The following is a 57671-nucleotide window of genomic DNA, read 5'->3' as shown; positions in this document are numbered from 1 at the left end:
TAAACGGTAAGTAGTTCGGAATTATAGTACAAGATGATAGTTATATTGTTGGCGCCGGGTTTAAATTGACCAGGCGTTATCGCGACATAGCGTACTACACCACTGTGGATAAGTCGATCCGGCTGAAATGATTGTTCCTCTATTGATTCTGTTCAGTTATTGATTAGTGGCAACAGCGAAGCACCTTCCAGTGTTAGGAGTGTGCTGAATGATGGAAGATGACCGGTAGGCTTGTACAGTGCTTCCGGCAGGCTATCCGGCGCTCCAAACAAAACAGCCCTCCGAAGAGGGCTGTCAGTGTGTGAACAGTATTTGCTTAAGCGATGGAATCAATTAACGATGTTTCGCTCGTGGCATCCGATGGCACTATACCGGCCGGATTGCCTTGGTGGTTGTAGATCGATTGGTCAATATTATCTAAGCGCTGGGTGATATGGCTCGTCAGGCGCTCAAGGTTGTTAGTGAGTGTATCCGCTCTAGCATCCAATCTTGGCGTAGCGCCTTGATGAGCGTCTGCACGCTCCGTGATGGTTGTGAGTAAATCGTTAACACGCGTCGTGACCTTATCGAGACGCTCGGACAATCTATCGCTTACTCGCGCCCCCTGCGACTCGATACGTCCGGCGGCATTATCCAGCCCATCGAGGACGCGTGTGCGGTACCCTTCTAAGCCCGCAGCCAATTGGTCGCGGCCTTGAGCAGTGGCTCCGGTGACCAACGTATCGACACGAGTATTTACCCGATCCTTCAAATAATCGATCCGCTCCAGCGCATCGGCTCTCACCTGTCCGAAGCCTGCTGCAGCGGCGGGGTTAGTTGTCGCGTTGGTATTAGCGGGCGGTGGGAGTGGAGCAGTATTGCTTGGGCCTGGCGTGACGGCACCGGATTGCTGCGCTCGCTGTGTCTGATTCAACTGAGAAAGATGATTTAATTGCACTTGTGGGTTAAATGAAATTGTCATGAGAAAATCTCCGTGTTTGTTAACAATCAGCGCTCCGTCTGGAGCTGCCACTTTGGTTGCCGGGAGCCTGTAGTCACCGCGACGATAGTCTTGGAATAGCAACCATCGTGCCAACAACATTAAGGAATCTCTGAATAACCTATCTTTGTCATTCCGGACGTGATGAGGAATCTTTGTAAATCAACAGTATAGATTTCTCGCTGTACTCGAAATGACAGTTATTCAGAGGCTCCTTAAGTCAAACTATTTACGGTATTTGAAAGGCGATACTTAAATGACATATCCTGCATTCGACAGACATTGTTGGAAAAAGCGGCAATAATTGCCGGAGCGGCAGCCGGAAAGCCTGTTTTGACCGCGCTGATTCTTCATTCAGTCCTGATTCAGATTGATCGCTGTACAGTGATCCCATCAGGAATCCACTCGGAACGAACTACTGAAAGGAGAAGCAAAATGGGCACCACAAAAAACAGACCAATCTCCTGCAAGATAAGGGGTATTTGCTCGAGACGCTATCAATGGTTCATACCTTTTTCTTTTAATTTGTCAGGCAATAAAGGGCTGCTGCTACTGCTCATAGCCATTTTGCTACTGGCGAGTTGTAAAACAGTGCCCATCCAGGATAGAAATTTTGCTGAAAGGGACGGTTTTTTGGAACAAAGTGAAAATACAGGTTTTCGTGTTCATCACAACGCCGGTACTGATAATGCAGTTATCGGTTCCATGTACGCATCGGGCAAAAGCGCTTTACTCAATGGCGCGCGAGTAAAGATTGCTGCGAAAGTAAAGAATAATTCGTTTGTGAGCACGGGTCCTCAAAGCAGTGCGCGCGTTGAATTCAAAGCATTGGATTCATCCTGCTTGATACGCGTCGATAGATTTAATGTGGGTAATGCTTATGCGGATACATCGGATTGCCAGCAAAACATTGAAACCCTGCATGCAAGGATACAAGCCAAGGACGCTATCCTGCATATCAGTGTGTCGCAACATCAAACAGAAGTCTTGGTACTCAGTGGCGTGATCAAGGTCATATTGCTGGAAGATGCCACGCAATCCATTGACGTCAGAGCAGATCACGGAATTATTATTACCCATGACGCGATCAACCGCCCTTATCCGGTTACCCCGGACGAAGTCTGGCAGCGCATTCGCTGGAGAGGGGATTTCCAGCTTTATAAGAAAGTCATTGATTGGAATAAAGTCATCGCAGTCGCTGTCACTGTTGCCATCGTCGCTGCTGCGATACTACTCAGTAGAGGTCATGGTGGTGGCGGTCGTGGTAGTAGTTTTCCTGGGCATCGCTAGATAGCGATCATCTGTCTCACGTTACCTATTCATTTCTTTGCTCGCGCCCCCGTTTGCTGCGATAAAATCTCTCTTTGAGAGATAATCTATTTGCCTATTTTTATATCTTTAATAGTTATCGTTTCCAGAGCATCGAATTTTTTCGGATCCATCATTTCTTCCAATAATTTCTTTATGTCTGCAATACTGGTTTTATATAAATTGATGTCTAATTCGACTGTCACTTCAACTTTCATAAGTTGCTCTCTTTTATTTGCATTTGATAAATAGATTACGGGTGACTATTGAACCCGAAGATGTCAAATATCCGACTGATGCTGATGGTGTGTTTGCGCCAAACTCACGGATTGCTTGAGAGAAAGGGACAACATCACCTTGCTGATTCAATAGGTGATACCCACTTGCACCACAGATTTCCCCCGCTTTCTCAAGACAGTTGCTATAGTTCATTCCAGAGCCACTGCAGTTGATGTTATGCCCTTTGGTCCCGTCAGCCAGAAACACTTCTCTGGATGAAGCACAACCTTGAAGCATTATGACAAAGATGATAAGAATAAAAAGTGATCGGGACATATTGGTTCCTTATAACTATGTGACCACAATACTGCTATGTGGAGGTAGGGCATTTCTCAATTCGATTTTATACTACATTACAATAACGCTGTTAAGTTCGGATGCCAGCCTAATCGTACGCCTCCCCATGCTTGCGTGCCAGATCCTTTAACAGGAACCACGGTTGACCCATCCACCTAGCGCTTTTACTTCATTGCTTCTGGCTACCGCACAACCGTCATTGTTGGATAGGACCACAACCGGCACACCCTCAAGCTTGGGATTAAATACCCACTCGCAGACCACATAGAAATTGTTAACATCAATGAGGGCGATGTTACGCATGACTATTTGAAGCGCCGGAATGATCCTGTTACTACACCAAAAATCTCAAACTGCATATCTGGACGAATGTAAATGGGTTTGTAAGCACCTGATGAATTGGCTGGCATCAGCCTTGGCATTTTGTTCGCCCCGTAATCAAAGATTTTGATGGTAAATTCACGGTCAACCACTGCAAGCACAATGTCACCGATGCCTGGTGTCTTTGATCTATCTACCACAACTTTATCGTCTGGCAGTAAACCGACATCAATCATCGAATCTCCCTTAATCGTAACGAAGAACGTCGACGCAGCATGATCGATCAGAAATTCACTGACATCGAGGCTTTTCTCGATATGATCATCCGCCGGACTGGGGAAACCTGCCGCCACTTTGGTGGAAAAAAGCGGTAACAAGGTCGGTTGATCGCTAATGGTGGGAATAAGAAACTCATCCACATTGGATTCTTCATCACCGGAGCCTGTTCTTTTACGCTGGTATGCGTCAAGAAAATTTTTGATGGTAGCTCCCTGACTTTCCGGTATGCGTATTGAAACAGTCGGCTCGCCAAATTTTCCCTGGCCGCGTGGCCTTCCTGCATTTTCCCTTTTCCCGCCACGATTTGACATGTTCGAATGACTCCATAAATGATATTTGAACAGTATTCAAACATGCAATGCATCGCAATGTCAACTCTGTCTTTTACCCCTCATGCTGGCAATCAAAAGACTAGCCACTCTTCTCTACATATTCCGTCCACAAGTTGCTGTTGTGGTGCAGCAAAAACAATTTCTTGTTCAGTTTTTTCATTCAGTCCTGATTCAGATTGATCGCTGACAGAATAAAGTAATCGCAGTCGCTGTCATTGTTGTGATCGTCGCTGCTGCGATATTACTCAGTAGAGGTCATGGTGGTGGTGGTCATGGCGGTGGGTCTCCTAGACATCATAGATAGCGATCATCTGTTTCATGTTAGGCGTCGACGACCTTTGACCAGCGTTCTTCTTTAACTTTATCAAGTATTGATTGGCGTTCATGCTTGTAATCAAAGTGTTCATCAAGGTACGCAATGTATTTATCAGTGCCCAACTGCCAAATGTGGCTCAACCCATCAGGTGAAAGAAAAAGGTCACCCACTGCGAACGATGGTACCGAATGCGAAACAAAGACAAAGGCTGCGGCAAGGTTACGATGGATTTCGTGATTAAGCGCCGCAACTTCCTCAAGTGTCTCTACCCCTGACTTTCGACCACTGTCGATTTGCTCCAGCTTCCGTTGAACCTGGATTGTGGTCAGATGGACATAATTGGAGGATTCGCCGTATAGACGGCCTACATGCTCACAAAAGGGTTCCCGTTGAGGTTCGGGTAGTAACGAGAGATTGATACGCTTCCGGAGGGAGATGTTAGGCGAATCAAGTTCCCGGCGAAACAACGTCATCTTTTCTTCAGTAGAGGACGCAACTGAAGCTTGCTGAACAAAGGCAAGCTTAATCGACATCTCCAAGAGAGACCTGAGCTCTCGGCGACACGCGTTGTGTATACCTTCGCGAGCCATAATTGATAGTGTAACCGCGGTTTCTAGAAAATCATCGGCTATACATGCCAGCAGATGATTTCTTGGAAACGTCGGATCTCTCGAATTATCCAACGCGAGGAAAACAACGCCACGCGCGAACTCCATGCAAATTTGTTCTGTTTGGCCTACTTCCTTGACCAAATGATCTGGTACTTCACGCGAGAGTCGCATAATCGACGCTTAACTGGAATTAGACGTCCGGAATGACGCAATATATTACGTCAAGAATGAGGTCTATCAGGGTAGGATTCACGTTTTTTCCTTAATTCTTATGGAATGGATAATTGAGCTTTCATCATATTATCAAATCAAGTGGTTGCTCAAAACACCATCGCATGATCCACTAAATACCGGCCATCCCGATGCACCAGCACCATTTCCGCGATAAATTCACCCGGCATTTTCGTGAACGATTGTTTCCACACAATGGCTGCCGAGTCCGGGCGCCTGAAAACAGCGACCGGGACGCGGTTAGAAAAATAGCCTTTTTCGGCTTGGTACTGCTGGCAGACGTGTTGAAAATACACCGGGGTAACGATGGCTTTCATCCGGCCAGTAAAATCCTGGACATGCCTGGCATAGTCGAGTTGGATTGAGGCATCCATCAGGTTGTCCATGATCGGGTTGGCGATGTCCCATAGCTGTTGTTCGGTCAGCTTGTCGAAGCGGATGAGAGTTGTCATTTCGATTCGCTTCCGGTTCCGGATTGTTGCTTGTACGCCTCATACGAAGTGCTGGTACTCGATAGGCAGCGACTGCGTTCCTGTTGATCCATCAGGCGATTACATTCATTCCGCTGCCACGCCTGCCCGGTATTGTAGAGTTGCTGGGTGGTGCAGCCGGTTCCGGCTAATAATAATGCTGCCATTGCGCTGCCAATAATCGAGATACGTGATTTCATTTGGTGCATTCGGATGTGACGACATTGATCATCCAACTGATACCAAAACGGTCAGTGAGCATGCCGAAACGCGGCGACCAGAATGTTTTGGCTAGTGGCATTTGCACCTGACCGCCGTCGGATAGTGCGGTGAAGAAGCGATCCGCTTCGGCTTCGGTGGCAGCCGCAATTGACAGCGAGAATCCGCTGTAGCGCTGCCCTTCTTCGCAACCGTCCGAAGCCATCAGCACGTTGTCGCCGATGCGGAAACCGGCGTGCATCACTTTATTTTCAAATCCCGGCGGCAGCATCCCCGGTGGTGGCGGTTCCGGATTGTCTTTGAAGCGCAAGAGCATTTCTACTTGCGCGCCGAGCGCGCTGCGATAGAATTCGAGCGCCTCTTCGCAGCGGCCGCCGAACATTAGGTAGGGTTGAATCAATGGGTTTGGCATGATGACTCCTTTTGTTAAGAAACCGCTGAGTAATCCTCATTTGTCATTCCGAACACGGTGAGGAATCCTTGCAATCAACACGATAGATTTCTCGCTACGCACGAAATGACAGTTACCCGAAGATCCCTCAGTGGATGAATAACTTGCGTTTCGTCAAAAAATTACAACGTCTTCATGTACTCAATAATCGCCCAAGCCCCTGGTTTGTCACCGGACCAGTTGAGGCGATAAGTTTTTTTGCCTTCCACAATGTCTTTGTCATGGCCTTTATTGCTTAAAGCCGGAATAGCGTTGGCTTGGAATGGGTAACCTTCGTTTTGGCCGGTTGCTTGTTGCGGGTCCCAAGAAAAGCCGAGAAATTTTTGGTCATAATCCAGACGGCTTTTGATAAAGCTGGCCGGGCGCTCATCCGGTACTAATAAGTGATAAACAGTCGGTACGGTGCCATTATGCAGATACGGTGCTTGCGCCCAGATGCCGCTTAACGGGAGGGCATTGTAGCCGTGGTGTTCGTCTTTGGGTGACATCAACAGGTCTTTTTTGCCGGTTAACGAAACGCCGTCAAATTCAGCGCAAGGTTTAATGGCTTTGCCGCCCAGATTGACTGTCGTATCCGGTGAGCAATTGTCATAAAGCGTTTTGCGGGCGGCATAGTTTAACAGCGCACCGACCACGTAAGCCCGTTTCATGCTGGTGCCGAGAGTGTCGTACACTTTGCCGTTTTTAAGTTGATGGCAATCGGCGCAATGTTCGGCAAATAACGTTTCTCCTTGTTTGGCCAGCTTGATATCCACAGCGAAAGGGTAGGGAGTGGCTGGTAAGCCATCCAGTAGTTCCTCGGTAAACACAGCGTTGCGCACATCGGTTTTTTCTAAACCCAAGGTCAACATGGCAATTAAATTACGGTATAAGGGCATGGGCACATTGCCGTTCCACTGGCCGCCACCATTAATGAGTCTTTTATGGCTTTCATCCCAACTGGCGCGCCGTTTGTCCTGTTCCCATACCGACATAAAATCAGTAATGCCCGGTTCCGGAGGTAAGCTGATACCGGCAAACCATTTCAGTATCGGGATGCTGCGCAAACCAATATAACCATTGACAGCACTCAATCCGGTGGCGTCGGCCATGCCGGGAAAGCCCGCAACCATGGCGGATTCAAAACCCGCATAGTTTTTTGCGACCAATGCGCCGAAGCCTTCATATTCAGCTTCTGCCCGTTGCGCGAATTTCTGGATTGTTTGCGCAGCATTTTTCTTGAAGAGCGCGATCTGGGCGGCTTCGTAGTCAGCGTCAAAGATTCTGCCGGCAGATTGATAATTGTTATAAAAATAATTTGGATTTTGTTGATGCGTTGTATCCAATGCACTTAGTAACTTCTGTGTTAACAACTGGTATTTGTTGTCACCGGATTCGCCCGCATAGGCTTTTTGTAAGGTTTGATACAGTCTGACGCGGAACTGCACAATGTTGAATGTGGCATTCGATCCGCCGTCCAGGTAATCGATTTGGCCGTTTTCCAGCCGCACGCGGCCAATGTGGCAGGCGCCGCATGTAAAAGAGGCATAGTCGATGTTGCCTTGCGCCTCAGCCCGGGATAATCCGCTAAAACCAATACCGCGTGCAGCCGGATAAGATTTCTGCCGCTCATCGATAAACAAACCCACGGCATCGAGAAAATTTTCCTCGCTGCCCCAGAGTTCCGGCGCCAGCTTGGGCAATAGCTTCAACGCAATGTAGGGAATACCGTCCACTTCGCTGAAAGCAAAATTGGAGAACCAATCATAAGCAGTCTGATGAGACTGAATATAGTCGGCTTTTTCCTGAGATTTTTTGGTTTGAGCCTGCAGCCAATTATCCGGTACTGCATTGACAAAAGCCGGGGGCGACGGTGCTTCTAGTGGATGAGAGCTGCAGGCGACAAGGGTGATGGCGAACAAAGCGGCAATAGTGACTTTCATAGAAACTCCTGATCCTGTGTTTTGAAGAGTAACCCAGCTATGCAACGATCTTCTCAATGCGGATTGATTGTAGCATAGCTTTGATACGGCTCATTGAGAGTGGATTAACCGGTGCTTCTGATTTTATCCTGTGTTTATGTGTGTTACTGCACAGAACTGATTCAATGATGATTGTACTGTAGCCTTCAACAGCCTGTTAAGCAGTGGGGTATGTAATTCACGCTTTGGTGGCAACTATTGGGTTGTGGCTGAACAGTTTTCGGGAGAGATTCCTGATTACGATTATTTTTATAGGGAAAAAACATGCAACGCAAAAAAATGGAATTTACTCAGTTAGTTGTCGTCATCGCATTGACCTTCTGCACAGTTGGCGTTTATGCGCAAAAAAGCCATGTGCCGGCGCCGATAAATAAAGACCAAGTAGAAGGACGTGCCGGTGAAGCCGAAGGTAAGGCCAAGGAAGCCACCGGCGTGATACTGGATGACAAGAATATGCAGACAGAAGGCAATGTGCAAAAAAATGTCGGCAAAGCCCAGAAGGGTTATGGTGATCTGAAACAAGATATTGAGCAAGGCAAATAACACGAGCAAAGCTGAACAGGATAGGCGAATCGCGGTAGACTAACGAACTGTGTTTGTTAGGATCCAAGAGGGGTGATATGAGAGTGGTCGTGCTATGAAAATTAAAAATTCGATCGAAACCAAACTGCAATCATTGCAACCGCAGTTTCTGGAAGTGGTTAATGAAAGTAATAAGCACAATGTACCGGAAGGATCCGAATCCCATTTCAAGGTGACGATCGTTTCCGATGCGTTTCATGGAAAAATGCTCATAGCGCGTCATCGAATGGTTAATGAAATCCTAGCTGATGAGCTGGCGCAGTCGATTCATGCGCTTGTTCTGCATACATGGACAATGGAAGAATGGTTTGAAAAGAATGGAGTACGCAACGATTCGCCGCCATGCCTGGGGGGTGCCAAATCCAAATAACCCCGGAGTTAATCAATTGGCATCAATGACTCGAGCTTTTTGCCTATTTGCGGAGCAACCAAATCAGTCAATAGAACCTTCCAGCCAAGCAATTCTATTTTGCCGCATGCATATTTGAGCCGAGAGATTTTGGCAAAAAGTGTCTGTGTATTAGGCATGTTTCCTGAAAATCCGGTATCTCCTAAAACTATTTTTCAACAATTCAAGGCGAACACCGCATGCGTATCACTGCTTGGTATTCCCGGTTTGCAAAATCTGCTGCCCATTTCTGCGGCCGTCCGCGTGTGTTCACTTTGGCTGTCGCAGTCATTGTTGTCTGGGTCATCACAGGCCCAATGTTTGGTTTTAGTGACACCTGGCAGTTGGTCATCAACACAGGGACCACGATAATCACGTTCTTGATGGTCTTCTTGATCCAGAACACACAGAATCGCGATACGGAGGCGATCCAGGTAAAGCTGGATGAGTTGATCCGTGCGACTCAGGGTGCGCACAACGCTTTGCTTGATCTGGAGGAGCTCGAAGAAGAAAACCTCGATGCTTTCAAAGCAAAGTACCAGGCACTCGCAGCCGGAGCGCGCTCTGATATGGATATGGGAAATCAAGATACGGGAACACCGGAACCGTAGATTACAAACGGGCACAGTACTGAATTGCCGTCATACCGGAGGAAATTGCTATGAATGAAATACTGGATGTGGTTATCGTTGGAGCGGGTAGCGCAGGTTTGGCTGCGCTGCGAGAGGTAAGAAAATATACGCAACGCTTTGTGATTATTAATGACGGGCCTTGGGGTACTGTCTGTGCCCGGGTGGGTTGTATGCCATCCAAAACTTTGATCGAAGCGGCCAATGCCTTTCATCGTCGCGGTACCTTTGAAGAATTCGGTATTCGCGGCGGGGATCAGCTTACGCTTGATATTCCTGCCGTGCTGCGGCGTGTGCGGCGGTTGCGCGATGATTTTGTTGCCAGTACAGTAAAAACGACAGAAGAATTGGGCGAAAGAGCCATTTCCGGGCGTGTGCGTCTGCTTGCGCCGGATAGATTGGAAGTCAATGGTGAGGAATTGCGTGCGCACAAAATTATTATTGCTACCGGGTCGCGCCCGGTTGTGCCTGCGCCCTGGAATTCGTTAGGAAATCGGCTGCTTACGACGGATACCTTGTTTGAGCAGGAGACTCTGCCCGCACGCATGGCAGTTGTGGGAATGGGCCCCATTGGTGCTGAGATGGCGCAGGCTATTTCCCGGCTTGGTATTCAGGTGGTAGCATTTGGCGGTAGCCAAGCGATCGCTGGATTAACAGACCCGCAGGTGATTGCAGTGGCGACAGATCTGTTAGGGAGCGAATTCCCTCTGTATCTGGGTGAGAAAGCCGAGTTAAGCAGGGTGGGCGAAGGCGTGCAGGTACGTGCCGGAAAGATAGAAGTGGTGGTCGATTGTGTGCTTGCGGCGTTGGGGCGTCGTCCGAATATCGACAATCTGGGTCTCGAGGCACTGGGAGTCCCGCTCGATCAACACGGCATGCCGCCTGTAAATCCAGGTACCATGCAAGTGGCCGATCTGCCGATATTCATGGCGGGTGACGCGAATGACCAAGTGCCGCTGCTGCATGAAGCTGCCGATGAAGGATACATCGCTGGGCTTAATGCCACGCGACCTAATCCGATTTGTTTTACACGCCGGACACCACTGGCTATCGTTTTCGCTGACCCGAACATCGCGGTCGTAGGCAGTCGTTTTCAGACACTCGATCCTGCAAAGATTCTAGTTGGAGAGGTGCATTTTGACCGCCAGGGACGGGCGCGTGCCGGCCAGCGGAACAAGGGCATTCAGCGTCTTTATGCCGATGCGGTAAGCGGCCAGTTATTGGGTGCGGAAATGTGCGCACCTGCTGGCGAGCATATGGCACATCTGCTGGCGCTGGCTATTGATCGCTCGCTCACGGTGCAGCAGTTGCTGCGTCTGCCGTTTTATCATCCGGTTCTGGAAGAAGGCTTGCGCACAGCACTGCGTGCTCTGGCGGCGCAACTTCCTGACGTCAACGAATCCGATCTATCCATGTGCGGTGCTTTTAATGTGGAAGCGCTTGATTGATGGCTGTCTTGTACTGCATGCGTTGATGGCATTATTACGAGTAGTCAGGATCCTGGGATCAGGATAACAACGACAAATAGATTTCCCGATAAGCCGCTGCGCTGGCGTGCCAACTGAAATCTTTTGCCATACCGTTTTTCTGCAAGCGTTGCCAGACTTTTTTATTATGATAAGCGAGGGCTGCACGTTTTATCGTGCGCAGCAGATTGTCGGGGGTCACATTGGGTAAAATAAAAAGCCGCTGGCACTTCCGTCGGCAAGCTTTGCCGGTGTGTAATCCACCACCGTGTCTAATAGACCGCCGGTGGCATGGGCTATTGGCGGTGTGCCGTAATGCTGGCTATTCATTTTCTTCGTTCGCGACCCCGTTTCCTCGTACTGAAACAAGGCTTGATCGACCGCTTATCAGCAACAGGCTTGCAACTGATATTCCCTAAAGAAATGCTCCCTGATGACAGTAGCATTTCTTTGGGTCAAGCTTGGGTAGCTCGACAGCAACTCAATCTTAACTGAAACAACTACAGCCGCCACACCAACAACGCTTGCGCGACGTTTTCTTCTACGTTGGATCCCAATTTGTGGCTCCAATACTGCCACTCAGTACCGATAAAGACTTTTTTTGATTTTTTTAGCAACAATTCGCCGATGTCATAGCGTACTTGTATTTGACTAAAAAACCACGCATGGATTTGTCCGAATTGATTGCGGCGTTCACCGATATATTCGGCATGGCCTTCGATGCTGAAGTTGGCATTGAACAGTTTGAACGGGTACTGGCCGTTGACATCGATCATGAAGCTGTCGTTTTCTTTAATGTTGCGATCACTGTAATCGATATACGCGGTGACGTCCGCGTTTAAAAATGTAAAGCCCGGCAAATCCCAGGAAACTCGCAGACCGGGCAAATACTTCAACATACCTGGAGTTGGCGCCCAATTAACCCCCATCAGCAACCCGATATCCTTGATCGGACCGAGGGCAAGATTAACACCGGTTAGTTTGCTCAAACTGAGACTGCTATAATATTCGCCGTAATAATCCATTTTTCCTTGATGCGGCATCAAGGTATCAAAGAACAGGAAATTGTTACCGTAACGCCAGCCGTTGGCATGCTGAAAAGTCACCACAGATGTGTTGGCTTCCGGTTGATGCAAAAACGGCTGTTTCAGTCTGCCGTATTGATAATGCAGCTCCGTAATGCTCCAATCGAAACCGAAAGATTTTGTTGAAAGCTGTATCAAAACCAAACCGAACAACCAGGATAACCGTTGTCGCGGTGCTTTACGGGCTCGCTTTTGTTGATCGCTTGTCAGTATCAACGAATATGCAGTATCTTGAATCATTGCAGCCGATAAGCTGTAGCAACGCATCCGAGTACACTCATTGTTCGAGAGTCTTTTCGATTACTTGCTTGATGTCCTGAATATCGAATGGCTTAGTGATATATGCATCAAACCCAGCATTCATGCCTTTTTCAATATCTTTAGTCATTGCAGCCGCACTTAATGCGATAACCGGTGTTTTCGCCAGTTTGTCGTGTTTGCGGATGATGCGTAAAGCTTCGATACCGTTTATACTAGACAGATTGATATCCATCAAAATAAGCTGAGGCAGCTCTTTCTCGGCGGTTGCCAAACCAAGCTCGGCGGTTGTTTCCATAAACAATTGTATGTCAGGGAATAACAACGACATGCATCCCTTCATCAGTTCCTGATTGAAAAGATTGTCTTCAATATAAAGAATTTTCGCTTTCCTAGTCGTCATTCCGGCAATAACTTCAGCTTGTTTTTCTTCGGGCATGTAAGGTTGCTCAATATGCACGAATCCCCGGGGTAACTCGATCCAAAACTCGGAGCCAACTTCGGTAGTACTTTCAAATCCGATGCTGCCATTCATTGCCTCTACCAGATTCTTGGAAATAGCCAAACCGATTCCTGTGCCTTCGATTTGACTGTTTTCGGCACCAAGGCGGCTAAATGGCTGAAAAAGCTGTCCCCATTTTTCCTTTGGAACACCTGCGCCGGTATCGGTCACCGATAATCGGATTCTTCCATCGCTCGTTTTTCGGTAAGCAACCGTAACGCAGCCATCTTTGCGATTATATTTTATGGCATTTGATATCAGATTCAGAATTATTTGTTTCAAACACTTATGATCGCTCCATACAAACAGCTTGTCACCGGAGCGATCAATCGATACCGCAATGTTGTGTGTGTTCGCCAGCGGCTGCACAAGTATTAAGCATTCGTCAAGTACATCCGGTACAGAGATCTGCTCGAGCTTCAATTCAAATTTTCCTGAGTCAATTCTTGCCAGATCTAGTACTTCATTGATCAGCGAAAGCAGGTGATGGCCGCTGTTCATAATATGCTTCAAATACTGCTTATCTGTGCTGCGCGATGCGTCCGTACCTAAATCCAACAATTGCCCGAAACCGAGGATGGCATTTAATGGTGTGCGCAGTTCATGGCTCATGCGAGATAAGAATTCTGATTTCGCGCGATTGGCTTTTTCCGCAGCTTGCTTTGCCTCCATCAAAATTTGTGTTTGTCGGCTCTGAGCGGTAATCCAAATCCATACCAGCAACCCGATTGCCACCGAAGCGGTAATGCCGCCTATCCATAGCCAATCGAATAATCTCGAGGATTGTACCCAGCCGTCTTTCGGTATCGCGCCAAGTTGCCAGGTGCCGTTGGGAAGAAAAACTTCCATTGTGACCGGTTGTTGATCAAACAGCGAAGCTTCGCCAAAAAATACCGCCCCCTCCGGGCCGGAGCCGTCCACACCGCGTATTGCTAGCGCAATGCTAAGCTGTTTACCATGAGCAATGCCGACATTGGTAAAAAGCGTATCAGCGTTGATGACAAGATTGGCTATCCCCCAGTAACTTTCTTCTTGACTATCCGGCATGTTAATCCAGATAGGTGTCAAACTGATGAATGCAAAATTACCCTCCACCAATTTCAGCGGCCCTGAAATAACGGTTCTCCGTGACAGCATAGCGCGTTCGACTGGCGGCCATTGATCGGGATTATCGCGGTATACTAAGCCAATTGCCATTTCATTGCCTTCGATCGGAAATATATGGCTTAATATATTATCAGGCGCCAAGCCGATATTGCGGACACTGGTTCTGCCGCGCAACAACTCTTTGCCGATGATCTTGAACTCCGCTTCGGTAAAATGAGGATAAGCTTTCACCAAGCTGACCAATCCTCTATTCAGATAAAGATCGGCATTGACTTCCGACTCCAAGCGCGAGCGCACTTGACTCAATTGATTCACCACTTCGGCGTACAAATCTTTTTGAAATCGTGCTTGTTCCAGCTTTCCAAGCGCGGCCACAATGAGCAAAAGGAAAAGAGTAACCGTGAGCGCGATCCACGCAGGACCGGATGAAATTTTCATAGGCGCGTGTTTTGTGTTGAGAAAAATTCGTGGATTCAATTTCGAAGTGCAACATCTAACGGTGAATTGGTGTAGCGCACCGCTTTTCCGAAGAATACCTCAAATGGGGTTTTGAATCCAAGTACTTTGCGTCATCGCAAGGCGGATTCATTCTACTGGTATTTCTCTTTAGTTAACAGAGAGTTGATTTGCAATCTTGTTAACTCTGTTTTTTATAAAGAATAAAAAAATAATCTATAAATATCAATCTGTTGAAATTATATTGTGGTTGTAATATGGTAATTCTGTTGGAAAATTAGAGTTAGTATAGATTTGCCTTGGCGTCATCGAATGGTCAATGAAATCCTGACTGATGAGCTGGCGCAGTTTGTTCATGCGCTTGTTCTGCATACATGGGCAATGGAAGAATCGTTTGAAAGGCATGGAACACGCAATGATTCGCCGCCATGCCTAGGAGGGGGAAATCCAAATAACCTTGGCCAGCAGCTTTTTTTCTTACTATGGATTGCCTCGAAAATGTTTTCCCGCAGCCTGTTAGGGTATCAACGACAAATAGATTTCCCGGTAAGCCGCTGCGCTGGCATGCCAACTGAAATCTTTTGCCATGCCGTTTTTCTGCAAGCGCTGCCAGACTTTTTTATTATGATAAGCGAGTACTGCACGTTTTATCGTGCTCAGCAGATTGTCGGCGGTCATTGGGTAAAATAAAAAGCCGCTGGCACTTCCGTCGGCAAGCTTTGCCGGTGTGTAATCCACCACCGTATCCAGCAGGCCGCCGGTGGCATGGACTATTGGCGGCGTGCCGTAATGCTGGCTATACATTTGATTCAAACCGCAGGGTTCAAAACGGGATGGCATCAGGAAGCAATCTGCGCCTGCTTCAACCAAATGCGATAAGGCCTCATTAAAACCGATACGGACGGCTATTGCGCCGGGGTACGCTTGAGTCAATGTGGATAATTGGTGCTCCAGATCGGCATGATCGCTGCCGAGTACAACCAGTTGGGCGGGTATTTTTACCAGTTGAGATGCGATCTGTATCAGCAGATCAGTGCCTTTCTGGTGATTCAAACGGCTGACTACGCCGAATAATGGAATATCGGCATCAACTGCTAACCCCATCTGCTGTTGCAAAGCGCTTTTATTCATGGCTTTATCGGATAGTTTCTTGCTGGTGTAGTTTTTCACCAAATGGGGATCTGTCGCAGGATCCCATTCCCGGGTATCGATGCCATTGATAATGCCGGTGAGATGGCGCCGACGTGTTGCCAGTAATCCTTGCAGGCCAAAACCCAATGGTTCGGTTTGAATTTCCTCTGCATAATTGGGACTGACTGTGGTGATATGGTCGGCATAATAGAGCCCTGCTTTGAGAAATGACATGTTGGCATAATATTCAACACCGTTGACATCAAAACTATCTGTAGGCAGTCCCAGCTGGATGACACTGCCGGGTGGAAAGATGCCTTGGAACGCGAGGTTGTGGATCGTCATCAATGTGGCCGCTTTTTTTCCAGGATGATAATGCAGATAAGCGGGGGTGAGGCCGCTTTGCCAATCATTACAATGCGCAATATGCGGGCGCCAGGCAATTGGACTGGCGTCGCTGGATAGAATGGCGCCAATTTTCGACAATAAGCCAAAACGTAATGCATTATCCGGCCAGTCGCGCCCAAGCGTGTCCATATAAGGGCCGCCTTCGCGGTGATATAACCCAGGGCAGTCAATCACGAAGACCGGAATGTTTTCGGATTTGCTCAGTGATAACCGCGCTGAGAGCAGTGTGGCGGGCGGAAATTGCGGCAATGAATTGAACTCGGCCACCTTGGATTTGTATTTAACACCGGCCAAAACTTTCGGGTAGCCCGGTAGCAGAAGCCTTACATCGTTTTGCAGAGAACGCAGCGCTGCCGGGAGTGCCGCACTGACATCGCCCAGGCCGCCGGTTTTGCACAAAGGAAAAACTTCAGAAGTAATAAACAGAACGCGGAGTTCTTGGGATGACAGCATGGGGAGTATGTTTACTGATTCGCTTTGAAATAATTGATCAAGCCGTTAGTGGATGCGTCGTGGGAAACTACTGTCGTGTCTTGTTTCAGTTCGGTCAGGATTTTTCCGGCCAGTTGTTTGCCCAATTCCACGCCCCATTGATCAAATGGATTGATATTCCAGATCACGCTTTGCACAAAAACTTTATGCTCATACAGTGCAATGAGTGCACCTAATGTTTTAGGGTCGAGTTTTTTGAACAAAATGGAAGTGGTTGGACGATTTCCAGGAAAAATTTTATGCGGCAATAGCTGTTCAAGGGACGCGCCGCTTAACCCTTGTGATGCCAATTCAGTACGCACTTCCTGTTCATCCTTGCCAGTCATCAATGCCTCAGTCTGGGCAAAGAAATTGGCCAACAACATGCGGTGATGTTGCGCCAGCGGATAATGGCTTTGACAAGGAGCCAGGAAATCAGCCGGAACAGTTTGTGTCCCTTGATGCAATAGCTGGTAAAAAGCGTGTTGGCCGTTGGTTCCTGGTTCGCCCCAGACGACTGATCCGGTCGCATAGTCGACAACTTCTCCGTCACGAGTGATGCGCTTACCATTACTTTCCATTTCCAATTGTTGTAAATAGGCGGGGAAACGGTGCATGGATTGATCATACGGCAGCACTGCATGCGCTGACGTACCGAAAAAATTAATTTGCCAGACACCTATCAGACCCAGCATAACCGGGAGGTTTTCTGCGAACGGAGTTGTGAAAAAATGCTGATCCATTTCGTGGGCGCCCGCAAGCAACGAATAAAAATTGTCCATGCCGACAGCCAAAGCAATCGGTAAGCCAATCGCTGACCATAATGAATAGCGCCCGCCCACCCAATCCCAGAACTCAAACATGTTATCCGGATTAATGCCGAATTTCTCCACAGCAGAACGGTTAGTGGATACTGCGACAAAATGCAGCGCGATATCTTGTTCACTGCCGCCATGAGTCAAAAACCATTGTCGCGCAGAATTTGCATTGGTGAGCGTTTCTTGTGTGGTGAATGTTTTCGAGGCAATCACAAACAATGTTGTGGCTGGATCAAGATGCCGCAACGTTTCAGATAGCTGCGCGCCATCAATGTTTGAGACAAAATGTGGTGTGATACCGTTTAATTGATAGGGTTTGAGCGCTTCGGTCACCATCACCGGGCCAAGATCCGAACCGCCGATGCCAATATTAACGATATCGGTAAAAATTTTTCCGGTATAGCCTCTGCGTGCGCCACTGTGTATGGCGCCTGAAAAGCACTCCATCTGTTTCAATACCCGCTTAATCTCAGGCATGATCGCTACGCCATCCACTTCAATGGGTTGTTCGCCACGTAGCGCAATATGCAGTGCGGCACGGTGTTCCGTTGAATTGATCTTCTCTCCCGAGAACATGCGCGTAATCCAGCTTGGCAGTTGTTGCTGATGTGCCAGCGCCAGCAGTAAGTCCACCGTTTCACGAGTGATTGGCTGTTTCGCGAAATCGATCAGAATATTATTGAAACTGAGCGAGAATTTCTCAAAGCGCTGCGGATCATTTTGAAATAACGCACGCAAGTGTTGCTGCGACAGGGCGGATTGGTGTGCTTGCAAGGCAAGCCAAGCGGGGGATTGAGTAAGAGATGACATAGTTTGCTTTAATCGCTGATGATCATGAATCGTATTGATTGCGCCATAGACCGCTTGTTAAAGCGGGTAACCGCACTGGATTAATTTTACACTGTGCACGGCTACATTTTCCTTGCATTGATCTCCAGGGTGATAACCAATTCTTGCGTTGTGATCGGCCATTCCAATAAGAGTGTAGTTGCCTGCATAATTTTCTCAAACCCGCTCTCGGATTGTGATACCGAAAAATGCGGTTGTGCAAAAAACGTCACAGGGGAGGAAGTTTTGAGCACGACACTGCCGCCTAATGTATCATCGTCCAGTGTTATTTCAGTCAAACCAGCCAGTTCCAGCACTTGTCCGAAACCGCCGGGAATCTCTCCCCGGTAAATGTAACGTCCACCCATTCCGTCGCAGCTTGGCATAGCGAGATTAATTTCGGTACTGAATACCTGCGCCATTTTGGCGGTAAAACGATAGGCGACTTGTAGCTGATTACTGTCAAGAATGATGTGCTTGTGAATCGAATACGCGGTATTCTCGGATTGAAAGTGATTATTTTCAAGTGCTGCAGCTTTGGATCGATAGGTGATAAACACGCCATCCAAGCGATCTACAAACAAACTTCTGGGATGGTCGTCCGCTTCGATATCTTCTGCGCTAATCTCGTGCTTATAGCTGATTCTGTCATGCGCCGAAGCAATTCCCGAGGCAGCATGGTTGGATACCTGAAGCTCACCCGGTTGAATTTTTTGGTAATAGTGTTCGACCTGACAGCGCAGTGTATCGCCGAAGTTATGTTTCAGCCGGTAAGCATCCAATTCACAAATACTGGCAAAACTATCCAGTTTTACGACCGCTTGAAGTATGCCATTTTGGTGATAAGCTTCTTTTACACCATCCAGATCGGTATCTTCGGTATGAGAAATTGGACGTGGCATGAGGGCATCCAACAATGCTTCCAGCTCAACGAGCGCTCCGTACACAGCGCGTCGCAGATGCGGAAGATACAAACCACCGAACAGGCCATGCCAATAGGCATCATTGGCTTGAGATTCATAGAGCTTCTGTTGCATCAGGTTCGTACGATGTTTTTCCGGCAATGCATTCAATCGCGTAGAAAGCCCTAGCATGCGCTTGTGCATCCAGTTCGATTCAGGATAACGTGAAAAAAAGTTTTTCCAGATGCCGCCGCGCAGGAATGCTTTTTTGTGTTCATACCAGCCACTTGCCTTGGCTTGTTGTACCAGATCTGCGTAGGTATTGGCAGATTGGGCAGGCAGCGTCCATTCATTCATTTCAATATAGGATACTGTGGGAAGATAGATAATTCCCCGCGTTTTTTCACTGGCATGGTATTCGCTGTAGTGCCGGGTACAAATTTTTGTTGATGCGAGCACGCCTTGGATAAATTGCTCAAGCCAGCCTTTTTCATAGACCCACTGGTAGGTTTCCGGCCAGATACCAAATTTCTCAATGTCATCAAAATAAATTGCCGCGGCGCTGGAATTTGGCAAATGATTATCTGCCAATGATTCCAGATAAGCGATCGTTTCCGCAACGGGGGAAAACGGAATTTTATAGCGTAGATTTTCAGAAATCGGGAACAAATCGAGTGTTCGTGTATCTTCCTCAGTGGTGAAAAAACCATTTAATTCCTCAGGTGCTCTGCCAGCACAGAGAAAATGGTAATCATCGACAATCACATAACGGATTCCACAATCCGCGAGTGCCGGGACTACGGTTGATTCCCACACGCGTTCTGTCAGCCATGCGCCTTGCGGGCGTTGCCCTAGCTTTGCTGCCAGTTTGTTGGAGAAGGTTTGAATTTGTCCGATCCGGTCACGGTTTGGAATAACCGCCAGAACCGGTTCAGTATCGCCCGCGCCGAACAACTCGACTTGTTTTCGCAGGACCATTTCATGAAGTAGCGCCATGTCTTCGGGATAATATTGCATCAGGTAATCAAGCAGCCAACCGGAGAAATGGACTGCAAAACGAAAGTCCGGATAGCGATAGAGTACTTGTAGAAAAGGTTTGTAACAACGCAAGTGTGCGTCGGTCAGCACGCTGGGAAAATTGCCGACGGGTTGATGTGCGTGAACACCAAAAAGTAGCGATACAGGTTGTGACATTCAATTATTCCGGTAATCGTTTTAAAAACCTGGGCAACCGAAAACCCGATTTCAATCACTGCGTAATGCAGTTTGGAATCAATCAGGTGTTATGAAGATCGCCGCATGGCGCCGCTTTCTTCCGTTTGCTCATTCCCTTTGCTAATGGGTTCAAGTATTGCGGCAGGTGCAGGTAGTTTCAGCAAAAGATAAAGATTAATCAGATTTTTTCTGAACAACTGATCGAAACTGGCCACCGAATGTGCTGGATTGTAATCACCAAACCACCAGAACCAATCGGAGCTTTCACAAGATGCCAGTTGCCGGTTGGCTAGGATTTTTTCTTCATCAGTCAGCCGATCGCTTTGCATCACCAGATCAAAACTATTTTTGGCCGCACACAGCATGTCCCAGGCGCAATTCTTTTCCTTGTCACCAATCCAGGTGGAAAATGTTCCGTATACCCAACTACCGGCAGCCAGTGTTGGTAATGTCGTAATATTATCTCTATTTTCAGTGCGGGCGATATAGTCACGATACGTTGTGGTGCGGATAAACGGGTGGTTGTCGAGTAAACTGTAAAGATCGTCAAGAAAATAGAATCCGTTATAGGGATACGATTCCCAGGCATTTTCTCCGTCCAGAATGATACTGACAACCGGGTTTTCTTCAGCCGGTGTGTTATGGTAGACGCGCTCTAGAGATTGTATAAAATTTTCCGCCGCATCGCGTCCAAACCATTTGGAATATTCAAAACCGATCAAATCGGATAAATGATCATCACGAAAAAAACAAGTGACTTGCTCAGTTTCTCCGGCTATCCGGTAGGGGTGATATAAATAACTATTGCGATCCAGCAATGGCGCATCCGGATAAGCGGTGCGCAGGCTATTTACCAGAACACCTTCCCCGCTGGCACTCCAATGGCAATTCTGCTCTGCCAGGATTTTTAATAATGCGGTTGATAGGGCGCCTTCAGCAGGCCAGATACCGCAAGGCTTCTCATTAAAACGCTGCGTGTGACTGGTGATTGCCGAGGACAGATGAAATGCGACACGACCGCGTCCGCCCGGATAAATAGTATGCGCCGGTAAGGCGACATCGGGTTGACTGTCCCGGGCGGAAGAAAAATCGATCATCAGCGGAGCAAGCGGATGATAATGCGGCGTGGTGGATAATTCAATTTGACCCGACTCAGAGAGTTTACGGTAGCGTGGAATCAAATTCTGGATCAGTTCACCGATCAGATTGAACAATTGCAGCCGATCCGCATGGGAGAACCCTTCACTTTGCGCCATCAACTGCATCACGAATTGGTTATTCCGGCGCACACTTTCGCCCATCCAAGCCAAGTGATACCACACCAGCAGATCGGCCAGATATTGCCCGGAAAAGTAGGTTAATTCCCGCTCGCCGCGCTGGCTCATGGTGTTATAGAGCTCATGCAGGCGTTTATAGGCCGGATAAGGTTTTAGCATTGTTTCATGATTGCTGAGAAAGCAGCTGTCGAACAAATATAGCCGATCCTGCATGGTGATGTGTTCGAGCTCAGGTGTGGCCAACAGACGCAGCAAAGGGCAGCGTATCTGTCCTATGGAAAATTGTTCAGTAAAATCTTCCAATTGATCTAGCAGTACCGGGACAAAATTGATAACCGCTTTGGTTTTTGGATGCATCTCCAGGTGATAGGCCATATCGGTATAATCCTTGATGGCATGCAGGTAGACCCACGGTAAAACAAATTCTTTGGTTACATAATCCCGGTAATCCGGTTGATGCATGTGCCATAACACGACAAGGTTTAATTGTTTCATGTAAAAATGAAAATACTTATAAAAATTTTCTGTAGTTAACGCACATGATGAATATTCTGCCCTAACATTTCCGGTGTGATCAATGTGATGCCTTTCTCAGTCACATAGAATCGTTTGCGATCTTCCTCTGCATCATATCCTGCCACCAGTCCTTCAGGGATGATACATTGTTTTTCCACGACGACCCGTCGTAGACGGGCATATCTGCCTATTTCAACATTGGGTAGTATGACGGAATCTTCGACACTGCTATAGCTGCGCACTTTTACATTAGAAAATAGCAAAGAACGGCGCACCGTCGCACCGCTGATAATGCAACCGCCTGACACGGAAGAATCCAGTGCTTGACCACGGCGATCTTCATCATCGAAAACGAATTTGGCGGGAGGCAGCTGTTCCTGATGCGTCCAAATCGGCCAATCTTCATCGTAGAGGTTGAGTTCCGGGGTCACCGTAGTCAGATCAAAATTAGCTTCCCAATAAGCGTCCACCGTGCCCACATCGCGCCAATAAGGTATTCCCGATGCCATATTCACGCAACTGTTTAAAAAACGGTGTGCAAATACGCGATAACGAGGCACCATATACGGAATCAGGTCTTTACCAAAGTCATGGGACGACTCATTAATTTTACTGTCACGAATTAATTGCTCATAAAGGAATGCCGCATTAAAAACATAGATTCCCATACTCGCCAGTGCTTTTTGGGGTTGACCGGGGATCGGCGCTGGATTTTCCGGTTTCTCAGCAAAACTGGTCACCTGCCATGCATCATTCACACCCATGACACCAAAAGCACTGGCTTCTTGCAGTGGAATTTCAAGACAGGCCACCGTCATGTCAGCCCCTTTTTCCAGGTGTTCAGCCAATAATTTGCTGTAATCCATTTTGTAAATATGATCTCCTCCCAGAATGAGGACATACTTTGGATCGTGGCGTAGCAGGATATCGAGATTTTGGAAAACCGCGTCGGCAGTCCCTTGATACCAGGTTTCTGTGGTTCTTTGCTGCGCGGGTAGCAGTTCGACAAATTCTTTAAAGCGTCCATCGAGAAAGCTCCAGCCGTGCTGAATATGACGGATCAGGCTCTGTGACTTGTATTGCGTAACGACACCGATACGCCGGACACCCGAATTAACACAGTTGGAAAGCGGGAAATCAATGATGCGGAACTTGCCGCCGAAAGGAACTGCCGGTTTGGCGCGCCAATCCGTCAATTGGTGCAAACGGCTACCTCGCCCGCCCGCCAATATCAATGCAAGCGTATTGTGCGTTGCACTGTTGTGGAAGCGTGTGCTGGTTGTGCACTCTGCTTGGGATTCGTTCGCATACATCCGTTCTTTATTATCCATAGCGATGTAACCCTCCCCGATTCATCTCAATATATAGTATCGCATTATGGCATTTTCTTATACCTTACTTTTATTTTAATTGTTAATCGCAGTATAAGTAGTATAAGGTGGCAGGCAAGCTATAATCCATTCTATACCAGTTAACCAATCTATCAAATGTGATCACCCTACATAAAACCAATTCATTGCAGAACGCACTATTGAACGCGCAGCTCCACGATCCATTTGCGTATCTTGGATTGCACAAGGAGCACGGCCAGTCTTTAGTGCGCGTATTTCGTCCCTATGATGTGAATGTATGGATCAAGACAGCCATCGGTTTTGAGCCGATGAAACGTATTCATCCGCATGGGGTTTTTGAATGGCGCGGGGAATTACCGCCTGATATGCCGTATCGGTTGCGAGTCGAAGAAAAAGGGGCAAAGCATACTGTCTCTGAAACGTATGATCCGTATGCTTTTCCACTGCAGATTTCCGATCATGATTTGTATCTGTTTAATGAAGGTAAACTGAGGCAGGCTTACCGGATGCTCGGTGCGCAGCAAGTCAGGAATGCCGGTGTCGACGGCATGCGTTTTTCGGTATGGGCGCCCAATGCCGGGCGTGTCAGCGTAGTCGGTGACTTTAATCGTTGGGATGGCCGCATTCACCCGATGGCGGTACACCACGCCAGCGGTGTCTGGGAACTGTTTATTCCAGGAATGTTGCCGGATTCACTTTACAAATACGAGATCAGCAATCGGGATAGCGGGGAAATTGTTCTCAAGACGGACCCTTATGCCAATCGCTATGAACTCCGCCCCAATACGGCGGCACTGACGCCTGCCACTAGTGCCTATGATTGGCGCGATGCAACGTGGATAGCGAATCGCAGCAATTGGGATTGGCTGCATGCGCCATTGAATATTCTTGAAATGCATGCCGGATCGTGGAAGCGGCATCCGGATGGCCGTTTTTATACCTACCGGGAATTGGCGCAGCACCTGCTGCCTTATGTGCAGGAAATGGGCTATACCCATATTGAATTAATGCCCGTTTCAGAGCATCCGCTGGATGAATCCTGGGGCTACCAAACCACCGGCTATTTTGCGGTTACCAGCCGCTACGGCTCGCCCGATGATTTCCGGTTCTTCGTAGATGCTTGCCACCAGGAAAATATCGGAGTGATCCTCGATTGGGTACCCGCGCATTTCCCGCAAGATGCTTTTGCACTGGCGCGTTTTGACGGCACAGCATTGTATGAACATGAAGACCCGCGCCTTGGATTTCACCAGGATTGGGGCACTTATATCTTCAATTACGGCCGCAACGAGGTCAAATCATTCCTGATATCCAGCGCGCATTACTGGCTAGCCGAATTTCATCTGGATGGCTTGCGTGTCGACGCAGTGGCTTCCATGCTGTATTTGGACTACTCGCGCAAAGAAGGCGAATGGCTGCCGAATAAGTACGGCGGCAGGGAGAATCTGGAAGCGATCGATTTTCTGCGCGAGCTGAATATTATGGTGCACGAGGAATTTCCGGGGGCGTTGACCCTGGCGGAAGAATCCACCGCTTGGCCGGCCGTATCGCGCCCAACCTATGTCGGCGGCCTGGGGTTTTCGATGAAATGGAATATGGGCTGGATGCACGACACGCTGTCCTATATGCAACAAGACCCCGTCCATCGGCGCTATCACCACGATAAGCTGACCTTCAGCCAACTGTATGCGTATACGGAAAATTTTGTATTGCCGTTCTCACATGATGAAGTGGTGCATGGAAAAGGCTCTCTCTTCAACAAAATGCCCGGTGATGCTTGGCAGAAATTTGCCAACGTACGCCTATTGTTTGTTTTTCAAACCACCTGGCCGGGCAAGAAGCTCAATTTCATGGGCAATGAATTCGCCCAGAAACTGGAATGGCGTGTGAGCCATGAACTGGATTGGCCCTTGCTGCAACAACAGCAGCACGCCGGCGTTCAGGCCGCACACCGTGATTTGAATCAGTGTTATAAAAACACCCCGGCCTTGCATCAGCTCGATTTTGCCGCCGAAGGCTTTAGTTGGATCGACTGCCAGGATGCCGATCAATCCGTGATCAGCTACCTGCGGCGTGCCAAAGACGGCGCATTTGTATTGGTGATTCTCAACTTCACTCCGGTTCCCCGTAGCGCTTATCGTATCGGTGTTCCCGCCAGCGGTATTTACCGGGAAATTTTCAACAGCGATTCCGCTTATTACGGTGGCAGCAACCTCGGCAATTTAGGCAATATTGCCAGCGTACCAATGCCCTGGATGGGATTTCCTGATTCGATCGCGATTACGTTGCCGCCGCTAGCGGGGGTTGTGTTTTCTTTGTAGGATTCGCGCCCAATCTCGGGTATCTGAATAAACACTTTAAAGAGGTGTCTTAAACTTATCCTAAACACCATCTTAAGAACTTTGCATAGTTTTTGTATTGGGATGATCAGTGTCAAAGTTTTTAAGGTTGCCTTCTAATAACTTTGTTGAGAGTTATTCTTTCATTCTTGATAAAGCTTAATTTGCATAAAAATCTTCAAGAGATGCTTTTCCATGAATCTCCTTTTCTAGGATTGAAGTCATCGTGTCTTCAAATATTTTTACAGCGCAGCTTGATTGCATGAGCTAGAGCGTTGAATCAGTAACTTGGTGCTTAGTTCCCAATTTCTCCCTATACTTACTTATTAACAAGCTGAGAATTTATAAAGAGCATTTTCCTTATCAATTTTGCGGTATTTTGAATTCTTTTATCGACTGCTATTGAACAATCTTTGTTATGTGACCAGAATGCTTTTAGAACAATTGATTCAATGTCATCTAAATTTTTAGTATTAATTAGCCAATTAATATTGTAAAGCTTTTCTTCTCGTTCATTTTTCATAGGTGTTAAGTATCTGAATGCAAGTTTGTATTCTGGTACTTTGCTTTCTGTACTTAATTTTTCTAAATGTTCTGAAAACTTGTGACTGCAAACTACTCCAGAGTAATTTAACTCATTACAAAGCTGATAAGCATCCACAATAGCTTTACCTACAAAACAATTATTCTTCACAAAGAATTCTCCCTTATGAAGCACACCACACACTGGCAATCCTTTTGCAAACATTTGGGCGGCGACAGTTGCTGATATAGCAAGCATAACCATATGTTTCATTCTTATAGCGAGCTCATCATCAGTATCATCGTATTGAAGAGTTAATAAAATAGTATCAGAGAATACAAGATGTTTAATCGCACTGATTGTTTTTCTGATTTCCGGAAAAACAATATTATTAGTTACTTGAGAGTTAGAGGTAGATTCTGCTTTTTTACTGGAATCCACCAGGATCTTTTTTGCTTCTTCCGGCAAATTTTCAATAATATCCAGAATTTCTAATATTGATGTGTTTATCTCAGGGTTGTTATTTAAAAGATTTTGATACCCCAAAATATCAAAGAACGCGATTAAACCAGTAGTCGATCCGATTGAGTCATTCAAAATTTTTCTCCATTGGCTAGTCGTGGTATCTCAGAGCACTAAGACAATATCACAGAAATACCTAACTCTCGCTCATGCGCCTCGATATGATCAAACTTAAAATCTGCTGGAAGCTTTCCACGATATTTTCTTAAGCGCGCAAGAATCTCACGAATCTCGGGAGTTTTCTTGATCTCAAGGCTATGTGAACCCTGAATAACTGTCATGTCGGGCATAGCGAGAAATCTATATTGTTGATTCAGAAGATTCCTCACTGTGTTCGGAATGACAAAAATGGGTTGTTCAGATTCCTTAAGGCCCTGTTTTTATCAATTGAAAACTGTGCAGGTACTACTCATCTGCAAGCTCCTAGATGATGTTTGATGAGATTGGAGTAAAGATTACTCGCTATTCCGCCATCGGAAAAATCTTTATGGAAGTGGTGCGTTGTCGCGCGCACTCCGCATAAAGACCAATGCACCCTTGTCAGTGGATATCGAACGGGATTCGGAACCGGTCGGCGCGAGTTGCCAGTCACCGGCTTGCAGCAAGGTATCGCCGACAAAAGCATCGCCTTCGAGTAACAAGCATTCTTCATCGTGTGTGAGACATGGCGATTGTGCTGCCCAGGATGTATCCGCAGCAAGTCGTACCAGCGAGGAACGAGTTTGTCCGTCATCAAATAACGGCTTGCTTGCTACGCCGGGCGCCAGATCCGACCATTTGCCTTCATTCGCGCGGATGGTGATCAATTCATGGCCATCACCGGGTAAAAAGGCGGTGAGCAGGTCGCGGGCAACTTCTGCGGTATGGCCTACCGGTATTCCTCTTAGGTACAGCAAGGCGCCAGTTTCTGAGGCTATCTTGCCATGGCGGCTGCCCGAACGCGCTAAATGGTAGTCGCCAGCATTTACCTTGAGCTCTCCGAGGCTAGCAGAGCCGCGCAGGACCACGCATTCTTCATCTTCATGGTGGCGGTGCATCGGGAGGCTGGCACCGGGCGCGATATCGAGGAGGAAGGCACGGGTGTTTTTGTCCAGCGTTTTGACGCGCACACCCGGGCGAATCTTGCGCCATTTTCCCTGCTCGCTGCGCACGGTGATGCGCGGCGATTCTGCGGCAGCGCTGGCATGAATGCGTTGAAAAAGCTGTGCGCGGATTTTTGAGCGTTGCTGTGCGCTGGGCGGTAATGGCTCCAATCCTTCCAGCAAAGCGGATTCTATTTTCTGTGCTTGTTCCGAATCTGCCGGATCTAAAGAATAGCGTTTTTTCATCATTCAAAACCTTTGATTAAATCTTCTTCCAACGCATCGTGTAATTGCTTCAGCGCGCGGCGAATATGCGATTTCACCGTTCCCAGCGCCATTCCCGTAAATGTAGTAATTTCCTCATGCGTCAATCCGCGAAAGAAAGCCAGTGCCACCAATTGCCGCTGAACCGGTTCGAGTTGTTGGAGTGCCTGGTTCAATTGATGGTTCGTTTGTGTGGCGGAGAGCAGATCTTGCGGATCGCCGTCACAAGCCGGTTCATGCATCAACAGCAGCTCCGGTTCCTCACAAAGCTCGACGCTGTCTTGCTTGCGCAAATAATCCAGCGCCCGGCTGCGCGTGATCGTTAACAGCCATGCGATGACATTGCCGCGTTGCGCGTCGAAACGCGGCGCTTCGCGCCACACTTGCCAATACACGTCTTCACTGACTTCTTCCGCTGCTTGCGGACTGCGCGTGATGCGCAGCGCCAACCCATAAACGCGCGCAAGGGTCGCTTCATACAATTCCGCTAATGCTTGTTCATCATGTCCGGCGATTGCGGTGACCCAAGCTTGCATTTGTATTTCATTCACGCTGGTGGCGCAGCATGTTGTATCACTATTTGTCACTGATCGTTAAACCTTATCGTTCACGAGTAATCCGGTTCACTGGGAACTCAATAGATTTATTAAACCATATTATTGGCAGAGATTCAGTAGTGTGGTGTCTCATAAAGAATTAGGCCAAAGGCGTCACACTAAAAATTGCTGATAATAGGGCGTAGTGAACCGGCTTCGCGCCAATTTTCTCGGAATATGCACATCGCCGGGTCGCAGCCATTGGGTTTGGATTGGCGAGGGATTGCCACCCAAGATATCAATGGCAAGACGATTGTATTCTTTTGAAAATTGCTGCCAAAGCGGGTCATTGGGATTGCAATAAATCGGGTCGAACGAGCAGGAAATGCCCGGCCCGCACGAGTAAATACCGTAAGGTTTAAATCTTCTTTCAGGGCGATGAACGAAATACGTGGCCCAACCGGTGGGCGCAAATCCGGTTTTTTGTTGAAAGGCTTGGGTGAACCGATACGATTCGGTGATGACTTGTTCCAGTCTGCCAATATCGTGCTCGTAGTATTGGAAATCCAGGCGGCTTTCCGTTTCGCCTGGGTGCCAGTACTCGTTAATGAAATCATGGCGCGAAAAAACGATGCCTTTCGATGGCGGCAGGCTGCCGCCATCGAAACCTCGCTGAATTGCCAGCCTTTTTGCAATGCGATATTGCTCGCATTCGGGTTGTGAACGCACAGGAGTTACGTTACCAGCCCCAGCTCGGTAACGTTGTTCTACAAAACAGGCAAGTTGATGCAGGATGACAACGGCCAGCAGTGCGTCGCAACCTTTGCGCAAACGCAATAGGTCATTGGTTAACGCCTCTGGGCTGTCATACACTTTTAAATCCACATCTGCCCTGCATAAGCTGGCCCGGCGCACTTCGATGACACATTCCACAACAATGCCGGATAAGCCGAAACTGCATTTGAATTCATAAAAAGCGGCAGCATCCTGTTTGTCAGATAATGTTTGCAGGCTTCCGTTTTCATCGATAGAGAGAATAGCCACGACATGACTGGAAAAATAACCGGGTCCGTCCAAGGACGATTCTTTGGTGTCTCCTACCGCGACTGAGCCGACAGTCGCTTCGCCAATTTCTGCCTGAAACGGGATTTCCCAGCCTTGCTGCTGTAACCAAAGACTCAGTTTTTTCAACCGGCATCCCGCTTGCACCCGGACCACATGCCTGCCCTGATCATCGGTTTCCAAACCCAGTATTGCATCCAGTTTGCGTGTGCAGAGCAATGTGCCACCGTCATTAGCGATGGTTTCTGTGACCGATAGCATGGAACCTACTGGGCGCACGGGCGTAGGAAATTGCTCCGTATTCCGGACAATTGCTTGTACATCCGCGTAGCTGATTGGCTCCACGTACACAGCGGGTTGCGTGCTACGGCTCGAACCCCAGTTGCTGAATTTTCGTCCATCATTTAAGAAAATACCGTGATACGGTTGTGCTGTTATTTCTTGCAGGTTGGTGTTCATTGATCGTTCCTCCTAGACCTATCTTGTTAAGCGAGTGATTCATATTTCTCGATGATAGGCGCGACTGCCAGCAGGGGAGTTACTTTTGCCAGTGCGTCCCGGATGTGTGACGTGGTGAAGTGTGCATTAATCGCGTTCTCATTAACCCATTCTTCAATAAACAAGAACTCAGCGGGATGACCGCTATTTCTAAATAATCGATAACTTAAGCAGCCCGTTTCCAAGCGGGTCGGTGCAACGATTGCTTGCAATATGGCTTGTACTTCAGCGATTTTATCGGCGAATGCGGTCACTTGGGCAACGACTTTGATGGTTTTCTTTGGCATAACATTTCTCCATTCTTTCGGTTATTAAAATAATTCCAGAAAAATAAAGCAAGCGCTTCTATTAACCTATACGCAGGAAATAGCAGTTTGGATGCATGCTGATATTTTTTTATTCCACGCGGCGCATAGTTATTGAGCATGTTATTGATAACAGATACTTTTCTTGTAGAAATCCTTTGTTCTATTGAGTGAAATTTAAGAAAGAATTTTATTTTTACAATTTCTTGCATCCAAATTTTAAGTTCCCGCGTATTAAGCAATGGAGAGATCGGGAGAAGCTATTTCTTTCAGGAAACTCCATGGATTTCCAGTATCGGCAACTGCTATCACTGGGCAAATTAACTTGAAATGAATGGATAGGAGACACAGTCATGGTTTTTTTACAATCGAAACAACATCACGTAGCCGAATGGGTTAAATATCTCGCGATTGCTTTAATGTGCGGACTCGTTGCAATCGATGGCATAAGTTCTGCATTGGCTGATTCGGGTAAAGCACAGGTGCAGCAGACGGGAGTCAGCGAAAACAAACACAACGAGGGCAGTGAAACGGATCTACGCTTAGTAATAGGCAGTGGTACGGTAGCGTCAAGGCTGGGGGGATATCCGGGTATTCTGGCTTTTTTACACAACTTTGCAGTGCCTGCCTTGCTCGCTGATAGCGAGATTGCATCATTTTTTGGAAATTTGACCCAAACGCCGGCGGAGATTGAGCAGTGCCTGGCTATGATGCTGGATCATGATTTAGGCGGTTCGTCACGGCATAGCGGCGCAACACTCGAATCAGGACATCGATGCCGTGGTTCCATGCCAAAAATTCACCAAGGACGAAATATTCCCGATGAAGTGATCACGAAATTTATTGGTATTGTTAGTCAACAAGCCGAGCTTGCGGGTGTGAGTCAGTTTGACACCAAAGCAATTGCTAAGGTACTTGAACGCAATCGTCCCGGCGTTCGTAACAAGTAATTCATCGCGATCAATCTAACACCCCACTCATGCAATGGGGTGTTGATTAAGCGTATGATTCCAGAGAAAGATGCAGGAAGAAGCTGCGTATCAATGAGTTCGAACTACTGCATGGAGTGCAAGCCAACCATATTGCCTTCCGTATCAGCGATCAGAGCGATAAAGCCGTATTGACCAATAGACATTTTCTCGCGAATTAATTTTCCGCCTGAAGGCGTTGCGCGAGCTGCCTCAACAGCGCAGTCTGCACACGTAAAGTACACCAGCACACCATTTCCACCGGACGGCCCGTCTTCCATTTTAACCAGCGCTCCGGATGCACCCATTTGATCTTCTGCCATCGGAAAGCTCCACAGTTCTATTTTCATTTCTGCAGGACTGTCCAAACGTTCCAGCTTAACCTGGAAAACAGATTCATAGAAACGCTTAGCCCGATCCATATCTTGCACGTAAATTTCAAACCATCCAACAGGGTTAATATTCATGTAAAGCCCTCCTGCTAACGCTATCGTAATTTACAACCAAACCATCATACCCATTTCCAGCGGATGGGACAGTAACGGATGGCAGGGGTAAATTCGAATGTAATATTCCTGCTTGCCACACAATTCCGGTGTTAGCCGGAGCTCAAAAATATGTTCGTCTGAGTCCTTTGTGCCTGTATATTCAAACTTGAAATGATTAAAGTTGGTTAATCGGGTTTTTTTATACTGGCGGTGCATCAGTAGCTCTACGATGACATCCTCCGGTTCCAGATTGTTCAGTTTGGCAGCCACCTTAAAATTCAATGCTTCACTAAAATGAGCGCGTTCAGAGGGAATGTCTAAGCGGCGCAGTGTTACGCCGCGCCAAGCGTTTCTTATTTTGGCTTTCCAAGCAGCAATATTTTTTGCGCCAGAAAAATCATTGGCTGCGTATTGCATGCCTTTGTTACTGGCTGAGCGATAGAATTTCGTGACGTATTCATCGACCATGCGGGTCGAGTTATAACGTGGCAGTAGTGACATCATCGAATGTTTGGCCATTTTTACCCATTCAGGCGAATACCCGAGTTTGCCATAATTGTAATAGAGTGGAACGACCTGATCTTGCAGGATTTCATACAGTGCGCGGCTTTCTTCTTTATCGCGCAGCGCATCCTCCATATCTCTCGGACCGGGTTTGATCGCCCAGCCATTTTTGCCGTCGTAGCCTTCTCCCCACCAGCCATCTAATACACTCAAGTTAATGGCGCCGTTAATGCCTGCTTTCATGCCCGATGTGCCACTGGCTTCGAGCGGATAGATCGGATTGTTAAGCCAAACATCCACGCCAGCAACTAAGCGGCGGGCGAGCCGTAAATCATAGCCTTCAATTAATAAAAGGCGGCCTTCAAATTCTGGGAATTGTGCAATCTGACTGATTCTCCGGATGACATCCTGACCCGGTACATCGGCTGGGTGTGCCTTGCCGGAAAAGATCAGCAACACAGGGCGGTCTTGATCAAGGATAATTTTCCGCAACCAGTCGAGGTTTTCGAATAGTAAAGCGGCACGCTTATACGTGGCGAATCGACGTGCAAAGCCCAATGTCAGTACGTTTGGATTGATGGGATCAACAAACTTTAGTAGCCGGTCAAGATGGGCTTCAGAGCCATGATTTCTGGTGTTTTGATCCGTGATGCGAGAACGGATGCCGTGAAACATTTGCGATTTTAACGATTGACGCACACTCCAGAATAAATGATCGGGTATGGCATTAATACCTGACCAATAGCCGGTATCGCACATCTTATTGCGCCATTCATGACCGAGATAACGATCAAACAGATCAGACCATTCCTGCGCCAGGAAGGTTGGCACGTGAACACCATTCGTAATATAGGAGATCGGATTTTCCTCCGGTTCAATCTGTGGCCACAAATCTCGGCAGATATTGGCTGATACGTCGCCGTGTATTTTGCTGACACCATTGTGTGTGCGTGAACCGTGGATCGCCAGTGCCGTCATGTTGAAGTCAGGGCTATCGGATACATGGCCGAGTGACAGAAATTCTTCGCGTGTAATGTTGAGATTCTGATAAAAGCTGGCAAAATAAGTTTGCATCATCTCTGCACTGAAATGATCATGCCCGGCAGGTACCGCAGTATGCGTTGTGAATACGGTATTGACGGCCACACTTTCCAACGCACTGGCAAAATCAAGTCCTTGTGCGACCAGATTGTGAATGCGCTCGAGAATCATAAAAGCAGCATGACCTTCGTTGATATGCCACACAGTCGGTTTGATGCCAAGCGCTTGGAGTGCACGTACACCGCCGATACCCAGAATAATCTCCTGTTCAATCCGCATGGTCCGGTCACCCCCATACAGGTTGTGCGTGATATAGCGGTCTTGTGGAGAATTTTCCGGTAAGTCGGTATCGAGCAGATAAAGTGTGACATGGCCTATTTTTGCCTGCCATACTTTTGCAACAATGGTGCGTTGCGGCAATGCCACTTCGATTTGCACACTCGAACCATTCTCATGCAAGACTGGCGTGACGGGCAGATCCTCAAAATCCGAGATGGTGTAGGTAACCTGTTGATTGCCCAAACTATCAATCGTTTGAGAAAAATAGCCTTGGCGATAGAGCAAGCCAATCGCTACGAATGGCAAGTGTAGGTCGCTGGCTGCTTTACAGTGGTCTCCAGCCAGGATGCCCAGACCGCCGGAATAAATCGGTAAACTTTCATGAAAACCAAATTCGAAACAAAAATAGGCAACCTGATCTTGCGGGCCTAAGTGCCCTGCATAATCCTGCGATGATGCGTCGTGATAGGAATCGTAAGTGGACAGGATGCTATTGTAGGTCGCGAGGAAAACCCGATCTTCCGTTGCTTTTAGCAGTGCTGATTCATCCACGCGTTTAAGAAATGCCTTGGGATTATGTCCTACTGCTTCCCATAAATTCGGATCAAGGCGGGAAAAAAGCGTGCGCGTGGCACGATCCCAGCTATACCAGAGATTGTTGGCCAATTCTTCCAGACGCTTAAGACGCGGTGGTATTTTAGGATTGACGGTAATGGTGAAAGCAGTTCTCGAAAACATGTTGACTCTCCTTGATGAGATTTATTTTTTGTATGGGTGGCTAATTCATTGTGTTGAAGAATGGGAATTGAATCTTGAAACCGCCAAATTTTCAATCCTGACTATTGAACAGATTATGTGCCTCTTGTTTGGCACCGAGCAAGCTGATTTCAGTATTTGTTATGACATGCACGGGAATTTCATTCATCAATGCAGAAAATCGTCCTTTGTCTCGAAATGCGCGCATAAAGCCACCTGAGCTTAATATATTAATAATCCGAGGGGCAATGCCGCCCGCTATGTAAACGCCACCCCGGCATAATCCAGCCAGCGCCAGATTACCTGCGTAGGCACCATAAATCTCAGAAAATAAATTCAATGATTTGATTGCGATCGGGTGTTTGCGGGTCTGAGCCAGTGCGGTTATGGTGGCGCCGCTGTCTTCCTCAAGATTAACTGGTGCTAAATCTGAAGCTATCGCTGCATTCATTTGCAGGAAATTAAAAATATTGGTTAATCCGGATCCGGATAGCAAACGTTCTACCGATACATGGCCGAATTTATCATGTAATGCCTTGAACAAGTGGATCTGCAATTCATTGACCGGTGCAAAATCCATATGACCTGCCTCAGTCGGCAATGCGAAATAGCGACCTTCCAGCCAGGTAAGCCAGGCCACGCCCATCCCTGTGCCCGCGCCCAGTACGACACGCATCCCTTGTGCGTTGACTTGCCCTGTTTGTAATGTTATTAAATCGTTGGGTGACAGGCTTTCAATCGCTAAGGCTGCCGCTTCAAAATCATTGATGAGCTTGACAACGGGAATAGAAAATTCATCCGAAATGTTCGTGCTACTTATTTGCCAGGGTAAATTGGTTACTTTTGTTTGCTGTGCAACGATAGGCCCTGCGATTGCGAAGCAGGCAGCTACCGGATGATTGACTGTCTCGGTTCGAGTCAGGAAGTCTCTCAGCATGTCAGAGAAAGTGACAAAAGCGGCGCTGTCATAACGATAGGTGAATTGCTGATGGATTTCTCCGTCTCTTATTTCAGCCAATTGCAGAATGGTTTTGGTGCCGCCAATGTCGCCATAAATAAGCTGTTTGATCAAGGTTATCAATCCAGAAATTTTCTAGGAAGCTTGCTTAAAAACTGGTGCGTGCATCAGTGCCCAAGCAATAGTATACATCGATAGACATGTTTTCATTGTCTTTGCTATGGTTTGACATACAATTGGACATTCAGTACATTTTCTCGGAAATTGGAAAGAATTGATTTCTCAACCGGTAATTTTTTAAAGTATTTTTATTGAATACATTATGGCTGAATCATTGATCATCGCTAAAACAAGCGAAACTGACTTGGCGCTTCTGCCTGCGATGGCAACACGTCATGGCTGCATTACCGGTGCAACCGGTACCGGTAAGACGGTTACCTTGCAGAAATTGGCAGAGTGTTTCTCCAGTATCGGTGTGCCGGTATTTATGGCGGATGTTAAAGGCGATTTGACGGGTATTTGTAAACCTGGATCGTTGTCCGGAAAAGTAAAAACACGTGTGGATCTGTTAAAACTGGATCTACCGGAATGGGAAGGTTTTCCAGTGACTTTGTGGGATGTACTCCAGGAAAATGGTCATCCGTTACGTGCGACGATTTCTGATATGGGGCCACTGCTGCTGGCACGTCTGCTGAATCTGAATGAAACACAAGAAGGCGTCCTCGCATTGGTTTTTAAAGTAGCCGATGATCATAGTCTGTTGTTACTCGATTTGAAGGATTTGCGTGCATTATTGCAATTTGTTGGTGACAATGCCGACAAATTCAGAACCCAGTACGGCAATGTTTCATCCGCTTCGATCGGTGCGATCCAGCGCAGTTTGTTGCAGATAGAAAAGCAGGGCGGGGACAAGTTCTTTGGTGAGCCGATGCTCAATATCGAGGATTTAATGCAAACGATCGATGGCAAAGGTGTCATCAATATTCTGGCCGCTGATAAGTTGTTAAATTTACCGCGGTTGTACAGCACGTACTTGCTCTGGATGCTGTCTGAATTGTATGAAAATTTGCCGGAAAACGGTGATCGTGAAAAACCTAAACTGGTATTCTTTTTTGACGAAGCGCACTTGTTGTTTAGTATGGCGTCTCCCGCTTTGCTGGAGAAGATCGAGCAAGTCGTGAGACTGATCCGCTCCAAAGGTGTGGGGGTTTTTTTCGTTACACAAAACCCGTTTGATATTCCGGAGAAAGTATTAACGCAACTGGGTAATCGCGTTCAGCACGCGTTACGCGCATTCACGCCGCGTGACCAGAAAGCAGTGAATGCTATTGCTGAAACCATGCGGCCTAATCCGAAACTGAATGTCAAACAAGCCATTCTTGAGCTTTCCGTTGGTGAAGCACTGATCTCTTTTCTCGATTCTGAGGGTTCTCCCAGTATTACCGAGCGTGCTTTTATAGTACCTCCGGTTAGTCAGATTGGTCCGATTACTGCAGATGAACGAAAACAACTGATTCAATCCTCCCTTGTGGCGGGTGTGTACGAACAGGAGATCGATCGTGAAAGTGCTTTTGAATTATTACAGGCGCGAGTCGGCAGTGAAAAGCCGCTTGGCAATTCATCGCAAGCCAAAGGTTCCGAAAATTTGCAGAAACCAACGAGCGAGGGAATTTTGGGGGATTTAGGCGACTTATTGTTGGGTTCATCCGGGAAACGTGGCGGGCGCCGTGAGGGGGTGATTGACGCGTTTGCAAAGAGCGCAGCCCGTTCGGTGGGTTCGTCCATTGCGCGTGAAATTACCCGCGGCTTGTTGGGATCATTATTAGGCCAAAAACGGCGCTAGTCATTCCGTCATCACAAACAAACTACCGATACCCATTATGATTAATCTGGCCGTACAGCTTCTCGCCACGCAACTGAATCAGTACTTGCGGCGTACTTACAATTTGGGTGAAGATGTGGTGGTGGTTTCCAATTTGCTGGAAGTGGACGGGAGTGTTGCAGCCAATGTTAATAACAAGCTGGTTATTTTTCTGGTTAATATCGAGAAAGATACCGTTCCATTCCGGCAGGTGCGTTCACATGAAGTGGGGGAGCGTGAAATACAGAGCAGTACACCGCTCTATTTTAATCTGTACCTCATGATGACAGCCAATTTTACCGGCAGTAATTATCCCGAAGCGTTGAAATTTCTATCCAGTACCATTAGTTTTTTTCAGAAGAATCATGTGATGAATCATCAGACAGCACCTGAGTTGGATGCGCGAATAGAAAAGCTTATTTTGGATATCGAGAATCTTTCGATTCAAGATCTGAGCAATCTTTGGGGTGCTTTAGGGGGGAAATATTTACCTTCGATATTGTATAAAGTGCGGATGGTTGCTTTCGATGCTGAAGATATTGTGGGTCGCGTTTCGGTTGTGGGTGAACCTAAAACCACAGTGCAATAGATTAAGCTAGGATGAAAGATAGAGTGATAGCATGAGGGCTGCAATTTCAGGTGTGTTGTGATTCGAGGAAAATCAAGGATTGATTAGAATATGGGCACTTATCGTCCGCTATTGAGTGTTACCGTTGAACATGCTTATTTTTTAGGGGGCAATTGCAAAACGCTCGAATTTGTTCCCACAAATTCTTGTGCTGCGCTCCTACGGAAAGCAGGTCTACTGCTCAAATCGTCAGAAAGCGGTGTTGCAATTTATTTTGATGAAGAGAAGATCGATATCTTGCGTCTCCATGCGGAAGATGAATTTGCTTTGGTTTTTAAAGTTTTTTCTAAAGACAGTAATTTTTTTCGCTACACAACTCCGGGTGCGCCGCCCGATAACACGATTCTTCTTTTAAATAATCAACACATAACGCTCGATCCAACGGATAAGCAGATGTTGCATAACGGCCCCAATGTCACCGATGAAGCACTGATTGATAGTAAGGCTGATCAGTTGGAAGGTATACTGGATCGAAAAGACTATCTCGTAAAGCCCGCTTTTATTGTCCAGATGTTTGTTACTGCCGATGCGCAAGGGCTGTGTTCAGAAAAACTGGATGTGGCCGCAAGAAAATTTTATATTCGATTCACAACCAACCAATCTTTCTGGAAATATTATATTTCCGGGGATTTGTCTAAACGCAATGTTTATATAGCGGATTTGGATAATGTAGTTCAATTCAATAATGCAGGGAGTATCCTACTGCCCGGGCATCGTGAAGCAATCTTGCTACAGTCGTCAGTTGCGATTCCAATGCAAGAACAGCATCATCATCGCTTGCAATTAAGGGAGTCCGGAAACATGGGAGATAAGGTACTCATCAAACGCCTTCCCAATGCAAGTGTGAATCAAATATATGGAGAAATGATGAGTGGAAAAATGGAAAATGTCTCGGAGATTTATATCAATTAATCTGATATCTGAGTGCTAAACTAATCTGCGTCATTCCCATTTTTTTCGTGACGCTTGAGAATTAACAGTACTTCCGTTAAGCTGTTATATGTTAAATTGAAACAAGGTAATAGATAGAATTTGTAAAGTTAGGTGATAAAAGTTGTTGTTGAGCGCTACTATTCCAATTAAAAGGAGCAGATTATGGGGCAGTATAAAACACCGGGTGTTTACATTGTTGAAAAGAGTGCATTTCCTAACTCAGTGGTGGAGGTTGCTACTGCAGTGCCGGCATTTATCGGTTATACAGAAAAAGCCAGTAATAAAGGAAAGTCTTTATTAAACAAAGCGTGGCGTATTTCATCTATGTCCGAGTTCAATAGTTTCTTTGGCGGACCACCCAATACGCAATATGAAATTGCAGAGCTGACAGCTACCAAGGCGGCAGATAAGGCGGCTGATGCAAAGAAAGAGGGCGATACTAAAACTGCAGCAGCATCAACAGTTATTGTAGAAGCTGATTTCTCGAACAATGACAAAGATTATATTCTGGGACTTCAAGGCGCGCGCTATTTTTTGTATCACAGCATGATGCTTTTTTTTCAAAATGGCGGCGGTGCTTGTTATGTCATTTCTGTGGGCAATTATGATCAAAAGAAAGTAGAAAAAAAGGATCTGAGTGGCGGTGTCGGTATTTTATTAAAAGAGCAAGAACCGACTATGGTGGTGATACCTGATGCCATGTCATTGGCTGAAGCAGATTGTATCGCTTTGCAACAAGCTGTACTCAGCCATTGCGGACAAGTGATGAAGAATCGCTTTGCAATCCTAGATGTTTATGATGGCTATAAAGAAGCTCAGGATAGTCAGTGTATCGACAATTTCAGGAATGATCTTGGAACAAACAATCTGGATTTTGCGGCAGCGTATTATCCTTGGCTCAATACTTCTATTGTGCAAACTAGTGATTTGAGTTTTGGTAATATCTCCAACCTGCCTAAGTTACAGGAAATATTAAAAACTGAATTGGACAATAGTCAGTTAGATGCTAAGAAGAAAACTGAAATTGCTGAGAAGATTGCAGAAATCGGTGTCACACCTAAAACAGACGCAATGTCGACCGATGGAGATCTGCATAAGATTCTGAGTGTTGTTTGTCCAGCATATAACACGATAATCGATAACATCAAACATAAACTCAATCTGCTCCCCCCGAGTGCGGGTATGGCAGGTGTTTATACAATGGTCGATAATTCGCGGGGTGTGTGGAAGGCTCCTGCCAATGTGAGTCTGAGCGCGGTTATTTCGCCATCCGTTGAGATTACCCATGATCAACAGGAAGATCTGAACGTGACAACGGCAGGTAAATCAATCAATGCGATACGGACTTTTATTGGTGAAGGTACGCTGGTATGGGGTGCGCGTACATTGGATGGCAACAGCTTGGATTGGCGCTATATCAATGTGCGCAGAACCATGATCATGCTGGAAGAGTCCATCAAGCTGGCAACTAAGGCTTACGTGTTTGAACCCAATGTTTCCAGTACCTGGGTGACAATCAAAAGTATGATCAGTAATTTCCTAACCAGCATTTGGAAGCGCGGCGGCTTGGCCGGCGCATCACCGGATGATGCGTTTGGCGTATTTGTTGGTCTGGGTGAAACCATGACACCGCAGGATATTCTGGATGGCATGTTACGTGTCACTGTTTTGGTTGCACTGAGCCGTCCGGCAGAGTTTATCGAGATTACATTCCAGCAACAGATGCAGAAATCTTAACTTGGAAGTTATTGCGTTACCGATGCAGTTGGCAAAGACGTTTATTTCTTAATCATAAAAGTAGAGGTAAGTTATGGCAGATGATGGATCAAGTCAATCGACTACTGTTTGGCCCATGCCAAAGTTTTATTTTCAGGTTAAGTGGGATTCTCAAGTGATGTCATTTCAGGAAGTGAGCGGATTGGACATCCAGTCAGAGGAAATCAAATATCGTCATGGCGATAGCCCGGAGTTTTCGGTGATCAAGATGCCGGGAATGAAGAAGGTCGGAAATATCACTATGAAGAAAGGCATCTTTAAAGGGGATAACAAATTCTGGGATTGGTTTAAACAAATTAAAATGAATACGATTAAACGATTGCCGGTTACCATCAGTCTGCTGGATGAAACCGGTAAGGCCACAATGGTATGGACACTGACGAATGCTTGGCCGACAAAGATTACCGGCACCGACTTGAAATCGGAAGGTAATGAAGTGGCGATTGAGAGCATAGAAATCGTGCATGAAGGTCTGACTATTGCAAATAGTTGATCGTTATTCCTCTGATTTTGCAAGCAGGCTAGTACCTGATGAGTATTTCACTATTCGGAGATGTTTATCCACCATCTGCTTTTTATTTTAAGGTGGTGGTAGCACCTCCTTTAGGATTGGCGGCAGATACCTCTTTCCAAGAGGTATCTGGGATTGATATAGAAATGGATGTCGAATCAGTTGTAGAGGGCGGTGAGAATAGATTTGTCCGGCAATTGCCGAAAGGTATCAAACATTCCAATCTGTCGCTTAAACGTGGCATCGCTCCGCTGACTTCGCCGTTAGTCTTATGGTGTAAAGCAACGCTGGAATCTGGTTTGAGTCTGGCTATCAAACCATTGCCTGTTTTGGTATTTTTGATGAACGAAGACAAAGTGCCTATTCGAGGCTGGTCTTTTGATTCTGCTTATCCACTGAAGTGGGAAGTAGAAAGCTTTGGATCGACTAAAAACGAAGTGGCCATAGAAAAGATTGTGCTAAGTTATACCTCCTCAAATCGTATCATTTGATATCTACAAGAATACGAAATGTCGATAGAGATTAAACAATTGCTGATTAAATCAAATATCGTGCAGAGAACAGAGAACGAAGATCTCGAGTTATCAGAAGAGCATCGGCTCTTAAAAGAAGAGATGCTCGCAGAATGCCGGCGTTTGATTATTGATATTCTGCAGGAAAAGGGAGATCGTTAGATGATTCTTAGTGGTGCAAAAGCGCTTCTAACGATCTCTCCTTGTTCCGTGAATAACGGAAAAATAAGCGTTGATAGCTCCAGGAAAAAGTTTGAAGCAATGATCAATCCTGCCGGATATGAGCATACTTTTAAACTGAGCTATTCAAAAAACAGGGTTCTGGGGCAGCCAGGAACTGAAACCAAATATGACGCAAGCCACCCTGAAAAAATTGTTCTGAAAGAATTAATACTGGATGCGACTGGTGCTGTCGTTGCCAATCTGAGTTCAACGCTGAGTGATCCGGTTCCGGTTAAGGAGCAGATTGATTTATTAAAAGAGGTGGTTTATACGTACATAGGCACCAAACATGAGGCGCCGATTGTACAGTTAAAGTGGGGGGAACTACTATTTTATGGACGAATAGAGTCACTCAAATTTGACTACACTTTGTTTAAACCCAGCGGTGTGCCGCTGCGAGCTAAAGTCACTCTTACATTCATTGAGTATCAGAGCAGCGAAGAAATATCCAAGGAAGCAGCAACAGAGTCTCCTGATTTAACCCATCTGATCGAGGTAAAAGCAGGTGATACCTTACCGCTCCTGTGTTATCAGATTTATCGGGACTGTACCTATTACATTGAAGTTGCCAAGATTAACAATCTGACAAATTTTCGTGATCTAAAACCAGGGATAAAGCTTCAATTCCCTCCGTTAAGCTGAGGTTTGCTATGGCAGATTCCCCATTAATGGGCAGCACGGGTGTCGTTTCGGTGGCCATTTTGAGTAATGGTGCAGCGATAGCCGATACCGTTCAAATTGTTTCTGTTGAAATCACCTATGGCGTTAACAAAATACCTAGCGCTAAAATAATCCTGCTGGATGGGGATATGCCGAGTAATGATTTTCCAGTTAGTAATGCGGATGATTTTAAACCGGGTGCTGTGATCACCATCAACGCTGGCTATGCCAATCAAACGATTACTGTTTTCAAAGGAATTGTCACTAAACATGGCATAAAAATGGATGGCGACAATTTTTCCCGTTTGATCGTGCAATGTAGAGACAGCGCTGTTGCTATGACGATCGGTCGTAAGAATGCCAATTTTGTTGATTCCAAAGATAGTGATGTCATCGGTAAATTGATTGGCGCTTATAGTGGGTTAACTTCTGACGTGACGGCCACTACGACCAGTTTTAAGGAGCTGGTGCAATATTATTGTACAGACTGGGATTTTATGCTGATCAGAGCGGAAGCCAATGGTTTCTTGGTGACTGTTGATGCCGGTAAAGTGAGTGTGAAAGCACCGCAGGTAGAGGGTGAAGCCGTGCTGACACTGACTTACGGTATTGATTTGATGACGTTTGGTGCGGATGTGGATGCTGCTTCACAATTCTCGGTGGTTAAAGGGATCGCCTGGAATTTGACTGATCAAGCGATACAAGAACAACAAGCGGGTCCAAATCAACTGACAGGCCAAGGTGATCTTGCTGCTGCTGAATTGGCTGGCGTGGTTGCTCCGGATTATTTTCGTTTGCAGACCGATGCGCCTCTTGAAAGCACCGCATTAACCGATTGGGTGAAGGGACAGCAAGTAAAATCGGGTTTGGCTAGAATTAGAGGCTACGCCGCGTTCCAGGGAAGTGCTAAGGTAAAAATTGGCGAGCTCGTTGAGCTGAAAGGGGTGGGTAATCGTTTTAATGGTAACGTATTGGTGACAGCGGTAAAGCATGAAATTAAACAAGGAAACTGGGTAACGGAAATTGAGTTTGGTCTTTCACCGCAGTGGTTTGCTGAGCAATATAAGGCCGAAGCGCCATTGGCATCCGGCTGGGTGCCCGGGGTGAGTGGGTTGCAGATCGGCGTGGTAAAAAAACTCGATGCGGATCCGGAAGGCCAGTACAAAATACAAGTATCCGTTCCGGTTTTGCAGTCAGAAACAGATGGGGTTTGGGCACGGCTGGCCAGTTTTTATGGATCAAACGGGCTGGGTGCCTTTTTTGTACCTGAAATCGGCGATGAAGTGGTGCTGGGTTATTTTAACGATGATCCGTCGTATCCGGTTATTCTGGGTAGTTTGTACAGCAACAACAGGAAACCTCCCTACGAATTAACTGCGGATAATTTCATTAAAGCAATCGTAACCCGGAGTAAGCTTAAACTCGAATTTGATGATGAGAAGAAAATAATTACGCTGATTACACCGGGTAATAACAAAATAGTCATTAGCGATGACCAAAAATCCATTCTGCTGCAAGATCAAAATTCCAACAAGATTGAGCTCAATTCCAGCGGCATTATTATAGATAGCCCTAAAGACATTAAGATCAGCGCAAAAGGTAAAGTGACTATCGATGCGGTCGGAAATATAGAATCGACTGCTCAAGCGGATATAAAGAATCAAGGGCTCAATATAAATCATCAGGCAAATGTTGGTTTTAGTGCAAAAGGCAATGCTACCGCTGAATTGTCTGCGAGTGGCCAGACTACGGTGAAAGGTGGTATTGTCATGATCAATTAGGCGTTTCTTGAGCATTCAAGATACCGACCTATTTTTACAGGAGTGAACTATGCCGCCAGCAGCGAGAATTACAGATATGCATACATGCCCGATGCAAACACCCGCGGTAGTTCCTATTCCACATGTGGGCGGGCCTATAAGCGGACCCTGTGTGTCTACTGTTCTAATCGGTAATTTGCCGGCTGCTGTGGTGGGTGATATGTGTATTTGCGTCGGGCCACCCGACAGCATTGTTAAAGGTTCAGCCACTGTCATGATCAGTAATAAGCCGGCTGCCAGAATTGGGGATACAACGGCACATGGTGGTGCGATCGTTGTTGGTTTCCCAACAGTGATGATCGGCGGCTAGCATGGCAATGGTGTAAACGATGAGTGTTGATAAATCTTTTCTTGGGACCGGATGGGGATTCCCACCGGAGTTCAATAAGTATGGATCAGTGAGGAAAGTTTCGGCGGAAGAGGATATTCGTGAAAGCCTATTTATCCTTCTGTCTACAGATCCTGGCGAACGGGTGATGCAACCTACTTATGGCTGTGGTTTGAAAACACAAATCTTTGAAGAAATTAATGAAACTGCGGTAACAGTTATTGTCGACCTGATTAAACGTGCGATACTTTTTTTTGAACCGCGGATTCTCGTGGAAAATATCAGAGTGGATTCAGATAGTAGGGAAGATATATTGAATGGTTTAATAAAAATTAATATCACTTATATCGTGCGAGCAACCAATAATCGTCACAACATTGTGTATCCATTTTATTTCACTGAAGGTACTAATGTTAAATTATAAGGTTTTCTTGGTGAATGAATGAGCTCTCGAGCTAGCTTACCTGCAAATTATCATCTGCATATTAGTGACGGTAGAAGTCAGGCGAAGAGATTGTTGCCGGCACTTGAGAAAGATTACTTCAATCTGGCTGACATGCACTTTCACACACTTTTGGCGATGGTGGTTGATTATGCGCAGGTGATGACGTTTTATAACCTGAATAATAAGGAAGACGGTGCCTGGGATCAATTTTTTTCAGTGGATGAAACAGTAGTTATCACAACGATACTGGCACTGGATCTGAATAAATTGATGACCAGCACGATGTACAAAACATATACGACCGATGCCAGCGACGAATTGATTAAAGCACTGCTTGCAGTACCCTCGAAAGAAATCAGCCAGCACATGATCTCGGCCTATACAGCAATCAGTATGCTGGATAATTGGCTTCAATTACTGGCCCTATCACAAAACCAAGTCGGAATCGAGTTACGCAAAGTTCTGGAGAGCGTGATTATCGGACTTAAGAAAGATATCGATATACTTGGGCAATATTTGACCGGTTATCTTTCGCATAAAACGGTAGAAGAAATTTTTTCGCGCGATTTGATTGCGCTTGCATTTGCTCCGGCAGAAGGGAATCCACTCAAGCACGCCGATTCTGTTGTTGATGTGCGCGATAAAACGCCGATTCGGTCATGCTTTTATGCTTTCATAAAAGCCATTGAGATGGTACAGATGAGTGCAGCAAAGTTATTGTCTGTTTCTTTGGTTAGCGGTGATCATGATCCAGCCGTCGGACTGTTACTTGCTTTCTTGCAGTTATTTCAGAAACTGCACAATAAGATTAACCGGTTCACACTGAATTATGTGGATTTCTATTACGATCAGGTATTGAAAGTACAGGCGCGCGGCTATTCGCCTGATTATGTTTACTTGGTGATTGTTCCCAACAAGAAGGATTGCGACATACTCATTCCGAAGGGAACAGAATTTTCGGCGGGGCAAGATGAGAATAAGCAGGATATTGTTTATACAGCCGCTGATGATGTCTGGGTAAACGATGCAACAGTGAGTGCCGTCCATACATTATTTTTTCAACGGGATGTATTAAATTCTCCCGAGAATAAATTGCTAGAATCCATTGTGCTCACTGGTGAAGCGGATGGACATGAGAGGCAGTTTGCCACAGGCTGCTGGCTCAATGACGTGCCGGTTTTGACTGGCACAAATGATACAGATCAGGGTAATGTTCAGGTGCATCCATTATTTGGTGCGCCAAAGATAGGTGAAGAGATTGTTCGGGTGAAGCATGCGCGTATTGGATTTGCGATAGCCAGTAAAGCTTTGTTACTGCAGGAAGGACGGCGGACTGTCTGTATTAAAATGAAATATGCCGATGCAACATTGGGTGAAGGAAAGCTAACATTGGAGCGATGGATTGAGAAAATTGCTGAAGCCATGCAATTATCCAAGAATGGTGATGCGATAACACTCATTCAGAAACAGCAGGTCTTTTTTAAAGCTTTCAGAGATATTTTCATTGTCAGTCTGTCGACTGCAGAAGGTTGGCTGGAAATACCGGAATATCAGCCTTCGTATTCTGGCACTGCACAACAACAAGAACAAAACAGTTTGGCAATCACTTTTTTTCTGCCTGAAAATTTCCCGCCGATTATTCCCTATGACCGGGATATTCACGGTGATGGCTATGAAACTCAATTGCCCGTAGTGAGTTTTACACTGAATCCCAAGTGTTATTTGTACCCCTATGGAATTTTGAGTAAGCTTGAATTGGTCTGGATCGAGATTGATGTGGCGGTAGAAGGATGCAGGACTCTTCGGCTGCATAATAGTATTGGCCAGTTATCATCAGCGACGCCTTTTACACCTTTTGGTCCGCTTCCGGAAGTAGGTTCTTATCTGATTATTGGTTGCCCGGAGGCAGCGGGAAAACAACTGTTAGATTTCAATGTAGAGATTCAATGGGGCGGTTTACCCGCAGGTATGGGTGGATTTAGAACACATTATCAAGGTTATGAAGCACTCGATACTGATTTTCAGATAAGTACTGCGGTTCTGACGAATGGTAAATGGATGCCTGAGAATGCGAAGACGGCGGTTGTCAGCTCGCTTTTTCAAATAAAACTGGATCCTAATGGTGGGGAGGAAGTGAGCGAGTACAGTAAACTGTATTGCGGTTCCGTCATATCTTATTGGAATCCTTGGGAGTACCGCAGTTCTAAAGCAGAACTCAGCTATACGCCATCCACCAATAAGGGATTCTTTAAATTTACATTGGTGTCGCCAATACAAGCTTTCGGTCATCGGGAGTATCCTAATGCATTGGCTGAAGTGCTCACTTTCAATGCCAAGCAAAAGCATGCCAAGTTACTTAAGAAAATACCTAACCCGCCTTATACACCCATCATTACATCAATCGCAGTGAACTATAAGGCATCTTCAAAGATAGTTTCCGGTAAGGAAGAAGTGAACTGTATTGATGCAATGCAGGAGAGGATGATTTACCTTCATCCGCTGGGTTGGGAGGATTCGATCCCGGGAGCGGATCGGTCGCGTTTTCTATTGCCATACTATTCGTATTCTGGCAATTTATTTATTGGGCTAAAGGGATTGGCTAATGGCGGCGTGATTACGTTATATTTTTATCTACGTGAGAATTCATTACCGATTGAGAACGTTCAATTGGGAGCACTCCAGTGGTTTTATCTTGCTAATAACCAATGGGTGTCATTAAACAAGAAAGAAATCATATCGGACTCTACCCATGGATTCATGAAATCAGGAATCATAACTTTGAATATTCCGAAAGATATCACTCAAGAAAACTCGGTTTTACCCAGGGGATTATCCTGGTTATGTGTATCGTCTGATCATGATCTGGAGAAATTCTGCAGCCTTTATTCGATTTATGCGCAAGCGTTAAGAGCAAGCAGATATACGGATAAAAATACGATACCCAGTAACCTGATCAGATTGCCTGCCGGAACCGTATCACGAACGCGAAAATCAATCCCAGGGATAGGCGGCATAAGACAAGTTCAGCAATCCTTTGGCGGCAACTTAGCAGAAGATCGTAATCATTTTCGAATCCGTATTGGTGAGAGATTGAAACATAAAAAACGAGCGTTATTACCGGCCGATTATGAGTTGTTAATCTTGGAGCAGTTTCCACAAGTCTATAAAGTAAAGTGCTTTCCAAACATGAGCCCCGATTTTGTAACCGAACAACGCTTTTCCCCTGGGCATGTACTGATCGTGGCTGTACCCTATCTTACTCAGAACGAAGTGGCTACACAGAAACCTTTTCTGAGCGGCCATTTGGTTAATGAGGTGAAAGATTTTATTAGCAAGCTTGCGCCGCCATTCACAACAATTCACGTCGATAACCCTGTTTATGAAGTGATACAGGTCAGATGCACGGTTAAGCTAAAAAATTCATTGCTAGCTGGTATGTATTTGGGTCACTTGAATCAGGCAATTTCAGATTTTCTTTCGCCTTGGAACGAGACAGTCGGATATACCAGTCATTTTGGCTGGATAATTAGCAAACAGGATATCGAGTCTTATATTCAGAATCTGGATTATGTGGATCGTGTTACCAATCTCTCGATATTGCGCATTGCGCCTTTAGAGGGAGACTACTTTGATTTGTTGGATAGTGCGGATAAGAAGAGAGCTGATTCGGACTCGGGATTCAGGGATATTATTCCTAAATATCCTTGGAGTATCGTGGCGCCTATTAAGCAGCATTTTATCGAAATTGATGAAAGCTACACTTTGATTGAACCTGAGGCGACGGGAATTGGGGAACTTGAAATCGGCGGTACTTTTATAATTTCTGACGAAAAATGGCGCGAAAAGATAGAAAAACATTAGAAGCCAAGTTCAAGAATGGCAGAATGCCATCTGAAGTGGCGTTTGCCGATTTAATTGATTCGACACTGAATCTGGTCGATGACGGATTTGAAAAGACAGTGGAGGATGGGCTCAGAATTTTCCAGTTGGGAGATGGAAAGCTGATGAGTTTTTATCAGAATATGGCGACACTGAGTTCCATGTGGTTTGTTGGTATTGATAAAGCAACTGAGAATCTGAGTTTTGGCAATAGCAGTAACCCGCATATTCTAACATTACGAAGCGTTGGCAGTGATAACACTGAGTCGGGCGATGTGCCTAAAATGGGTGTGGGGATCAATACGGATAACCCTCGGTTCGAGCTTGATGTTGCCGGTACGATTGCCTGTTATGGAAGAGTAGGACGCCGTGGGGAGCTGGCAGTGCCTGCAGATGGAAACTGGCACGATATTACCGAAATGCTGACAGGTTGCCAGGCTTTTGAAGTGGTTGCGGGGGTCGGTGGTAAAGATGCTGATGGTAAGTTTGCCTTAATGCATGCGTTTGCACTCAATACCTATCATGATAAAAGCCACATCACCTATCATCAAGCGCATTACGGCGCAAAATGTAATCGCCTCGAGTTACGCTGGGAAAACGGTGCTAATACCGAGAACTTCGAATATACACTGCAGCTTCGTGTCGAGTCTTCATATGGTGACAAGATATGGGTGAACTATCATATCACCCGGCTATGGCATGATCCGGTCATGTATGGGAGCGAAAGGGAACCGGAAGTAGCGTCGCCGAAAGTTTTGAGAAAAAGACAGGATAAAAAATAAACAAAATGTCCGCGCATGTTTTAACAATTTATTTAAATCTTGAAGAGGGTAATTTACTTTTGGAAGCGCTTGCTGAATGCCCATTCAAATCTGTTTTTGAATTGATTGGTAAATTAAATCAACAAGCCAACAGTGTGTTTCCACCCGGTGTTGCGCAAAACGCGCGGCAAGAATTTACTTTTACTGAATCCGAGCTTTCGTTTTCCATTAAAGCTTTAGGCAATATGCCCTATCAACGTGTGCATAAGCTGCTGGCTGTTTTAAACCAGCAGATCCAAGTGCAAATGGATAATCAGCGCGCAGATGCGGCTTCATCAGAGCATGCCGGAATCTAACCAAATACAACGCATCAGAATCGATCCCGATGGGCTTGATTTTGAAACGTTAAGAAAAGAAGCAATCAACAAGGTTCAGGATTTATGCGGAGAAATCTGGACTGACTATAATTTGCATGACCCCGGAGTCACCATCCTGGAGCAGCTCTGCTATGGATTGACAGAACTCTCCTACCGGTCAGGATTTGAGATTCAGGATTATCTGGTTAATGAAAAGAATCGGATTGATTACCCGCAGCAAGCTTTATTCTCGCCTGAAGACATCCTGCCCAGTGCTGCAGTCACCGAAGTTGACTACCAGAAAATTCTTTATGACGCGATTCCTGAGATTGATTATATCTGGCTTGAGCCTTGCGCTGCGGGAGGAGGCTCGGCAGCAAGAGGCTTGTACACTATCTATGTGAAAATTGATGATGAGTCGATTAGGAGTCATGCCGGCAAGCCGGAGCGCAATGCGAGTCTGAGCGAACTGTCCGGAAAATTGGAACGATTAAGTGCCACTTCAAACAGTATACATATACTCCTCGATCAACTGGGCGATCGCCTGGATGCCTGGTATGGAACCTTCAAAAAGGGAGGTATTCTAGTTGGAAGCACATGCCTGTTAGTGGATGAGGCTAAGCAGCTTGATGATCAAATAGGAAAAATCCTGCATCAACTCGATACGAGCTTGGCGTATGTGGACAGATTATGGAGTCAGATCAATTATATTTGGTCGGTGATTATCGATTCACCCGATAGCCCAGATTTAACTTCTAGATTAGATGCGGTTTTGTCAAAACTGCATATCGTATTCAGTTATGCAAAACTAATCGATGCACTAAAGCCTATCCTATCTGAGCTCGAATCAAATTCTGATAATTTGATTTCTCTCTGTGGCGACTTGCTGGCAAAGCTAGCTATCCCATTGTCACGGTTTGATATTGCTTTGTCCAAGCTGGATAAAACATTGCGAGGAATCAAAAAGGATTTGTTTTCATCAACTGAGAATTTCGATCAGGTGGTGGGAAAGCTGGATGAGATCGCCATTAAACAAAGAATTTTATCCGTTTTTGCGAGACATCGAAATCTTTGTGAGGATGTTGATCGGATCGAGATTTTCCAGACGATACCGTATTACCTGGCGGGAGAAGTGGAAATACGACCTTCTTACAATACCGCAAAAATTTATGCGGAAATTTTCCTCAAATGTGCGCACTATATCTCTTCCGGCATTCAAATTGATCGCTATGAATCCATATTCAGTCAGACCGGTAGCTACGAGCAGATTTTCTCAGGTCCGTTAACCACGCATGGATATATCCGCGATCGATGTTTTGAAATATCACAGGAGATTTTAAGTGTTGTCGATTTAATTTCTCTGATCAATCAAATCGAGGGCGTTGTCAAGGTTCATGATCTGTATCTGATCGATCAGGAAAACCAGATGTACACGAGTATTTCCTACGATTCATCCAAACTTCCGGATTTATGTTTTCCCGAAACTGGCAAGTCGATGCAGATTTTGCGGCTAGTGCTTCGACAAGGTGCAAGCCGTAAGGATCAAAGCGCTAAAACAACCAGCTTTGAATACTACGAAAATAAACAAGATGAAGCGCTATTGGAAGAAGCCCGGTTGGAACTTAGGAAATTAATATTTGAATACCATGCATTCAGGAATAATCGTCCATCCTTTGCGCAATTGATTCAGTTACCTGAAGGGCAGCGGCGTGCGCTAGAGGATTATTTTTCAATCCAGAATCAATTTCCGGCTATTTACGGCATTAACCGCTATGGTATTCCGCGTTCAGAATCAGCTAAAACAAAAGCGAAGGCTAAGCAATTAAAAGCATATTTGTTTCCATTTGAGCAGTTGATGGCAAATTACTTAAAAAACCTGCAAGAGATTCCAAGGCTTTTTTCTTTAGATTCTGAACTTGAGCAATCGTGTTTCTCACAGTTTCTGACCAATCAGAATATTCCAGACATTGAGTCATTGTATGTGAAAGGCAAGCCACACAGTCAAGCTTTGCTTTCTGAGATTCTTGTGCATTATGATCGTTTCATTGATCGCAGAAATCGTGTATTGGATACATTGTTAGCGATGTATGGCGAACAATATCCACAACGATCACTATTAGAGTTCGATTGTTACCGGCGTATTGATCCGGGTAAATGGATTATCGAAAATAAAATTAATTTTCTGAAGTGTATTCGAGAGATTTCACGCGATAGAGCGAAAGGTTTTAACTATTTACACCCAGCGCTCACTGGATGCGAGGAGGAGAAAAAAAATATTGCCGGTGTCCATAAACGGATAAGTATTTTACTTGGACTCAGCCAGTTCGATTGTATTTCATCCATTACAGATGTATTGATCAAAAGGAACAGCCGTCTAATACCTGACCAAGTTCTGGCAGAGGGGATCAGCTTCTTACCAGCAGAAATGGACAATAAGGGAATTTCTGTATTCTTCGATGAAGAGAAGTATACAGAAGTGGTTATTCCTGAAAAGCTTCCAGCTTTTGGTTACTCTGTTTTTAAAGAAGGTGTTGAATTAAAAAACTATAGACTCGTAAGTTCCGGCCAAAAGACGGTCGTGTGTTTAAAATCTGAACAGAATGACCTGCTGTGGCCGCTTGGCAGCAAGGATAGTTTGGATGAAGCAACGTCATATGCGCATGAGTTTTGTAGTACTGTCACGCAACTGAATATGGCCTGTGAAAACTTCCATATGCTCGAGCACGTGCTGTTACGGCCCAAGAGAGAAAGTGAACTCAACGGCGTTTCGGATAGTGAGTCATTTTTTGATTTTCGTATTAGTGTAATTTTTCCATCCTGGACGGCAAGATTCTCAAATAAAGAATTCAGGAAATTTGCGCAAGAAACTGTCATTAAGAATCTCCCTGCACATATTTTCCCCGAGTTCTACTGGCTTGATTTTGTTTATATGCAAGATTTTGAACAGCGCTATAGAATTTGGTTATTTTGTATGCGGCAAGCCAATTTACACAATAACCAGAGTAATCGCGATCAATTGAATAAAGCATCGGAAAGGCTGATTTCTTTTCTGCTAAAGAACAGGAAAGAAACCGAATGTGAATGTTGGATTTAATAGCACATGTCAACAATACATCGCATTGATGAGCTAATTTTTGACTGTTCGTTTGATTCAGTGGCAATAGCCAATGAATATGAGTCAGAAATGAACGCTTGGCTGACAGCAAGGTTGTTACCTGCCATTGATGTGATTTTAAATGACTTTGATGAAGCGGAATCGGTATTGCGTTTAGATCACATAGAAATTGATCTGGGCAATATTTCGAATGATGATTTTTATGTCGAGCTGCTACGGCGCTTGCAAGAGAAGCTGAGTGACAAGCTGAGGGGCATCCGGAAAGACGATCAACAGCCTGAATTAGAATCGCACGGTATATTACCAGCGAAACGATTCAGTAAAATTCAGTCCGATCTGGAGAAACTGCAAGATTTTCTGCTGACAGGCAGTATGCCTTGGCATATTGATACAGCTGATGCGCGTGTGCATGAGAAAATGCTTCAGCAAGTATTACAAGAAGCTGGAGGGGCACTGGTTACTCTGCTCAAACGAGCGCCAAAATCTGATAGGGCTACACTCATCAACCGTCTGGTTTCTCAGTTCTCACAACGCCATCTGGAAAACTTATTAAGCAAAATTGTGCCAACACATGCACATCTGTTTCTGGATTTTTTGATGGTCTATCGATTCGCAGTGATAGAAAGCGGCTTTGTTCCAGACAATCAGACTGAATGGGTAGATGCAGTGTGGATTAAGCTATTTGAATTTCTACTTGATGATTCTCGGCTTTCTGCAAATCCAGTGGTACTTTTAGGCGGATTTGTTAAGAATATGGCAGTGATGCAAATGCAAGATCCGGTTCTGCTGCTACAGAGAATATCACTGACAGCTAAGCAATTCAGTGAAGAAGGAAAAATCAGGGATATGCTCTATGTTTCATTGCAGATACTCCATGCATACCCAATTGGCCAGACTCAGGTATCTGAAGAAGACTTAGCCATAGCCATAGCCACACCCACACCCCGGGGGAGCGGAAGGGACCTATCAGGAGGCGAAGTAGATGGACTGGAAGGGGCTGGAGGGGTGGAAAAAGCCGAATTAACAACTGTCCAGCCAACTGCCGAAGTAACAAGACAAGCCGAAGCGGCGAATGAATCACTGTATTCAAGGATAGTAGCAGCGCTACGCAAAGCAAAGCTGATAGAACTAGAAAGCACTACATCGGACTCAGCGGAATCGCGGAATGCAACCCTTAAGAAACAACTGCGCGACTTGCTTCGGTCGGTGGAACTACGCGCTCAATTGGCGAGTAAATTACCAGAATCGATCCTGCTAGATATCGCCTGCCTGCTGGCACCGCAGATGGCGGCACTTATCGAACAGCTGCTGGCACAGGCGGCACTACTGTATCGATGGCCTGCTGTGACACACCGGAGTACACAGAAGCATTGGAAGCAACAGATATGGGCTGCCAGCTTGGCTTATCTGCAGACAGCAGTTAGACCGGGAACGGAACCTGCCGCGTACATTCAAGCAATCGCACAAAGTTTACCCGACGCAGCGGATTCACAAGTGATACTACGCGCCTGGTATGACGCCTTGGATCAAAGCAGAACCTTCGGCGCGCTGCATACGATCTTACAGACCTTCCGGGAAAATGCACCCGTCTGGAACGAAACAACGCGAAGAACTGCGGACGTTGTTACAGAACAATCTGAAGAAAATGCTGCGTACTGGAGATCACACCAGCGCTTGGCCATGGGTAAGCGACTTACCGAGCAGCAAGACTTAGGCACAATGCTGGAAGAGTTGGCTACCCAATATCCAGCGCAACTGCAACGTATTTATCAAGATTTACGAAGCGGCCGTTATGAATTAACAACGGCACAACTGAATGCAGCCGAATTACGCCACCTGGTTGAAATGCTGCTCACAACCGAAGCTTCTATTTCTAGCACTGATCGACTCCCCTTTCTGCAAGCGATAGAAACACAAGCCAATCAAGTAAGCGACCAGCAACCGTATTACCAGAGATTGTTGGAAGACCTGCTGCAAGGCCGGGAAATTGACTTGGAAGCAATTACAAAAATGGCGCAGCGAGCCACTAGCCGAAACGACAATAACAACCCGGACTGGAACAAAGCGGCACAGGCAGAACCCACAGACACCCAATCCACCACCCAGTCGGAAAGAAAATCTGAAATCCAGACGACGCATACCGCTTTGTATTTACGGATAGTCGCAGCGCTATGCAAGGCAAAGCTGGTAGAAACAGAAAGCGCTGTGTCGGATACAACAGAAGTACGGATTATCGCCCTTAAGCAACAACTACGCGACCTAATTCGATCACCGGAACTGCGCACCCAACTGGTAAGTAAACTGCCGCAGCCGATCCTGCTAGATATTGTCTATCTGCTGGCACCGCAAATTGCAGCGCTGATCGAACAACTGCTGGCCCAAGGAGACAAGCTATATCACTCGACTGGCATAACCGGACGAAGTACACAAACACACTGGAGACAGAAAATATGGACAGCAAGCCTGGCATATCTGCTGGAAGAAGCTGATTCAAGCACAGAGCCTGCTGCGTACATCGAAGCAATCGCACAAAGTCTATCCGGCGAAGCGGATTCACAAGTGATACTACGGTCCTGGTATGACGCACTGGATCAAAGCAAAACCTTTGGCACGATTCATACGATTTTACAGGCACTCATTACAAGTGAGCTGCAATGGAATCAACCCAATGCAGCTTGGGAAAAAGAAGCGCGGGCAAAGGGAATAGAAGGGATAGAAAAAGCAGAGAAAGCAGAATCAACAAGTATTCAGCCAACTACCGAAGCACCAAGACAAGCCGAAGCGGCGAATGAATCACTGTATTCAAGGATAGTAGCAGCGCTACGCAAAGCAAAGCTGATAGAGCTAGAAAGCGTTGCATTGAACTCACCGGAATCGCGGAATGCGGCCCTTAAGCAACAACTGCGCGACTTGCTTCGGTCGGTGGAACTGCGCGCACAATTGGCGAGTAAATTACCAGAATCGATTCTGCTAGACATCACCTTCCTGCTGGCACCGCAGATGGCGGCACTTATCGAACAGCTGCTGGCACAGGCGGCACTACTGTATCGATGGCCTGCTGTGACACACCGGAGTACACAGAAGCATTGGAAGCAACAGATATGGGCTGCCAGCTTGGCTTATCTGCAGACAGCAGTTAGACCGGGAACGGAACCTGCCGCGTACATTCAAGCAATCGCACAAAGTTTACCCGACGCAGCGGATTCACAAGTGATACTACGCGCCTGGTATGACGCCTTGGATCAAAGCAGAACCTTCGGCGCGCTGCATACGATCTTACAGACCTTCCGGGAAAATGCACCCGTCTGGAACGAAACAACGCGAAGAACTGCGGACGTTGTTACAGAACAATCTGAAGAAAATGCTGCGTACTGGAGATCACACCAGCGCTTGGCCATGGGTAAGCGACTTACCGAGCAGCAAGACTTAGGCACAATGCTGGAAGAGTTGGCTACCCAATATCCAGCGCAACTGCAACGTATTTATCAAGATTTACGAAGCGGCCGTTATGAATTAACAACGGCACAACTGAATGCAGCCGAATTACGCCACCTGGTTGAAATGCTGCTCACAACCGAAGCTTCTATTTCTAGCACTGATCGACTCCCCTTTCTGCAAGCGATAGAAACACAAGCCAATCAAGTAAGCGACCAGCAACCGTATTACCAGAGATTGTTGGAAGACCTGCTGCAAGGCCGGGAAATTGACTTGGAAGCAATTACAAAAATGGCGCAGCGAGCCACTAGCCGAAACGACAATAACAACCCGGACTGGAACAAAGCGGCACAGGCAGAACCCACAGACACCCAATCCACCACCCAGTCGGAAAGAAAATCTGAAATCCAGACGACGCATACCGCTTTGTATTTACGGATAGTCGCAGCGCTATGCAAGGCAAAGCTGGTAGAAACAGAAAGCGCTGTGTCGGATACAACAGAAGTACGGATTATCGCCCTTAAGCAACAACTACGCGACCTAATTCGATCACCGGAACTGCGCACCCAACTGGTAAGTAAACTGCCGCAGCCGATCCTGCTAGATATTGTCTATCTGCTGGCACCGCAAATTGCAGCGCTGATCGAACAACTGCTGGCCCAAGGAGACAAGCTATATCACTCGACTGGCATAACCGGACGAAGTACACAAACACACTGGAGACAGAAAATATGGACAGCAAGCCTGGCATATCTGCTGGAAGAAGCTGATTCAAGCACAGAGCCTGCTGCGTACATCGAAGCAATCGCACAAAGTCTATCCGGCGAAGCGGATTCACAAGTGATACTACGGTCCTGGT

At 46.3% G+C, this 57671-nt stretch carries 49 protein-coding genes and 2 pseudogenes; 25 read left to right on the top strand and 26 right to left on the bottom strand.

Features of this window, described 5'->3' with window-relative positions:
* Positions 1-316: 316 nt before the first annotated feature.
* Positions 317-961, bottom strand: coding sequence for a hypothetical protein (locus QZ942_RS13570; RefSeq protein WP_292996532.1), 645 nt, complete (start codon positions 959-961; stop codon positions 317-319).
* A gap of 453 nt (positions 962-1414) precedes the next feature.
* Here QZ942_RS13570 and QZ942_RS13565 point away from each other — a divergent pair, with 453 nt between their 5' ends.
* A complete protein-coding gene (locus QZ942_RS13565; protein WP_292996530.1) occupies positions 1415-2269 on the top strand; it encodes a hypothetical protein in 855 nt (284 codons plus the stop codon).
* Between the two features lie 86 nt (positions 2270-2355).
* Here the strand turns inward: QZ942_RS13565 and QZ942_RS13560 are convergent, their stop codons facing one another.
* The 8 genes and pseudogenes from QZ942_RS13560 to QZ942_RS13525 form a co-directional block, all read right to left on the bottom strand.
* On the bottom strand, positions 2356-2505 hold the full coding sequence (locus QZ942_RS13560) for a hypothetical protein (protein WP_013967014.1): 150 nt from the start codon (positions 2503-2505) through the stop codon (positions 2356-2358).
* A 461-nt stretch (positions 2506-2966) separates the two neighbouring features.
* A pseudogene (locus QZ942_RS13555) lies at positions 2967-3166 on the bottom strand (DNA polymerase V subunit UmuC); the annotation flags it as partial.
* A gap of 2 nt (positions 3167-3168) precedes the next feature.
* A complete protein-coding gene (umuD, locus tag QZ942_RS13550; RefSeq protein WP_292996528.1) occupies positions 3169-3774 on the bottom strand; it encodes a translesion error-prone DNA polymerase V autoproteolytic subunit in 606 nt (201 codons plus the stop codon).
* A gap of 342 nt (positions 3775-4116) precedes the next feature.
* A complete protein-coding gene (locus tag QZ942_RS13545; protein WP_292996526.1) occupies positions 4117-4893 on the bottom strand; it encodes a hypothetical protein in 777 nt (258 codons plus the stop codon).
* A 149-nt stretch (positions 4894-5042) separates the two neighbouring features.
* Positions 5043-5405 (bottom strand): hypothetical protein, encoded by a 363-nt coding sequence (locus QZ942_RS13540; protein WP_292996524.1) that lies wholly within the window; start codon positions 5403-5405, stop codon positions 5043-5045.
* The gene (locus QZ942_RS13535; RefSeq protein WP_292926971.1) at positions 5402-5623 is read right to left on the bottom strand and encodes a hypothetical protein; all 222 of its coding nucleotides are present in this window, start codon (positions 5621-5623) and stop codon (positions 5402-5404) included. Before QZ942_RS13535 ends, QZ942_RS13540 begins: the two co-directional genes overlap by 4 nt.
* Complete coding sequence (locus tag QZ942_RS13530) at positions 5620-6054, bottom strand: VOC family protein (RefSeq protein ID WP_292996522.1); 435 nt, start codon at positions 6052-6054, stop codon at positions 5620-5622. Before QZ942_RS13530 ends, QZ942_RS13535 begins: the two co-directional genes overlap by 4 nt.
* A 161-nt stretch (positions 6055-6215) precedes the next feature.
* Positions 6216-8015, bottom strand: a complete 1800-nt coding sequence (locus QZ942_RS13525) for a cytochrome C (protein WP_292996520.1) — start codon at positions 8013-8015, stop codon at positions 6216-6218.
* A 303-nt stretch (positions 8016-8318) separates the two neighbouring features.
* Here QZ942_RS13525 and QZ942_RS13520 point away from each other — a divergent pair, with 303 nt between their 5' ends.
* From QZ942_RS13520 to QZ942_RS13505, 4 genes are all read left to right on the top strand, one after another.
* Positions 8319-8597 (top strand): CsbD family protein, encoded by a 279-nt coding sequence (locus tag QZ942_RS13520; RefSeq protein WP_292996518.1) that lies wholly within the window; start codon positions 8319-8321, stop codon positions 8595-8597.
* Between the two features lie 94 nt (positions 8598-8691).
* On the top strand, positions 8692-9006 hold the full coding sequence (locus QZ942_RS13515; RefSeq protein WP_292996516.1) for a BolA/IbaG family iron-sulfur metabolism protein: 315 nt from the start codon (positions 8692-8694) through the stop codon (positions 9004-9006).
* 218 nt (positions 9007-9224) lie between these two features.
* Entirely contained in the window at positions 9225-9635 is a 411-nt protein-coding gene (locus QZ942_RS13510; RefSeq protein ID WP_292996515.1) for a low affinity iron permease family protein, read from the top strand.
* Positions 9636-9685: 50 nt separating this feature from the next.
* A complete protein-coding gene (locus QZ942_RS13505; protein WP_292996514.1) occupies positions 9686-11101 on the top strand; it encodes a dihydrolipoyl dehydrogenase in 1416 nt (471 codons plus the stop codon).
* Positions 11102-11159: 58 nt separating this feature from the next.
* On the opposite strand, the gene QZ942_RS13500 is transcribed toward QZ942_RS13505, so the two are convergent.
* Entirely contained in the window at positions 11160-11321 is a 162-nt protein-coding gene (locus QZ942_RS13500; protein WP_292996512.1) for a hypothetical protein, read from the bottom strand.
* Between the two features lie 89 nt (positions 11322-11410).
* On the opposite strand from QZ942_RS13500, the gene QZ942_RS13495 reads away from it, so the two are divergent.
* Entirely contained in the window at positions 11411-11614 is a 204-nt protein-coding gene (locus tag QZ942_RS13495) for a hypothetical protein (RefSeq protein ID WP_292996510.1), read from the top strand.
* 5 nt (positions 11615-11619) lie between these two features.
* Here QZ942_RS13495 and QZ942_RS13490 read toward each other — a convergent pair whose 3' ends face one another.
* Complete coding sequence (locus QZ942_RS13490) at positions 11620-12471, bottom strand: hypothetical protein (RefSeq protein WP_292996508.1); 852 nt, start codon at positions 12469-12471, stop codon at positions 11620-11622.
* Between the two features lie 10 nt (positions 12472-12481).
* Complete coding sequence (locus QZ942_RS13485; protein ID WP_292996506.1) at positions 12482-14509, bottom strand: ATP-binding protein; 2028 nt, start codon at positions 14507-14509, stop codon at positions 12482-12484.
* A 312-nt stretch (positions 14510-14821) separates the two neighbouring features.
* Here QZ942_RS13485 and QZ942_RS13480 point away from each other — a divergent pair.
* A pseudogene (locus tag QZ942_RS13480) lies at positions 14822-14905 on the top strand (BolA/IbaG family iron-sulfur metabolism protein); the annotation flags it as partial.
* 138 nt (positions 14906-15043) lie between these two features.
* Here QZ942_RS13480 and glgA read toward each other — a convergent pair.
* From glgA to glgC, 5 genes are all read right to left on the bottom strand, one after another.
* Positions 15044-16519, bottom strand: a complete 1476-nt coding sequence (glgA, locus tag QZ942_RS13475) for a glycogen synthase GlgA (RefSeq protein ID WP_292996504.1) — start codon at positions 16517-16519, stop codon at positions 15044-15046.
* An 11-nt stretch (positions 16520-16530) separates the two neighbouring features.
* On the bottom strand, positions 16531-18165 hold the full coding sequence (gene pgi / locus QZ942_RS13470) for a glucose-6-phosphate isomerase (protein WP_292996502.1): 1635 nt from the start codon (positions 18163-18165) through the stop codon (positions 16531-16533).
* 101 nt (positions 18166-18266) lie between these two features.
* Positions 18267-20279: an alpha-amylase/4-alpha-glucanotransferase domain-containing protein gene (locus tag QZ942_RS13465; RefSeq protein WP_292996500.1), complete on the bottom strand. Its 2013-nt coding sequence runs from the start codon at positions 20277-20279 to the stop codon at positions 18267-18269.
* A gap of 89 nt (positions 20280-20368) precedes the next feature.
* The gene (locus tag QZ942_RS13460; RefSeq protein ID WP_292996498.1) at positions 20369-22072 is read right to left on the bottom strand and encodes a glycoside hydrolase family 57 protein; all 1704 of its coding nucleotides are present in this window, start codon (positions 22070-22072) and stop codon (positions 20369-20371) included.
* Between the two features lie 35 nt (positions 22073-22107).
* Entirely contained in the window at positions 22108-23424 is a 1317-nt protein-coding gene (glgC, locus tag QZ942_RS13455; RefSeq protein ID WP_292996496.1) for a glucose-1-phosphate adenylyltransferase, read from the bottom strand.
* Positions 23425-23582: 158 nt separating this feature from the next.
* Here glgC and glgB point away from each other — a divergent pair, with 158 nt between their 5' ends.
* The gene (gene glgB / locus QZ942_RS13450; protein ID WP_292996494.1) at positions 23583-25766 is read left to right on the top strand and encodes a 1,4-alpha-glucan branching protein GlgB; all 2184 of its coding nucleotides are present in this window, start codon (positions 23583-23585) and stop codon (positions 25764-25766) included.
* Between the two features lie 337 nt (positions 25767-26103).
* Here the strand turns inward: glgB and QZ942_RS13445 are convergent, their stop codons facing one another.
* The 6 genes from QZ942_RS13445 to QZ942_RS13420 all read right to left on the bottom strand — a co-directional run bounded on the left by QZ942_RS13445 (position 26104) and on the right by QZ942_RS13420 (position 30558).
* On the bottom strand, positions 26104-26904 hold the full coding sequence (locus QZ942_RS13445) for a hypothetical protein (protein ID WP_292996492.1): 801 nt from the start codon (positions 26902-26904) through the stop codon (positions 26104-26106).
* Positions 26905-26942: 38 nt separating this feature from the next.
* Entirely contained in the window at positions 26943-27110 is a 168-nt protein-coding gene (locus QZ942_RS13440) for a hypothetical protein (protein WP_292996490.1), read from the bottom strand.
* A 204-nt stretch (positions 27111-27314) separates the two neighbouring features.
* Complete coding sequence (locus QZ942_RS13435; RefSeq protein ID WP_292996488.1) at positions 27315-28157, bottom strand: cupin domain-containing protein; 843 nt, start codon at positions 28155-28157, stop codon at positions 27315-27317.
* Positions 28157-28762, bottom strand: a complete 606-nt coding sequence (locus QZ942_RS13430) for a sigma-70 family RNA polymerase sigma factor (RefSeq protein WP_292996486.1) — start codon at positions 28760-28762, stop codon at positions 28157-28159. Before QZ942_RS13430 ends, QZ942_RS13435 begins: the two co-directional genes overlap by 1 nt.
* A gap of 123 nt (positions 28763-28885) precedes the next feature.
* Complete coding sequence (locus QZ942_RS13425) at positions 28886-30232, bottom strand: FAD-dependent oxidoreductase (RefSeq protein ID WP_292996484.1); 1347 nt, start codon at positions 30230-30232, stop codon at positions 28886-28888.
* 26 nt (positions 30233-30258) lie between these two features.
* Entirely contained in the window at positions 30259-30558 is a 300-nt protein-coding gene (locus tag QZ942_RS13420; protein ID WP_292996482.1) for a putative quinol monooxygenase, read from the bottom strand.
* Positions 30559-30929: 371 nt separating this feature from the next.
* Between QZ942_RS13420 and QZ942_RS13415 the strand changes: the two genes are divergently transcribed.
* A complete protein-coding gene (locus QZ942_RS13415) occupies positions 30930-31526 on the top strand; it encodes a hypothetical protein (RefSeq protein WP_292996480.1) in 597 nt (198 codons plus the stop codon).
* A gap of 104 nt (positions 31527-31630) precedes the next feature.
* On the opposite strand, the gene QZ942_RS13410 is transcribed toward QZ942_RS13415, so the two are convergent.
* From QZ942_RS13410 to glk, 3 genes are all read right to left on the bottom strand, one after another.
* Complete coding sequence (locus tag QZ942_RS13410; RefSeq protein WP_292996478.1) at positions 31631-32011, bottom strand: VOC family protein; 381 nt, start codon at positions 32009-32011, stop codon at positions 31631-31633.
* 30 nt (positions 32012-32041) lie between these two features.
* Positions 32042-34594 carry an alpha-glucan family phosphorylase gene (gene glgP / locus QZ942_RS13405; protein ID WP_292996476.1) on the bottom strand — a complete coding sequence of 851 codons (2553 nt, stop codon included), beginning with the start codon at positions 34592-34594 and terminating at the stop codon, positions 32042-32044.
* A 91-nt stretch (positions 34595-34685) separates the two neighbouring features.
* Positions 34686-35684 (bottom strand): glucokinase, encoded by a 999-nt coding sequence (gene glk, locus QZ942_RS13400; protein WP_292996474.1) that lies wholly within the window; start codon positions 35682-35684, stop codon positions 34686-34688.
* A 208-nt stretch (positions 35685-35892) separates the two neighbouring features.
* On the opposite strand from glk, the gene QZ942_RS13395 reads away from it, so the two are divergent.
* The 16 genes from QZ942_RS13395 to QZ942_RS13320 all read left to right on the top strand — a co-directional run.
* A complete protein-coding gene (locus tag QZ942_RS13395) occupies positions 35893-37413 on the top strand; it encodes a helicase HerA-like domain-containing protein (RefSeq protein ID WP_292996472.1) in 1521 nt (506 codons plus the stop codon).
* A gap of 37 nt (positions 37414-37450) precedes the next feature.
* Entirely contained in the window at positions 37451-38020 is a 570-nt protein-coding gene (locus tag QZ942_RS13390; RefSeq protein ID WP_292996469.1) for a DUF4255 domain-containing protein, read from the top strand.
* A 90-nt stretch (positions 38021-38110) separates the two neighbouring features.
* On the top strand, positions 38111-38971 hold the full coding sequence (locus QZ942_RS13385; RefSeq protein WP_292996467.1) for a hypothetical protein: 861 nt from the start codon (positions 38111-38113) through the stop codon (positions 38969-38971).
* Positions 38972-39154: 183 nt separating this feature from the next.
* Positions 39155-40729 (top strand): phage tail sheath C-terminal domain-containing protein, encoded by a 1575-nt coding sequence (locus QZ942_RS13380; protein ID WP_292996464.1) that lies wholly within the window; start codon positions 39155-39157, stop codon positions 40727-40729.
* Between the two features lie 73 nt (positions 40730-40802).
* Positions 40803-41261, top strand: a complete 459-nt coding sequence (locus QZ942_RS13375) for a phage tail protein (protein WP_292996462.1) — start codon at positions 40803-40805, stop codon at positions 41259-41261.
* 38 nt (positions 41262-41299) lie between these two features.
* Entirely contained in the window at positions 41300-41770 is a 471-nt protein-coding gene (locus QZ942_RS13370) for a phage tail protein (RefSeq protein WP_292996459.1), read from the top strand.
* An 18-nt stretch (positions 41771-41788) separates the two neighbouring features.
* Positions 41789-41953, top strand: a complete 165-nt coding sequence (locus QZ942_RS13365; protein ID WP_292996457.1) for a DUF5908 family protein — start codon at positions 41789-41791, stop codon at positions 41951-41953.
* Positions 41954-42655: a hypothetical protein gene (locus QZ942_RS13360; protein WP_292996454.1), complete on the top strand. Its 702-nt coding sequence runs from the start codon at positions 41954-41956 to the stop codon at positions 42653-42655.
* Between the two features lie 8 nt (positions 42656-42663).
* Positions 42664-44454: a type VI secretion system tip protein VgrG gene (vgrG, locus tag QZ942_RS13355; protein WP_292996452.1), complete on the top strand. Its 1791-nt coding sequence runs from the start codon at positions 42664-42666 to the stop codon at positions 44452-44454.
* A gap of 49 nt (positions 44455-44503) precedes the next feature.
* Positions 44504-44803 (top strand): PAAR domain-containing protein, encoded by a 300-nt coding sequence (locus QZ942_RS13350; RefSeq protein ID WP_292996449.1) that lies wholly within the window; start codon positions 44504-44506, stop codon positions 44801-44803.
* Positions 44804-44822: 19 nt separating this feature from the next.
* Positions 44823-45245, top strand: coding sequence for a GPW/gp25 family protein (locus tag QZ942_RS13345; protein ID WP_292996447.1), 423 nt, complete (start codon positions 44823-44825; stop codon positions 45243-45245).
* An 18-nt stretch (positions 45246-45263) separates the two neighbouring features.
* Entirely contained in the window at positions 45264-49127 is a 3864-nt protein-coding gene (locus tag QZ942_RS13340; protein WP_292996444.1) for a baseplate J/gp47 family protein, read from the top strand.
* A complete protein-coding gene (locus QZ942_RS13335; protein WP_292996442.1) occupies positions 49100-49927 on the top strand; it encodes a hypothetical protein in 828 nt (275 codons plus the stop codon). The genes QZ942_RS13340 and QZ942_RS13335 overlap by 28 nt, the downstream gene beginning before the upstream one ends.
* A gap of 5 nt (positions 49928-49932) precedes the next feature.
* Positions 49933-50262: a hypothetical protein gene (locus QZ942_RS13330; protein WP_292996439.1), complete on the top strand. Its 330-nt coding sequence runs from the start codon at positions 49933-49935 to the stop codon at positions 50260-50262.
* The gene (locus QZ942_RS13325; protein ID WP_292996437.1) at positions 50249-53356 is read left to right on the top strand and encodes a hypothetical protein; all 3108 of its coding nucleotides are present in this window, start codon (positions 50249-50251) and stop codon (positions 53354-53356) included. The genes QZ942_RS13330 and QZ942_RS13325 overlap by 14 nt, the downstream gene beginning before the upstream one ends.
* A 6-nt stretch (positions 53357-53362) precedes the next feature.
* Positions 53363-57671 (top strand): contractile injection system tape measure protein (locus QZ942_RS13320; protein ID WP_292996434.1); only part of this gene is annotated, 4309 nt, incomplete at its 3' end.

The sequence above is a fragment of the Nitrosomonas sp. genome (genome assembly GCF_021731985.1).
Taxonomy (GTDB): Bacteria; Pseudomonadota; Gammaproteobacteria; order Burkholderiales; family Nitrosomonadaceae; genus Nitrosomonas.
The sequence above is the reverse complement of the archived record's forward strand: the minus strand, read 5'-3'. Positions and strand labels throughout refer to the sequence as shown.

Excerpts from the sequence above, each read along its gene's own strand:
- QZ942_RS13485 (WP_292996506.1), bottom strand. The coding sequence starts at position 14,509 with ATGAAAATTTCATCCGGTCCTGCGTGGATCGCGCTCACGGTTACTCTT.
- QZ942_RS13395 (WP_292996472.1), top strand. The coding sequence starts at position 35,893 with ATGGCTGAATCATTGATCATCGCTAAAACAAGCGAAACTGACTTGGCG.
- QZ942_RS13520 (WP_292996518.1), top strand. The coding sequence starts at position 8,319 with ATGCAACGCAAAAAAATGGAATTTACTCAGTTAGTTGTCGTCATCGCA.
- QZ942_RS13515 (WP_292996516.1), top strand. The coding sequence starts at position 8,692 with ATGAAAATTAAAAATTCGATCGAAACCAAACTGCAATCATTGCAACCG.
- QZ942_RS13370 (WP_292996459.1), top strand. The coding sequence starts at position 41,300 with ATGAGTATTTCACTATTCGGAGATGTTTATCCACCATCTGCTTTTTAT.
- QZ942_RS13410 (WP_292996478.1), bottom strand. The coding sequence starts at position 32,011 with ATGAATATTAACCCTGTTGGATGGTTTGAAATTTACGTGCAAGATATG.
- QZ942_RS13530 (WP_292996522.1), bottom strand. The coding sequence starts at position 6,054 with ATGCCAAACCCATTGATTCAACCCTACCTAATGTTCGGCGGCCGCTGC.
- QZ942_RS13325 (WP_292996437.1), top strand. The coding sequence starts at position 50,249 with ATGCCGGAATCTAACCAAATACAACGCATCAGAATCGATCCCGATGGG.
- QZ942_RS13535 (WP_292926971.1), bottom strand. The coding sequence starts at position 5,623 with ATGAAATCACGTATCTCGATTATTGGCAGCGCAATGGCAGCATTATTA.
- pgi (WP_292996502.1), bottom strand. The coding sequence starts at position 18,165 with ATGTCATCTCTTACTCAATCCCCCGCTTGGCTTGCCTTGCAAGCACAC.
- QZ942_RS13340 (WP_292996444.1), top strand. The coding sequence starts at position 45,264 with ATGAGCTCTCGAGCTAGCTTACCTGCAAATTATCATCTGCATATTAGT.
- QZ942_RS13440 (WP_292996490.1), bottom strand. The coding sequence starts at position 27,110 with ATGACAGTTATTCAGGGTTCACATAGCCTTGAGATCAAGAAAACTCCC.
- QZ942_RS13420 (WP_292996482.1), bottom strand. The coding sequence starts at position 30,558 with ATGCCAAAGAAAACCATCAAAGTCGTTGCCCAAGTGACCGCATTCGCC.
- QZ942_RS13385 (WP_292996467.1), top strand. The coding sequence starts at position 38,111 with ATGGGCACTTATCGTCCGCTATTGAGTGTTACCGTTGAACATGCTTAT.
- QZ942_RS13525 (WP_292996520.1), bottom strand. The coding sequence starts at position 8,015 with ATGAAAGTCACTATTGCCGCTTTGTTCGCCATCACCCTTGTCGCCTGC.
- vgrG (WP_292996452.1), top strand. The coding sequence starts at position 42,664 with ATGGCAGATTCCCCATTAATGGGCAGCACGGGTGTCGTTTCGGTGGCC.
- QZ942_RS13565 (WP_292996530.1), top strand. The coding sequence starts at position 1,415 with ATGGGCACCACAAAAAACAGACCAATCTCCTGCAAGATAAGGGGTATT.
- QZ942_RS13350 (WP_292996449.1), top strand. The coding sequence starts at position 44,504 with ATGCCGCCAGCAGCGAGAATTACAGATATGCATACATGCCCGATGCAA.
- QZ942_RS13380 (WP_292996464.1), top strand. The coding sequence starts at position 39,155 with ATGGGGCAGTATAAAACACCGGGTGTTTACATTGTTGAAAAGAGTGCA.
- QZ942_RS13330 (WP_292996439.1), top strand. The coding sequence starts at position 49,933 with ATGTCCGCGCATGTTTTAACAATTTATTTAAATCTTGAAGAGGGTAAT.
- QZ942_RS13460 (WP_292996498.1), bottom strand. The coding sequence starts at position 22,072 with ATGAAACAATTAAACCTTGTCGTGTTATGGCACATGCATCAACCGGAT.
- glgP (WP_292996476.1), bottom strand. The coding sequence starts at position 34,594 with ATGTTTTCGAGAACTGCTTTCACCATTACCGTCAATCCTAAAATACCA.
- QZ942_RS13345 (WP_292996447.1), top strand. The coding sequence starts at position 44,823 with ATGAGTGTTGATAAATCTTTTCTTGGGACCGGATGGGGATTCCCACCG.
- QZ942_RS13435 (WP_292996488.1), bottom strand. The coding sequence starts at position 28,157 with ATGAAAAAACGCTATTCTTTAGATCCGGCAGATTCGGAACAAGCACAG.
- QZ942_RS13560 (WP_013967014.1), bottom strand. The coding sequence starts at position 2,505 with ATGAAAGTTGAAGTGACAGTCGAATTAGACATCAATTTATATAAAACC.
- QZ942_RS13365 (WP_292996457.1), top strand. The coding sequence starts at position 41,789 with ATGTCGATAGAGATTAAACAATTGCTGATTAAATCAAATATCGTGCAG.
- QZ942_RS13335 (WP_292996442.1), top strand. The coding sequence starts at position 49,100 with ATGGCGCGAAAAGATAGAAAAACATTAGAAGCCAAGTTCAAGAATGGC.
- QZ942_RS13510 (WP_292996515.1), top strand. The coding sequence starts at position 9,225 with ATGCGTATCACTGCTTGGTATTCCCGGTTTGCAAAATCTGCTGCCCAT.
- QZ942_RS13415 (WP_292996480.1), top strand. The coding sequence starts at position 30,930 with ATGGTTTTTTTACAATCGAAACAACATCACGTAGCCGAATGGGTTAAA.
- QZ942_RS13490 (WP_292996508.1), bottom strand. The coding sequence starts at position 12,471 with ATGCGTTGCTACAGCTTATCGGCTGCAATGATTCAAGATACTGCATAT.
- QZ942_RS13505 (WP_292996514.1), top strand. The coding sequence starts at position 9,686 with ATGAATGAAATACTGGATGTGGTTATCGTTGGAGCGGGTAGCGCAGGT.
- QZ942_RS13465 (WP_292996500.1), bottom strand. The coding sequence starts at position 20,279 with ATGTCACAACCTGTATCGCTACTTTTTGGTGTTCACGCACATCAACCC.
- umuD (WP_292996528.1), bottom strand. The coding sequence starts at position 3,774 with ATGTCAAATCGTGGCGGGAAAAGGGAAAATGCAGGAAGGCCACGCGGC.
- QZ942_RS13570 (WP_292996532.1), bottom strand. The coding sequence starts at position 961 with ATGACAATTTCATTTAACCCACAAGTGCAATTAAATCATCTTTCTCAG.
- QZ942_RS13425 (WP_292996484.1), bottom strand. The coding sequence starts at position 30,232 with ATGAACACCAACCTGCAAGAAATAACAGCACAACCGTATCACGGTATT.
- glgA (WP_292996504.1), bottom strand. The coding sequence starts at position 16,519 with ATGCTGTCATCCCAAGAACTCCGCGTTCTGTTTATTACTTCTGAAGTT.
- QZ942_RS13390 (WP_292996469.1), top strand. The coding sequence starts at position 37,451 with ATGATTAATCTGGCCGTACAGCTTCTCGCCACGCAACTGAATCAGTAC.
- glgC (WP_292996496.1), bottom strand. The coding sequence starts at position 23,424 with ATGGATAATAAAGAACGGATGTATGCGAACGAATCCCAAGCAGAGTGC.
- QZ942_RS13360 (WP_292996454.1), top strand. The coding sequence starts at position 41,954 with ATGATTCTTAGTGGTGCAAAAGCGCTTCTAACGATCTCTCCTTGTTCC.
- QZ942_RS13495 (WP_292996510.1), top strand. The coding sequence starts at position 11,411 with ATGGGCTATTGGCGGTGTGCCGTAATGCTGGCTATTCATTTTCTTCGT.
- QZ942_RS13375 (WP_292996462.1), top strand. The coding sequence starts at position 40,803 with ATGGCAGATGATGGATCAAGTCAATCGACTACTGTTTGGCCCATGCCA.
- QZ942_RS13545 (WP_292996526.1), bottom strand. The coding sequence starts at position 4,893 with ATGCGACTCTCGCGTGAAGTACCAGATCATTTGGTCAAGGAAGTAGGC.
- QZ942_RS13540 (WP_292996524.1), bottom strand. The coding sequence starts at position 5,405 with ATGACAACTCTCATCCGCTTCGACAAGCTGACCGAACAACAGCTATGG.